Genomic DNA, 57,671 nt, shown 5'->3' on the forward strand with positions numbered 1-57,671 from the left:
GAAGTGTAACGGAAGGCTTTTGATTATCGACGGGGGATTTTCCAAAGCATACCAGGGAAAAACCGGGATTGCAGGATATACCTTGATTTTTAATTCCTACGGTCTTGTTCTGGCAGCCCACGAACCCTTTGAGTCTGTGGAAAAAGCGGTGCAGGAGGGCAGTGACATCCACTCGGAGATGCGCATTGTGCAGCAGGTGGATAAGAGGATGACTGTGGCGGATACGGATACCGGAAAGGAAATGAAGGAAGCGGTAAAGGATTTGGAGGAGCTTCTCACCGCATACCGTACTGGTTTGATTGTAGAAAACGCCCAGGATTTTGTGTATTAAAGGAGTAGCATATGTTTTATATCGGAAGTCATATTTCATCGTCAAAAGGTTATGAGGCCATGGGAAAGCAGGCGTTAAAACTGGGAGCCAACACTTTTGCCTTTTTTACCAGAAATCCCAGGGGCGGAAAGGCAAAAGAGATGATCCAGGAAGACGTGGACAAGTTTTTAAGACTGGCGGAGGAACATTCCTTTGGAAAGCTGGTGGCCCATGCTCCCTATACCATGAATATCTGTGCTGCGAAAGAAGATATTCGGAAGTTTGCCAAAGAAATGTTTATGGATGACCTGGTGAGAATGGAGTATACCCCGGGAAATTACTATAATTTCCATCCCGGCTCCCATGTGGGACAGGGGAGTGAGGCGGGGATTGCCATGATAGGCCAGGTGTTAAATGAGGTGCTGAGAGAGGATATGACCACCACGGTTCTCCTTGAGACAATGGCGGGAAAAGGATCGGAAGTGGGACGAAATTTTGAGGAACTTCGGGCAATTTTGGATTTGGTTTCCTTAAAAGAAAAAGTGGGCGTCTGCTTGGATACCTGCCATGTGTGGGACGGAGGCTATGATATCGTGGAAAATCTGGATGGTGTGTTGGAGGAATTTGACCAGGTGATTGGGCTTGAGAATTTAAAAGCCGTTCATTTAAATGACAGTATGAATCCTTTGGGAAGCCACAAAGACCGCCATGAGAAAGTGGGGGAGGGGCAGATTGGAAAAGAGGTCATGACGCGGATTATCAATCATCCAAGCCTGAATGGGCTTCCCTTTATCCTGGAAACCCCCAATGATGATGCGGGGTGGGCGGCAGAGATTGCCATGTTAAAAGAAATGCATAGAGACTGATGCAAAAGAAAACATCCAGCCAATGCTGTGGGGAAATGGCCTTCAGCGGGCTGGATGTTTTTTGACAGGGCAGAAATTAAGAAATGACGGTTTCTTACTCCTGAGCTGTTATTTCTTTGTAAAATTCCGTGTAATCTTTTCTCTTTTCCTTTGTGAAAGAAATGGCGGTTCTGGGATGCTGGTTTAATACCCCTGTGATTAAGTACTGTATGTCGTAACCCCAGACCACCCCATCTTCTTTCAGTTTCGTCATTTGCTTTTCCACAAACTGCAGTGCAGGGTAGATGTTGTATTTGGGATTTTTTAAGAATCCCAGAAGAAGTTCCATGGCGCAGTTGCCCGCACCCCTTCCCATGGAGGCGTAGGTGGCATCCAGCCAGTCCACACCGTCGCCCACGGCTTCGATTGTGTTGGCAAAGGCAAGCTGCTGGTTGTTGTGGGCATGGATTCCAATGGTCTTATTGTATTTTTCTGCATATTCCATGTACATAGTGGAAACTCTGGCAATCTGTTCCGGGTACAGTGAGCCGTAGCTGTCCACAATGTATAGTACATCGGCGGAACTTTTTCCCAGCATGTCAAGGGCAACCCGCAGGTCGCTTTCCTGGTTGTTGGAGATGGCCATAATATTGCAGCTCACCTCATACCCTTTGCTTTTGGCATTCTCAATAACATCAATGGCAGCAGGGATGGTGTGGAGGTAAGTTGCCACCCGGATTAAGTCAATCGGGCTGTCCTGGCGGTCTATAATGTCCGTCTTGTAATCGCAGCGTCCCACGTCCGCCATAACCGCTATTTTAAGGTCTGTGTCGTTGTCTTCCACGATGGCTCTGATATCCTCGTCATTGCAGAATTTCCATTTGCCGAAGGCGTTCACATCAAACATATCCTTGGAGGCCTTGTAGCCGAATTCCATGTAATCGACGCCTGCTTTCACATTGGTGCGGTATAAATCTCTTACAAAATCGTCTGTGAAATTGAAATTATTTACTAATCCTCCGTCTCTCAAAGTGGCGTCCACCACTTTTACTCCGGAACGGTATTCCATTAATTTTGATATTTCTTTCATAGGGTATACTCCTTTTTTCTTTACAGCAGGGGGATGTTTTTCGATTTACATTCTGCTATTATTTCTTCTTTCCACAGGGAGGACTGCACTTCTCCGATGTGGGCCTTTCTTAAGAAAAACATGCAGATTCGGGACTGTCCGATACCACCGCCGATGGTTAAGGGAAGTTTTTCCTCAATAACGGCTTTTTGGAAGGGAAGTTCTTTTCTCTCTTCACACCCTGCTTTTTTCAGCTGGGACAGGAGGGAATCTTTATCCACACGGATACCCATGGAGGATAATTCCAAGGCGATATCAAGTACAGGGTAATAAACCACAATGTCTGCATTTAAAGCCCAGTCGTCGTAGTCCGGGGCCCTGCCGTCGTGGGGCTCGCCGTGGGAGAGCACATCTCCAATCTGCATAATGCACACGGCTCCTTTTTCTCTTGAAATATGGTATTCCCGCTCTTTTGGCGTCTGGTCGGGGTACATCTTTTCCAGTTCCGAAGTGGTGATAAAGAAAATTTCCGGGGGAAGAATTTCTGTTATGTAGTCATACTGGATTGACATATATTTTTCCGTTTTTCTGAGACAGCTGTAAACAGTCCTCACGGTTTTTTTCAGAAATTCCAGATTTCTGTCCTCTGTTGATATGACTTTTTCCCAGTCCCACTGGTCCACAAAAATAGAGTGAATATTGTCTGTAACCTCGTCCCTGCGGATAGCATTCATATCGGTGTAGAGGCCTTCTCCCAGGGAAAAGCCGTATTTGTCCAGGGCATAGCGTTTCCACTTGGCAAGGGAATGCACAACCTCCGCCGTCTTATCGTTTTGTTCTTTGATTCCAAAAGAAACCGGGCGTTCCACGCCGTTTAAGTTGTCGTTTAAGCCCGAGAGAGGGTCTACGAATAAAGGCGCTGACACACGGGACAGGTTTAAATGCAGTGCCAGTAAATTCTGGAAAAAGTCTTTTACAGTTTTAATGGCAATCTGTGTGTCGTGGAGATTCAGCGCTGGCTGATAGTTTTTGGGAATGATTAAATTTTCCATAATATTTGACTCCTTATATTGTGGTTTGCCCCAATGTCTGTTGTGGAGCAGTATAAGCATTAGATTATTATTATAGCCTTTGTGGGAGGAATTTTCAAGAGTGGGAAAAGTATGACTACCATTCGCAGGTATGGGATTGCCTGTTATAAGAAACGGTGTAAGGTGATGGCGGGGTAAATTCCCAGATGCAGGTGTAAAGCCTTGGTATAAAACGGCTTTACACCTGATAATCTGTGATACGCTTTTTTAGACTTGTATATGTTTTTTCTGCACATTCTTCTTTTGCTATTAATTTATATCTTTGCACTTACTGCAAAAGCTGCAAAACCCCGTTTGGCATCTGGTTTGCCTGGGAGAGCATGGACTGTCCGGCCTGCTGTAAAATGCTGTGCTTGGAGTGGTTTACCATTTCAGCGGCCATGTCTGCATCACGGATGCGGGATTCAGCGGCCTGGGCGTTTTCTTCTTCAATGGCCTTGATTTTGTCTGTGTGTTCCAAACGGTTTTGATATGCCCCGTACAGACTTCTTTTGCTAAGAAGCATATCCATGGCGTAGTCGCAATATTCTATGGATGCCTGTGCTTCCTCAAAGGTTTTTGTGCCCGCACGGTACAGCCTTAGCACTACCGTGTTCATGGGAAATCGTGGAATGGTGGTTTTATCTCCAACCAGGCTGCTGTTTTGTATAATTAGTCCGTTGTCAATGGGGGTTTCGACTAATTTAGAATCAAAAATTGCCTGGATTGCCACATTCTTTTTTTCGTCTCCCGCCATGTCCATATAAGTATAATCATTTACATCCAGCTGGACGGAAGTGTTTGTCAGCATATCTTCCATAGCGAACTGTTTATAAGATTCTACAGTTTCGCTTATATTATTTAGCGTCTGTGTCTTATCTGCGCTTTTGTAAGAGACATTCATATCATATCGGTCTGCTCCGGCGTGTGCAGGATCTGTATTATCATATAGGATATAAGAACCATTGTTATCTTTAATGTAATTACCCTGGGCATTTTGCTGCATTTCCACTACAATACTCTCCGCAATATCTCCGTAATTGTAGGTGTAACTCACGTCGATGGAACGTCCGTCCCCTGTCTCTAAAGAGAAATCAAAGATATCCGTGTCAATGGAGTAAAGGGGGGCAGTGTCAAAGGTAGCGGAAGTTGTGCCGGTATTCTGGGTACGGTCGTCATATACCCATAATTTATTACCATCGGCAGCATACTGGGTATAATGGAAGTCAAAACAGTCTGTCGTAATATCCACGATTGCTTTTGCCAAATCTGAGCCTGAAGTAACACCATTGGCCTTTAAGGAGTTGATATCAATCTGTAGAAGGTAATCCTGGCTTCCCTGTTTTTGAAAACTGTATGCATAGCCGCCTCCGCTGACGGAAGATGCGGAACCCTCTGTAAAAAGCACACTGTAGTGATTATTGCAGGTTTTGCATGTGGAATTAAACCCCAGTCCCAAAAGGGAGTCGATGGTGTAAGCCGTTCCCAGTCCCGAAAAATCTATGGATGCTGCAGGGTAGGTTTTGCCGGCTTCACCAGGCTGGAAATAACCGTTTCCATCGGATAAATCCATCCCAGGGCGAATGGTTACAGTTTCACTGAAGTGTCCGCTGGTGGTGATGTTTCCTGCCCCTACCAGGTCAGTCAGGCTGCCGGAGCCAAGTTGTATGTCTGCGCCCTGGGGGTCTTTCCCAGAGAGGGCAAGCATCTGCTTTTGCTGCAGGACATAGGCGGCATAAGTTTTTAAATCACGGTCCAGCCGGTTTTCATTTCCGGCGGTGTCCGTACCGTAAGTAAGGACGGCATTTCCGGCGCTATCTTTAAAAGATACTTCTGCGGTGTGGTTTGCGTCGTTATATTTGATATTCTCTTTTTGAAAGGCATCAATTTTCTGCTGTTCAAAATCCCTCCCCAGAGCCTTTTCTTCATCAAATGTAATGGGATTTTTAGCGCTTGAGGTTACTTTTTGTACATTGCCGATTAAATCCGCACCTACGTTGGTGGAATAATTGGTACGGATGTTTTCCCCGCTGATTACCATACCGTCAAGTCCGTCAATGACAGAATCCGCACTGGTAATGTCTGACAGATAAAAGTCAAAAGAAAGGTATGTGTCGTTTACACCTTCATTGTCAGCGTAGGTATATTTAATCTGAGAGGAAATATCCGTTCCGGAATTCCAGGAAGTGATACCCAAATCCGCCCAGGATTTAAAAGAACCGTTTACCATGGCTCCATTGCTGTTTTCCAGCCAGATGCCTCTCTGTGCCCCGCTGTTAGAGGCCCGGACGGTGTAGGCAACTTTATCCCCGGAGGTTAAATTTGCAGCAAAAGAGTTGGAAATTTTAAGGTCTTTCATTACCTGGGCATCCACTGCCGTTACTTCTTCTGTTCCGGTAAATTCTGTTGTCCAGGTGTAGGAAACTTTTCCGTTATTACAGGAATTAATGCTGTCTATCATATCGTCTTTTGTCCGGATATCCCCTACAAAAAAAGCCATGGTTGCCCCCATATAGTCCAAAGACCAGGCTCCCCCGTGTATGTTGGAGGCGGAAAAGGGATAGCCGTCCTCGTCAATTACATTGCTCCAGTCCATGGTTTTTCCGTCAATGACAATGCCCTGGGAAGTTGCGGAAAAATCCAGTTTTCTGGAAATCGTAGGCACTTCGTCGCCGGGCTTGCAGGAAATGTTAAAGTAATTTCCGTTTGCGTCTGTATAGCTGTAATCTCCTCCGGCGAACACCTGTTTTCCCGTGGCTGCATCAACGCTTACCATTCCGGGAGCCACCGTATCCCAGGTATACCGTTCCCCATGGAAAACAAAACCGCCGTAGGTTACGTCTCCGGTGACATGATCATAGGCAGCGTCAAAAATCTGTAAATCACCGGGCATTCCAAAAATGTCCATGGAGACATAACTGTTGTCAAAGATATCCTGGGTGTTGAATTCCGTATTCCGGGAAATATTGTTGATTTCTTTTTTCAGCTCTTTGATTTCAGTATCAATAGAAGCCCTGTCTGACTGCGTATTTGTGTCATTGGAAGCCTGGACAGAAAGTTCCCGTATCCGGTGAATGATCTTGGAGATTTCTTCCATGCTTCCATCAGCAACCTGAAGCCAGGAAACACCATCCTGGATATTTTGCTGTCCCCGTTTAAGTCCCCGCACCTGCCATCTCATTTTCTCTGATATGGCAAGCCCTGCGGCATCATCCCCTGCCCGGTTAATGCGGTAGCCGGATGAGAGCTTTTCTGTGGATTTGGATTTGTTTTTGTCCGTAATATTAAGCTGCCGTTCCGTGAACTGTGACAGCATATTGTGTGCGATTACCTGCATAATTTGTCCTCCGTGACATTTTTATATAAATCTCATATTCATCCTGTTTCTTTATCAAGGTATCGGTGCTTTTTAATAAAAACTTTAGACATAAACAATAAAATTAGTAATAAATAATAATTTTTCAGCGGTGCACCTTTTTTCCAAACCCTCGGATACAATATTCGTCCCCCTTGGCAGCCCCTATGCTATACCATTTTTCCGCCTTTTTCAGTTCCCCGGTAGAGCGGTATAAATCCGCCAAATTGCGGATGGCCGCATCATGCCCCTGCAGGGCCGACCGTTCCAGCCACTTGGCAGCCTCTTTTAGATTTTCCCTTACACCGTCACCCAGACGGTATTTCATCCCCAGAACGCACTGGGCCGTGGGATAACCCCGCACAGCCAGTTTTCTATATATTTTCAAAGCTTTATCCTTCTCCCCCCCAATGCCGGATCCATTGATATCATATATTCTCCCAATCTCAAAAAGCGCGCGTTCTGTCCCCTTTTCCGCCGCTGCTTCATACCAGCGGATTGCCTCCCGGTAATCCAGATGGCCGCCGGACTGGTCTGAGTAATAAGCCCCCATTTCACATTGGCTTTCCGTATCCCCTGAAAGAGCTTTTTTTAATACCCGCCGCTGGAAAAGGCTCATGTTTTGATAAAATTTTACCTCCTCCGGCTTTTGTTTAAGCACATTCCCTGTATACTCAAAATCCTCTCTTTGCCTTTCTTTTGGTATTTCCTGAAACAGTTCTTCTGAATTTATTTCTTCCCCCAAAGCCTTCCCTTCCGTTTTCTCAGAACCTCCGGTGGATGCATAGGGATTTGCAGCGGAAAATGCCGATTCCCCGTCATTTTCCGGCAAACTGGCAGCATCAGGGCCTGATTCCAGGTTTGGGCTTTTTTTCTGTATGGGTAAAATCTCCGGCAGCTTTTGTGTCCGGTCTATTTCCGTCTGGGTATGGAACTGTGCCCATTCTTCTTCCTTCGTATTCCATCTGCGCTTTATTTTGACAAAAAAATTCCAGTGGAAGATAAACATCAGACTTTCCAACAATGCTGCCGCATTGCGTTCTGACATAATTCCCATGAGCATGAGAAAATTTTTTTGGATTGTTACTCTTTTCTGCCAATATGGCTCCCTGTCTGCCGAAAAGAAATCGTCTATCACCTTTTTGTCATAGGCAGTTTTTAACAGCTTCCATTCATCCGGGCAGTTAGGAAAAAGTTCATGAAATGATTTTAGATATTCTTCTTGATTTAGCAAAGGATTTTTATTGCCATCGCAGATTTCTTTCATGCATAAAAGCAGCTTATGGGGATAAGTTGCCTCTAAATGTATGTATGATTTTGATTCCTTTGATTCTTTCAACAGGGTAGCACCTCCCTTCAGATTTTGCTATGGCAGGCCCGGCCGCCCGGTTTGCCCGGCAGCTGGAAGATGATTTTTCCTGTGTATTTGATTGCTCCGTAATTTGGGCGGATACCATTCTTCTATATTATATCGGAGTTTTTGTTAAAATATTTAGTGCTTACTAATATAATTACTTACAGTTAATTTTACAGACAAAATTCCAGCTTAAAATCGGGATAATAAACATTACGGATTTCCATTCTGTTTTTTCTCCCTGATACAAGAAAATCCTTGCAAAATATAACGAAAAACACTACGTTAATTTAAAGAAACAAAGCATAACAGCAAACATATTTTGAAAGGGGATATATAACATATGAATAAATTTTTCGAAAAGATCTATGATGATATCATTTACTATGAAAAAGACTTTATAGAGGTGGATAAGAAAATCAACAGGGAAATCGACAATCTTGTAGAATGCTACGGGTTACAGCAAACAGAAACTAATTTAGAAGAATTGAAAAGCCTTCTGTATGAAATTACCAGAATTTCACAACGAGAAGGTTTTTTCTTGGGTATGCGATACGCATTGAGAGGATTTGTTCTGTTTTTGTTGTCTTAAAGCGTATTTCTAGTACAACGAAAATTAAGTTTTGGATAGTTTGAAGGGCTGAATTTCTGACATAGCTGTTATGTCTTTTGCTTCTCTGGCTGCTTTCTTGCAGATTTTATTTGCCTTTTTTATTCCATATTTCTGTTGCATCCATATTGTCCAGTACGGCTTCCACATCTGATATGGCGCAGTTGGTTTTTTCTGCAATTTCTTCCACAGATAAATCTGCATCATAATATAAAGAGATAATCCGGCCCTCTTTTCTTCCTTCCATCCGGCCTTCCATCTGCCCTTCCCTAAAGTTTAAAGCAGCAATACCTGACATACTGATCAACTCCTTCCTGATTCCTGGTTCTTTTTCTAAATCTTCCCGTGTCACATATTTATCAAAAACAGGTTATTTTTAGATATTTGTTTCTATTGTAGAAGAAAGGTTCTTTCCGGCTTTTAGTGTTTCGCTTTTTTCTTCCGCCATGCTGCGGCCTCCGGTTTTTACTGTCCTGTTTATGGTCTGTCTATATGATAACCTGTTTTCTGCCCTGATACAAGAAAATTTTTAAAAAAATTCCAAACTATAGGTGTAAAGCTTTGAGAGGAAACAGGCTTTACACCTGTAGTTATTGTAGAAGCTGCAGAACTCCCTTTGGAATCTGATTTGCCTGGGAGAGCATGGACTGCCCGACCTGCTGTAAAATATTGTGTCTGGAGTGGTTTACCATTTCGGCGGCCATGTCTGTGTCACGGATGCGGGATTCAGTGGCCTGGGAGTTTTCGGCAGTATTATCGTCAATCGCTTTGGCATGTTCCAGGCGGTTTTGCTGGACGCCGATCAGGCTTCTCTGCTGTGAAACCGCTTCCACTGCTTCCCTTACACGCTCCATTGACCTTTGGGCATGTTCATGGGACGTTACGTCTAATCCACGGATGCCAAGGATGCCGCTGTCCATTGCGCCTATGGAAACCCACATTCCGCTGCCTTCGACTGCACCTGCCTGAATCCACAAATCCAGAACGTCTACATGGACTTTTGAGGTCTGGTTGTAGGTGATGGGGATTCCGGCTAAGTTCTGGTCGGTGCTGGTTTGGGTGAAGCCGTAGGTAAATTCGGCAGCTGTGGACCATGCCGTATCTGGGCGAAGTTGTTCATAATTAAAAAGTAAAGAAAATGCCAAATCCTGTCCATTTGTATTGCCGCCTAATTTGTGGGAAAGGTTTTCGTAGTAGTTCCAGTCCCAGGTATGTGCATAATAATTTCCGATGGAAAGGGCATCAGGAGACGAAGCATAACCATATTCCCAACCTACCTTTACAGCAAAGGGCAGGGCGTTATCTACATCCACAATGGAAAAACTGGTGAAGTTACGGAAACTATCATAAATATAGGGAGAATTCTGATTAAACAAATTCATATAGAAATCGTTGCCATAACGTGTGGAATATAAACTAAAATTTTCTACACGCTGACCATCGATAAAATATCCTTCCACATTGTCGTCATCGTTGTAAGCACTATCGGCATTAAACATAAAATCGATGTCAAGCATTTTGTCGCTGTTATTCATATAAGAGTAGCTAATACGATAATCCTGGGAAGTTCCGGTGTGTGGTTCGATATAAATCTCCTGCATGATAGATAAATCAATATCGCCATCTTTCAGTTTGTAGACTCGACCATATCGCTGTAAGTTTTCCTGAAAAGATTCGCTTTCGATTGGCAAATCATCCAAATCTTTGATTACTGTTACAGTCTCTCCATTGTCATTTTTATATTTTACCTTTATGGAGGAATGAGAAGTGCTGCCTCGGCCAAAAATCAAATCAAAATTGGTGTTTGTATATGCATTTTCTGTCAGAGTGGCGGATAAATTCAGGTAGTGCTGGCTGCCCATATAAACCGGTCCATCGTTTAAATTTACATTGGAAATAGCCGGAAGGTGAAAATCTGTTATCGGTATATCACAAAGCCGCACCGGATTCCCATTCGCATCCAGTACATCCGTATATCCCCCCTGGAACAGTTTCATTGTATTATATTCCGTATCATCCCCGATTCTGTCAATTTCGTCAAGCAGTGCATCGATTTCCATCTGAATCGCTTTTCTGTCCTCCTGGGTATTGCTGTCATTAGAAGCCTGAATGGCAAGCTCATTCATCCTATGCAGCATGGCATGAACTTCATTCAGCGCCCCCTCCGCCACCTGGCAGAGGGAAATCCCATCCGAAATATTGGAAGATGCCCGCTTTAACCCCCGCACCTGCCACCGCAGCTTTTCTGATATGGCAAGCCCCGCCGCATCATCCGCTGCACGATTGACCCGGTAGCCGGATGAGAGTTTTTCCGAAGATTTTGATTTATTATTATCTGTAATATTAAGCTGCCGCTCCGCAAACTGTGACAGCATATTGTGTGCGATAACCTGCATAATTTGTCCTCCGTGACGCTTTATCCCATTTCTTTTTAAATATATCGGCAATTTTGAGAGAAATATTAGTTATAACAAATAAAATTATACATTATAAACATTTCGTAGAAACACAACATAACCTCGCTCCAATTGTTTTTACCTTAAAGCCATGTATTTTCCCATTGAGGAAACATATGCGGTATGTTAAAATATAATAAAAGGAGACAACAATGGAAAATATAAGGATTACAAACACGCCTTATGATGACGTATTCCGCACCCTGCTGAACGACTGCAGCTTCCTGATTATTCCTGTGATAAACGAAATATTCGGCGAACACTATTCTGGGCAGGAAAAAATCGTCTTCTCGCCAAATGAGCACTTTTTAAACCAGCAGGACGGGAATGAAGAGGAGCGGATTACGGACACCAACTTTAAAATAGAGGGCAGACAAACAAAAAAATACCATCTGGAATGCCAGAGCGGCATTGACAACAGCATGCTGGTATTTCATCTTCATCAGAAATTTTGGGAGTGGATTTTACTATTGCATTCCGCTTCATTTCCGTATCGGCATATGCATATACCCGCGTTGTTTCAAGGGATGAATGTCCGAGAAAGTCGCTAAGCAGTGCCAACGGCATGCCATTCCGGTATAAATGCATCGCCCGTGTATGGCGCATCAGGTGGGGATGGATCCTTTCCGGCATTTCAGGGCAGGTGGCCTTTGCGGATTCGCCGTATTTTTTCATAAACGCCGCAATCGTGTCTGGCGACATCTGATGTCGTTGATTATGGGTCACAGTGTAAAACAGATAATCTTCCAGATGCATCGGTTCGCTTTCATGGAATCTGTTGAGGTACTGCCGCAGATGCCTGACTGTTACATCCATCAGCGGAACTGCACGGGTTTTGTCCCCTTTTCCCTTTAAATACACATACGGTGAAACTACATTCAGGCAGAAATCCCCAATCCGGATATCCAGCACTTCCTGACAGCGTGCGGCTGTATCATACATCAGAATCATGAGGAACTGATTCCGCAAGCCTGTTGGTTTTCCCACATCAGGCTGTTTCAGAAATTCCTTTAATGCGGATTCGCTCAAAAAGCTTACCGTTTTAGCAGGCTCTTTCCTGACCGGGACAAGGCATGTTTCCGCATAAACCGATGTCATGGAAAAGTCGCGCAGTCCGAGATATCCGGCAAAGGACTTTAATGCCATAAGCCGCTGATTACAGGTGCCTGGAGAATTCTTTCGGCTGTCTGAGAGCCATTCCAAAAATCCACTGACCGTATCCCGGTTAATATCATCTGTTCCCATGCTTAAAAGCGTAACGGATTGTTTCTCCTGCATGTAATCAATAAACAGGTTGATGGCATATCTATAAGAATCTACCGTATTTTTGCTGTAGCATTTTTGTTTTGGCAGGTATATTTGGAAGAAATCCCGCATGGCCCTGATAAGAAATTCATCTTTAATCTTCATGCGCCACCTCCGGTATCAAACAGCCAAACCTGTTCCTGTCCATCCCTGACATTGCGAAGAAAAACTCTGGGATCAGATGTATATAATAAGCCGTGGCCGAAAAATCTGCATGCCCCATATAGGCGCTCAGATAAGGAATGCACACGGATAAGTCCTTTCCGTCTGCCATCCATTGGTAAAGTCTGTGGGTTGCAAAAGTATGGCGGAAATCATAAGGTCTCGGAGGACATCCATTTGCGGCATCTATGCCTGCATCTTCCCAGCACTGCCTGAAAACATCAATAAGCCATCCTGCACCATAATGCCTGCCACCGTATTTCTGGCATGGGAAAAAATATTCGCTGCCTGGAAATGTCCTTTCCAGATGTTCCCTGTACCTGCAGCAGATTCCTGCCAGCCCGGCAGGAAGACTTACCAGGCGGTCTTTATGTCCTTTTGATTCGGGAATGAACAGTGCGCCACAGTCCGGTGAAAGGTCTGCCGTCCGTATCAGGCGCGCTTCATTTATAAAAGAAAGAATGTTATGCCGAAATTTCTTTGTGCTCCACAGGAAAATATAGTATACTCCAATTAATGCTAGATAAAGTTCGGGATAACTCTTTTTTCGGCATAAGACACCCAGATTGCACTGGACGAGGGGGAAATCAAAGGAAACATCCTTACGGTAACGCTTCCGCATTCCGCCGTACTGTTTTAAGGCACCATGCAGCAGTTCCCGACACGCTGAAAATCAGGATGGAGACGCCGGGCGGAAACGTGAAATATGACATCCGGGTGATGAAATCCCAGCAGTATATGCTGGAAGAGATTTTTGAAAAAAATCTTCTGTTTCTGATTCCTTTTTATATCTTTTCCCACGAAACACGGTTTGAGGAATATGAGAAGGATAAAACGAAGCTGGTCTCACTGCAGGAAGAATATGAACTTATTAAGAACAGGCTGGAAGAACTCTTACACCAGGGAGCCATCAGCGAATATACAAGATGCACCATCATTGACATGTCAAATAAGGTACTGGAGCATATCGCTGCAAAATACAATTCAGTGAAGGAAGGAGTGAAGGCAGTCATGGGCGGAAAAGTGCTGGAATATGAGGCAAAAACCATAAAAAGGGAAGGTATCAGGGAAGGCCGCAGAGAAGGTATCGAACAGGGCGAGAACAGGCTTTCCCTGTTAATTGCAAAGCTGATGGAGAGCAACCGCTCCCAGGATGTCATCCGGGCTGCGCAGGATAAGCAGTACAGAAATAAACTCTACGAAGAATATCTGATTGACAATGAAAAATAGAAAATCCCAAAATGCAGGTGTAAAGCTGTGATATGAGACAGACTTTATACCTGCATTTTTACTGCAGAAGCCGCAGAACTCCCTCTGGAATCTGGTTTGCCTGGGAGAGCATGGACTGTCCGGCCTGCTGTAAAATACTGTGCCTGGAATGGTTTACCATTTCAGCGGCCATGTCTGTGTCACGGATGCGGGATTCGGCGGATTGGGAGTTTTCGGCGGTATTGTCATCAATTAGCTGTCCATATTCCAGTCGATTATATTGTACGCCAATGTGGGCGCGGATACTGGAAACTTTGTCGATAGCATTTTGTATATTTGTCATGGCAAACCCGGATTTTTCATGGGATAAAACTTCCAGATTATCTATCTTTAAATCTGCCGGAGAAATTTTGCCTGTAGAAATAAAAATGCCATTGCCGCTGGCTGCTCCCATTTGAATCCACCATGCTCCGCTTTCCGTATCTGTCTGGGGTGGCTGGGGAGCAGTGACAGCGCCTTTGTAAGAAAAAATGTAATTAACCCCATCTTTGGCACTGCAGCCTTCCATATGCATATCTCCTATGACTCCATCCATGGTCAAAGTTCCAAACCCATCCAACCAATCCTGATCCGTCATCCCGCCAATAGGATGAAAACTCCCCACGCCAATCGCAGCTCCCTGATGTGTCGCCGGAGTTATTCCTCCAGTGGCCGTAGAGCCAACAGCAGTAACATTTCCACCGGACAGAGTAATATCTCCGCTGATTAATGGAATTCCGTTATATACTTTTCCACTTCCAATCCCTGCGCCGCCAGCTCCTCCTTTTGCAGTAACGGTTCCGTCTGAAATTGTCACATTTACACCGTGGGAGCCAAAACCGCCGCCAATTCCCGCTCCTCCATCAATTTGTCCGCCGACGGCTTCTACAGTACCGCCGTTAATCATTACACTGCCGCCGTGCTGCGGCGTTCCCAAAATGATAGCGCCTGTGCCAATCCCTGCGCCGCTCTCCCAGCTGGATGCGTGTACAGAACCGCCATCTATGACAATATTTCCATTTACGCCTTCATAACATCCGCCGATTCCTGCGCCGTTTTGTGTACTGTATGCATTGATATAGCCGCTGTGAATGGTGATATTTCCAGACACTGTGTTGTTTGTCTGGCTGCTGATCCAGCCGGAGCCAATCCCTGCAGCAAGGTTTGAACCACTGGCCTCAAGGCTTCCGTTTCCATTTAAAATCAGGCTGTTTCCGGCATCGACCTGGATACCGGCGTAGTCTTTAAATGGACCGCCTTGGGCAGAACTATACCTTGTTCCGCGAAAATAGTTGGTTCCCAGGTAGTTAATTGTCGTACTGCCTTTGCAGGTAATAGGCGCTCCCTCAAATCCCTTGGGGTATGTTAATGAAATGTTTTCATTTACAATGGATACATTGGATAAATACAGTTTTGCGCTGTCGCAGACAATGGCCACATTATTTAAAATAGTGTTTTGAACGGATACAGTTGCCCCATTTCCAATATGAAAAGTAGCATTAGTAATATTACGATCAAAAGTATAAGTATGCCCATCTTGTAACTCATAGCTGCCATCTGCATTTCTATTAAGAAGAAGGTCAATATTTGATGAGTTTATCGCTACATTTGTTCCCAGAGGCAAACTTAGGGTTAAATCATTGACGGTATCTGCTGTCTGTACATTTTCGCCATTGAAAACAGGCATGGTGTTAAATGTTGTATCTGTGCTGATTTGTTCAATTTCTTGAACAAGAAGATTAATTTCCTGTTGGATTGCGTCACGGTCAGAATAAGAATTAGAATCATTTGCAGCCTGTATAACTAATTCATTCATTCTCCGCAGCATACTGTGCACTTCTACAAGCGCCCCGTCAGCGACATTGAGCAGTGACATTCCATCCCGAATATTTTGTGAAGCCCGATCAAGCCCCCGCACCTGCCACCGCAGCTTTTCTGATATGGCAAGTCCCGCCGCATCATCTGCCCCGCAGTTCACCCGGTAACCGGAAGAGAGTTTTTCTGAAGATTTTGATTTATTTTTATCTGTAATATTAAGCTGCCGTTCTGAAAACTGTGACAGCATATTGTGTGCGATGACTGGCATAGCTTTGTCCTCCATGACGATTCCTGTATATTTTGGGTGAGTTTCATATCCGATTTCGATTCTTTATACTTATATCGGCAATTATACCTAAAATATTAGCAATAACTAATAATATTAGCTAAAGTCATTGAAATTCATCAAAAGATATCATATGTTGTAGAGATGGGGAAGGGAATACAGCGTAGGATACACTTGAAAATATACTAATATAAGGATTGTATACAAGTGATAGGAACTGGTATTGGAGAGATTCATAAATTACTATGTATCGGAATAAGAACTGCACTTTTTTCCAGGATTTTGAAGTTGCAGCATCTTGAAGCGAGAGAAGAATCTGGCATGGAAATACATTTTTGATATAATTTTAAAGTTTTGTTTTGAAGAGTATTCTGAATCTTATCAATCAGAATTTTTTCTTTTTGTAGAAGATAAATATAGTCAGTTTTTTTTCAGCTCTTTGAGTTTGTACTCTAGTAAGATGAAATAAGGGCAGATAAAAAATATTTTTTTCAACTAAATTATGTTATACTGTTACAAGGACACGAACGATACAGGAGAGACTATTTTCAGGAAAAGAGGGATGGTATGGAAAAAGCGATGCTTCCGCTGGGGATTGAAAATTTTAAAGAATTGCGTGAAAAAGGATATTACTACGTGGACAAAACGGAACTTATCAAAACACTTCTGGAAAATCCCGGAAAAGTAAACCTGTTTACACGCCCGAGACGGTTTGGAAAAACCTTAAATATAAGTATGCTGAAACATTTTTTTGAGGTGGGCTCTGACGGCAGACTTTTTGAGGGACTGGATATTTCCAGAGAAAAAAAGCTTTGTGATGCATTTATGGGGAAATTTCCGGTAATATCCATCACATTAAAATCTGCAAGGGGAGAAAACTTTAACGAGGCAAAAGGGATGTTTAGGAATATTATTGGGAACGAGGCATTGCAATTCCAGTTTTTGGCGGACAGCGGTTCTCTCACCGGAATAGAACAAAAACGGTACGAGGCCCTTATCAATATAGATGAATCCGGCGCTTTTACCATGTCAGATGAGCTTTTAAAGGACAGCCTGCGGTTGATGTCCCAGCTTTTGCAGAAACATTATGGCCAGAGTGTTGTGATGCTCATTGACGAATACGATGTGCCGTTAGACAGGGCATACCAGTCAGGTTATTATGATGCCATGGTGGAGTTCATCAGAAATTTGTTTGAAAATGCATTTAAAACAAACGACAGCTTGAATTTTGCTGTTTTAACAGGATGCCTCAGAATATCCAAGGAGAGCATTTTTTCCGGATTCAACAATCTTAAAGTATTTACCGCAAAGGATGTACGTTATATGGAATATTTTGGCTTTACGGACGGGGAAGTCAGGCAGATGCTTCAGTATTACAGGTTAACCAGCCAGTATGATGCCATAAAGGAATGGTATGACGGCTACCTCTTTGGCAGTCAGGAAATATACTGTCCATGGGATGTGATTAATTATTGCGGAGATTTGCGTGATAGAAGTGTGGTAAAGCCGCAGAATTACTGGGTAAATACCAGCAGCAACAGCATCATCAGAAGTTTTTTAGAGAAAGCGGATGGGGTTACCAGAAATGAAATTGAACGGCTGATTGGCGGTGAAAGCATTAAAAAGAAAATCCGCCAGGAACTGACCTACCGGGATTTGGATTCTAAAATTGATAATTTATGGAGTATTCTTTTTACCACAGGTTACCTGACACAGCGGGGGGAGGATGACAACGGCATGACAGGGCTGGTCATTCCCAATAAGGAAATACAGTGGATATTTGAGGAGCAGATACAGGAATGGTTTAAGACAGAAACCAGACAAGACATAGAGACGCTTAAGAACTTCTGCAGGGCCTTTGAGGAAAATGATGTGGCTGTAATTGAGAAAGGATTTACGTCTTATTTGCGGAAAACCATAAGCATCCGTGACACGAATGCCAGAAAAGAGATGAAGGAAAATTTTTACCATGGCATTTTACTTGGCCTGTTTGCAGGCATGGAGGGCTGGTTAGTCAAATCAAATGCAGAATCGGGGGAAGGGTACAGCGACATCAGCGTGGAGGTGGAGGATAAGGATATTGGGATTATCATTGAATTGAAGTACGCAGAAAAGGCGGCATTTGAGGAAGGGTGCAGGGAGGCGTTAAAGCAGATTAGGGACAGGAATTATGAGGAGAGTCTGATTGACGACGGTATGACTACCATTCGCAGGTATGGGATTGCTTGTTATAAGAAACGGTGTAAGGTGATGGCGGCAGATGAAGAAAAATCCGGTATCAGGTAATGAATAAATTTTCTATTCCGGCTGATGATGAAAAAAAGAATAGGAGAATACAGCGGCGGGTAAGAAAAAAAACATTATCTATTATAAGGAGAGACTTACAATGGCCAAATTACTGGAAGAGATTGAAGAACTAAAAAACCTTCTCTATGAAATGACAAAGATTTCAGAACTGGAAGGTTTTTTCTTGGGGATTAAATACGCATTTGGAATATTTTCTGGAGAAAAATTTTCTTAAAGAATATCAATCATCTGTAAAATTTTAAGCTTCTTATCCGAATCGCTGTATTTCAGCTTCTCCATAATTTTTTCATCCAAAGAGGATGTCTTTTGTCTGGAAGCGTCAAAGGTGTATTCCTGGCTGATAAAAAAATCTACACTGCATTCTAAATAATTTGCAATCTTTACTAAAATTGTCAGGGATGGGTTTGCCCGGCCGCATTCAATGTTGGAGATGTGGCTTGGATTTATGTCCAAATAGTTGGCAATGGCTTCCTGGGTGATATGCAGATCTTTTCTGCGTTCTTTAATTTTCCGGCCGATAGTCTGAAAATTTAAATCTGTCATGTTTTTTCTCCTTTTTCGATGTACTTTAGTAATTTTAAAGTACATTGTTGCCAGCAATAAGGAGTTTATACAAAACACAATTAGTTATAACTAAATATATCCGCCGTGACAACTGAATAAGGGCTTTACACTGGGAAAAAATGCCAAAAGAAAGGCCGTTATATAACACAAGCCGCCAGCCAAAAAATAAAAAGGCTGGCGGCTTTTTCATTAATGCCAGAAATCCATAAGGAGAGGAAACAGCTTGGGGCTGTGGATGACATAGCTGGAATGGTCTTCCCCAGGCAGAATATGCAGTGTGGCACGGGGGATATATTTTGCAATCTTTTTCGTCTCTCTTTTTTTCACGATATCTTTTGACCCGGCCAATACCAGGGTGGGAACCGTAATCCGGGAGAGTTCGTATTTGGTGATGTGGGGTTCTTTTAACATAAGGGCGGTGAGTTTGTCCTTCTTTTTTATGTAAGCCCTGCGAAAGTGGAGGCGCACAGGAAATTTAAGCCCCCTGGGGGAGAGATTTGCGCCGCTTACCACAAGGGAGGAAAACAGGCTGGGATATCTGCTGGCGCAGATAAGACCCGTGATGCCGCCGTCGCTAAAGCCGTAAAAAGCAGGTTTTGTAAGGTCCAGGGCGTGGACAAATGCGGCGATATCCTCCGCCATGTCGCTGTAGTGGTATTGCTCCGGGGATGCGCTTTCTCCGTGGCCTCTGGTGTCTAAAGCATATACAGTGTGTTTTCTGGATAGCTCCGGGATTAAAATATCAAAAATTTTATGGGTTTCACCATTTCCGTGTGCTAAAATGATGGGGGAACCTTCCCCGGTTTTCTCATAGTAGATAACTTGTCCATTTAACTGAATATACATGTGAACTCCTTTCAAAATCCTTTCTTGTAACATAGTATATCACAGAATCAGATTTCAGGTATACATTTTTCCTGTAATTATGTTATACTCTTATAAAACTTTGTAGGAGGTGTCTATGCGGAAAAACGAAATGGGGATAGGAGATATTATTGTGGAATCTTTAACCATTTTTGGCATGATACTGTATCTGGGACTGCAGATGTTTTATATTTGCCGGTATCCTATCCATGGAATGACCATGGTGTTCCATTTCCTTGCCGTTCTCCTGCTTTACGGGGGAATGATGGTTTTGCAGTGTCATCCGGAGTTTTTAAATGGAAGAGGAAGTGAACCTTTGACGGGAAAAGTGCGGATTTATGCAGTGCGCATGGTACGCCTCTGTAAATTTCTGATTGTGTACGGAATACTTGTTCCCAGTATGGCGGATGTCATGGGGATGAGCATCGATGAAGCCTACAGCCTGATTGTTATGGCTGGCGTCTTGGCAGTAATTGCCTATTACATTTATAGGATTTATCAGTATAATAAAGAGGAAGAAAAAAATAAGAAAAAGAAAAAGTAGGAGAGTACAGTATGTTTAAGAACAAAAGCATAAGGTTGATTTTTGGATGTTTGATTTTTGTCATGGCAGCTTTTATCCTTTTCCATGCAGGGAAGGCTTCTGCGGGGGAGGCGCCGCCCTGTCTGAATTATACGATTTTAGGCAGCAGCAGCCTTGATACCCCAATGAGCCAGACAGTGGTGGTGAGTATCGGGGAGATGGATAAGAGCAAGCTGAAATCGGCAGTTTTAACATACAAAAACCGGAGCACAAAAAAGCAGTTTACTGCAGAGGCAAAACAGATTTACAGGGATGCGGCCCTTTTTACCATGGATTTTGACGACAGCAGCCTTCGGGGCAGTTATGAACTGACGAAAATTTCCTTTGTTTATAACGGGGTGTCCCAGGAGATATCCTATCAGGAGACGGGGAAAACAGTGAGGTTTGCCGTGGATGAAAAAATGGCAGCAGTACCGGATGCGGTGATTGAGGGCATGTCCTTTGAGGGGGAGGACCAGGTGGTGCAGGTGGAGGCCACGGACACAAAGCCGGATATTAAAGGGGCGCTTTTATCCGCACCTTCCTTGAATATGAAGGGAAAAAGCCGTTCCGGGGAAAAGGTTATCGTTTTAGACCCGGGTCATGGCGGATATGATTCCGGGGCAGCGGCAAATGGTTTGAAAGAGAAAGAGCTGACTTTAAAGATAGCAAATTACTGCAAAAAAGAACTGGAAAAATACAGCGGGGCAAAAGTCTATCTCACAAGGAGCAATGACACTTATATCAGCCTGGAAGGCAGGGTAAAATATGCCGCCTCTGTGGGAGCGGATGTATTTGTGAGCATACATATTAATTCTGCGGCAAATACCATGGCCTCCGGAGCAGAAGTTTATTACCCCAACAGCAATTACAGGCCGTCTCTGGGGACAGAGGGAAAAACGCTGGCTTTAGCCATTGAAAAGAAACTGGTGGCTTTAGGGCTTGCGGACAGGGGGGTTAAAATCCGAAATTCCGCCACGGGAAACACATATGCAGACGGCTCCCCGGCAGATTATTACGGGGTCATCCGCCAGGCAAAACAGGCTGGTTTCCCGGGAATTATTGTGGAACATGCCTTTATCTCCAATGCTTCCGACGCAAAAAAATATCTGGGCAGTGATGAGGCATTAAAAAAACTTGGCATTGCCGATGCCGCAGGAATCGCGGAGACTTACGGCCTGAAAAAGAAAACTTCCCTTGATAAGACAAAGATTACCCAGCTTACAGGAAAAGATTCCACATATGTTTATTTGAAATGGAAAAAAGTAAGCGGAGCCCAGGGGTATGAAATTTACCGGAGCACTTCAAAGGACAAAGATTTTAAAAAGATTAAGACGGTGAATAAGGGAAGTACGGTTTCCTTTAAAGATAAAAGCGTAAAAGCCGGGAAAACCTATTATTATAAAGTGCGGGCATATAAAAAAAGCGGCGGGGAGACAGTAAGGGCAGGTTTTTGCGGGGTACAAAAGACAAAGGTGCTGAAAAAACCATCTGTACCCTCAGCTTCCTCATCAAAAACCCAGGTGAAACTGAAATGGAAAAAAATAAACGGGGCGAAAAAATATCAGATTTACCGAAGTAATAAAAAGAATGGCTCTTACAAAAAGATTGCGACGGTGAAAAGTGTTTTGACTTATAAAGATAAGTCGGTTTCCAAAAATAAGACTTACTACTATAAAATCAGGGCAGTGGGGGACGGTACAGGGGGAAATACCTACAGTTCTTACAGCGGAGTGAGAAAAATAAAGACTAAGAAATAGGAGGAATATGGGTTTGTGAAAGTAGTGTGATTCTTGGGAATAGAAACAGCAGGGGAATGGTTCCTCTGCTGTTTTTTTATGCACACGGGGACTCAAAGGAAATATGTCAGCATTTTTCAGGTTCCGGGTATTCCCTGCCAAAGGTTTCCACGGTAACGCTTTTCATAATCTGGTCTTCTAAGGGCCTGTCAGAATAATCGGTTGCCGTCTCTGCAATTTTATCCACAGCTTCCATGCCTTCAGTCACTTTTCCAAAAGCGGCATAAGCCCCGTCTAAGTGGGGAGCATCCTTGTGCATAATAAAAAACTGGCTTCCTGCGGAATCCGGCATCATAGAGCGGGCCATGGATAATACTCCTGCAGAGTGTTTCAGATTGTTTTCAAAACCGTTTTCTGCAAATTCCCCTTTGATGCCGTATCCCGGGCCGCCCATGCCGGTGCCCTCCGGGTCGCCGCCCTGAATCATAAAGCCTTTAATCACCCGGTGAAAAATCAGTCCGTCATAAAAATTTTTCTGTACCAGGCTGATAAAATTATTTACCGTGTTTGGGGCAGTTTCTGGATAAAGTTCCGCTTTTATTATGTCTCCGTTTTCCATTTCAAATGTTACAACTGGATTTTGTGCCATAAGCATCCTCCTTACAGTGATTTTTAATTTATTTTATTTTTCCTTGCCAAGGACAGGCAATGAATATAATATATCATATGAAAGGGAAAATAACCACAAGAATACATAAGTTTTTTAAAGGATGTAAAAAATATGGCAGGAAATTTAAAGAATATTTTATACAGGAGAGAGGAACTTTTAGAGAATGGCAGGATTCCGCTTTTTACCGGCAGGCTGTTTCGGGATCTTATGAGAAGAGATATTTCCCTGATAAATCTCTCTGATTTATGGAAGGATAAAAACGGGAATCCATGGGAAGAATTGGGGGAAATATTAGAGGAATCCCTGCTAATCGCCGCCAGAGATGAAACTTTAAGGGGGGCAAAGCATCTGCCCTTGGCAGTTCTGGCATATGAAAATCCTGAAATTCCCGGCCAAAATTTGTTTGGCACAGATTTTTTAATTGAGAGTTTTCAGGAAGTGGATTTTTATTTTTTGGAGCGGGTGTACCAGAGAAAACACAAAATTCCCTGGCGGGTGATTGATACGGAAAGATGTTATCTCAGGGAGATGGCCTTAGAGGATTTGCCTGCACTGTACCGCCTGTATGAAGGTGAGGGGATTACGGATTTTGTGGAGCCTTTATCCGGCTTTAAGGAGGAAAGGGAATATACCGGGGCATATATTGAGAGAGTGTATCCTTTTTTCGGGTACGGCATGTGGCTGGTGATGGACAGAGATACCCATGAGCTCATAGGAAGGGCAGGGTTAAACCTCAATGAGGTAAATGGGGAATATCTGTTGGAAATGGGATATATCATTGATGCGGGGCGTCAGAGAAGAGGATATGGGACAGAGGTGTGCCAGGCCATTATCGCATATGCAAAAGAGGCGGATGTGGGATTTGACAAGCTGCACTGTTTTGTCCAAAAAGGGAATCTGGCATCCCTGGCCCTACTGGGTAAATTTCAGTTTTTCCCGGAGGGTGAGGTGCTTCGGGAGGGGAAAGAAATGATGCATTTTTCACTGAATTTGCAAAAATGAAATGATTGCAATTTTTTTCATAATTATTTATAATAAAAAGATACTATGTAGAAGATAAGAGTGGTGAGTTTTTATGGCTGAAATATCAACCGAGGAATTAGAAAAACTGGAAAAGGAATATCATTCGGAAGAAAATATTGTGGAGACGAAGGATTTTGAGGAACCGGTTAAGTTATACGATTCCCTCATTCAAAGCGTTTTGAAATACCACCCCTCCACAGATATATCCATGATTGAAAAGGCGTACCGCATTGCGGACGAGGCCCATAAAAATCAGGTGCGGAAGTCCGGGGAAGCGTATATTATCCATCCTCTCTGTGTAGCAATTATTTTGGCGGAATTAGAGCTTGACAAAGAAACCATTGTTGCGGGGCTGCTCCATGATGTGGTGGAGGACACTGTAATGACAGAGGAGGAAATCGCACAGGAGTTTGGGGACGAGGTGGCTCTTTTGGTGGACGGCGTCACAAAGCTGGGTCAGCTCTCCTATGATGCAGATAAAGTGGAGGTCCAGGCGGAGAATTTAAGGAAAATGTTTCTTGCCATGGCAAAGGATATCCGGGTGATTCTCATAAAGCTGGCGGACCGCCTTCACAATATGCGCACTCTTAAGTATATGAGGGCGGAAAAGCAGAAAGAAAAGGCCAGGGAGACTATGGATATCTATGCCCCCATTGCCCAGCGCCTGGGAATCTCAAAAATAAAAATTGAACTGGATGATTTGTCTTTAAAATATTTGGAATCCGATGCCTATTATGATCTGGTAGAAAAAATTGCCCTGCGGAAGAGTTTGAGGGATGAGTATGTGCAGGGGCTTGTGGAGGAAGTAAAAAGCCATATTGAGAAGGCGGGCATCAAGGCGGAAATCAGCGGAAGGGCAAAGCACTTTTTCAGCATTTATAAGAAAATGGTAAACCAGGATAAGACATTAGACCAGATTTATGATTTGTTTGCCATCCGTATTATTGTGGATTCCGTGAAAGACTGTTATGCGGCCCTGGGGGTTATCCATGAGATGTATAAACCTATTCCTGGGCGTTTCAAAGATTATATCGCAATGCCAAAACCCAATATGTACCAGTCTTTGCACACCACATTAATTGGTCCTACGGGACAGCCCTTTGAAATTCAAATCCGCACATCGGAAATGCACCGGACGGCGGAATATGGAATTGCAGCCCACTGGAAGTACAAGGAGGGCAATACGGGGATGAGTGTTGCCAACCAGGAGGAGGAAAAGTTAAGCTGGCTTCGGCAGATTTTAGAGTGGCAGCGGGACATGTCGGACAACAAAGAATTTATGAGCCTTTTAAAAAGCGATTTGGATCTTTTTTCCGATACGGTGTTTTGTTTTACGCCTTCCGGGGACGTGAAAAACCTGCCCAACGGCTCTACGCCCATTGATTTTGCCTACAGCATCCATTCTGCCGTGGGAAATAAAATGGTGGGGGCAAAAGTAAACGGCAAGCTTGTCACCATTGATTACAAAATCAAAAACGGAGACAGGGTGGAGGTGATTACCTCCCAGAATTCTAAGGGCCCAAGCCGTGACTGGCTGAATATTGTAAAGAGCACCCAGGCAAAAAATAAGATAAACCAGTGGTTCCGAAGCGAGTTAAAGGAAGAAAATATTATCCGGGGAAAGGATTTGGTCCATCAGTACTGTAAGTCAAAGGGAATCAACCTTTCCGATATCAATAAGCCGGAATACCAAAATAAAATCTTGAATAAATACGGGTTCCACGACTGGAATTCCGCATTGGCCACTGTTGGCCACGGGGGGTTAAAAGAGAGCCAGATTGTAAACCGCATGTACGAAGAGTACAAAAAAGACCATGTGACCGCCATGACAGACCAGGACATTTTAAGCGTGGTGGCGGAGAACGGTTTAAAGGAAAAAAGCGTTCCCGTGAAATCAAAAAGCGGTATTATCGTAAAAGGGCTTTACGATGTGGCGGTTCACTTTTCCAAGTGCTGCAGTCCGGTGCCCGGGGACGAGATTGTAGGATTTGTCACCAGGGGGAGAGGCGTGTCTATCCACCGCACGGACTGTGTCAATATCATACATCTCTCCGATATGGAGCGGGTGCGCTTAATTGACGCAGAGTGGCAGCAGGGAGTATTGGAGGGAAGCAACGGCCTTTATCTGGCAGGGATTAAAATATATGGAAATAACCGTACCGGGCTTTTGGTGGATATCTCCAGAATTTTTACCGAGCGATCTATTGACATTAACAGTATCCATTCCACCACCAGCAAACAGGGAATCGCCACCATAGAGATTTCCTTTAACACAAAAGGCAGGGAGGAACTCTCCAGCCTGATAGAAAAAGTGCGTCAGGTGGAAAGTGTGATAGATATCGAGAGAACCACGGGATGAGAAAGACAGGATAAAAAATTGTTTATCTTTGATAAGAAAGGGAAGCATATGGCAAGGCTTAGAGTAGAACAGTATGTGGTTGGTGAAGTTATGACCAACTGCTATTTTGCAGTAAATGAGGATACCATGGAGGTTTTGGTTATTGACCCCGGGGATGGGGCCGGGCGTCTGGCAGAGAAAATGAGGGAGAAAAACCTGATTCCCAGGGCGGTGCTTTTAACCCACGGGCATTTTGACCACGCCATGGCTGCAGGGAAAATTGCAGAGGAATTTCAGATTCCTGTCTATGCGGAGGAGCATGAAAAAGAAACCCTTAAAAATCCGGCGGTGAATCTTTCCGGAATGATTGGGAAAAGAGAATCCTACCATGCAGATGAGTTTGTGAAGGACGGAGATGTGCTTTCCCTGGCAGGTTTTACCATAAAAGTGCTGTTTACCCCAGGGCATACCCAGGGAGGCTGCTGTTTCTATTTTGAAGAAGAGCAGGCCGTTTTTTCCGGGGATACCCTGTTCCATGACTCCGTGGGGCGCACAGATTTTCCAGGGGGCAGTGCATCTGTCCTGTTAAAATCTATTGAGGACAAATTAATGCCTCTGCCTGGACAGGTGAATGTGTATCCGGGACATAACGATACCACCACCATTGGCTGGGAGAGACAGTACAATCCATTTTTATAGGAGAAATTATGATTACGGTAACGCTGAACAGGGCTGATTTTGAGTACGATATCCACTCCCTGGTAAAAGCTTTTTATCCCGGCCAGGATGTATCTGTATCTGCGGGAGAAAACTTACCGGAGGGGGAGGCAGCCTTTCTTCTGATTCACTACGGGGAGGGTTTTATAGAGATTCGCTTATCCCAAGGTGAAAGTGAGGCCGGAGGGCCTCTTTTTTCCAGAAAATTTCCGGTGGATTTTTCTGACAGGAAAGGCACAAAGAACCGTTTGAAACAGGAATTATATCAACTTCTGGAGGAATATACCGGGGAGAGCCTTCCATGGGGAACCCTGACTGGCATCCGCCCCACAAAGATTCCCATGGGGCTTTTGGAGGAGGGCAGAAATGAGACGTATATCCGCTCTTATATGAGGGAAACTTATTTTGCCTCGGAGGAAAAAATCTCCCTTTCCTTAGAAGTGGCCAGGCGGGAGTTAAAGCTTTTAAATAAGATTGATTATGACAGGGGCTACAGCCTTTACATAGGGATACCTTTCTGTCCCAGCACCTGCCTGTACTGTTCCTTTACTTCTTTTTCCATAAGTATGTGGGAAAAGCGGGCGGATGAATACTTATCCGCCCTGGAGAAGGAGATAGATTACACGGCCTGTACCTTTCGGAACAAAAAATTAAATGCAGTTTATATAGGTGGAGGAACCCCCACTACTCTAAGCCCTTATCAACTTTCCAGACTGATTAGAAAAATAAAATCTTCTTTTGATTTAAAACATTGCCTGGAATTTACTGTGGAGGCCGGCCGGCCGGACAGTGTTACAGAGGAAAAACTTGCCGTTTTGCGGGAGGAGGGAATCTCAAGGATTTCCATTAATCCCCAGACGATGAAGGAGGAGACCCTAAAGATTATCGGCAGAAAACATACGGTGAAACAGACCATAGACAGTTTTCACCTTGCCAGGGATATGGGCTTTGATAATATTAATATGGATTTAATTTTAGGGCTTCCAAATGAAAATATCCGGGATGTGGAGCATACCATGGAAGAAATCAAAAAGCTTGCCCCAGACAATCTCACCATTCATTCCCTGGCGTTAAAGCGTGGGGCAAGATTAAAGATGTTCCGGGAGGAATATGAAAATTTGACCTTTGAAAATACCTGGGAAACAATAGCCTTAACGGAGCGGCTTGCCCGTGACATGGGGCTTTCACCTTATTATCTGTACCGCCAGAAAAATATGGCGGGGAATTTTGAGAATGTGGGGTATGCACTGCCGGGGAAGGCCGGGGTTTACAATGTATTAATTATGGAGGAAGTCCAGAGTATCGTAGCTCTTGGCGCTGGATCCATAAGTAAGCGGGTGTATTCCGACGGGAGGATTGAGCGGTGCGATAACGTAAAGGATGTTGCGCTATATATGGAAAAAATAGATGAGATGATTGACAGGAAGCGGAAGTTGTTTGAAGATAAATCATAGGAAAGGAAGGAAACATAAATGGCATTAGCAAAAAAGCCTGTGACAGGCATGAAAGACATTTTACCGGAGGAAATGCAGATTCGGGATTATGTAATCAGCGTAATTAAAGATACGTACCGAAGTTTCGGTTTTACCCCCATTGAAACTCCTTGTATGGAAAATATAGGAAACCTTAGCAGCAAACAGGGGGGGGAAAATGAAAAACTCATATTTAAAGTGTTAAAGCGGGGGGAAAAGTTAAAACTGGAAAGCGCCCAGAGCGAAGCAGACCTTACGGATATGGGGCTCCGCTATGATTTGACCCTTCCTTTGGCCCGTTTTTATTCCAGCAATGCCAACAACCTGCCCGCCCCTTTTAAGGCCCTGCAGATTGGAAATGTGTGGCGGGCCGACCGCCCCCAGAGAGGGCGTTACCGCCAGTTTACCCAGTGCGATATTGACATTTTGGGGGAGGCATCCAATTTGGCCGAAATTGAGCTGATACTTGCCACCACCACCACCCTGGGAAAGCTTGGTTTTAAAAAATTTGAAATCCGCATTAACGAACGGCGGATTTTAAAGGCTATGGCTGCCTACAGCGGATTTGGGGAGGAGGACTTTGACAAGGTCTGCATCCTTTTGGACAAGATGGACAAAATCGGAATGGATGGGGTTGCTGAGGAACTTAAAAAGGCGGGATTTGATGAGGCTTTCGGGGAGAAATATTTAAATCTGTTTAAAGAAGTAGAAAATTTGGATAATACAAAGGCGATATCTGCTATTGCTGAAAAACTGGAAGGATTTTTGGAGCCGGAAGTAAAAGAGAATTTACTGACCATTATAGACAGCGTGGAACAAACGAAAACCGCAGATTTTGCCATGGTATTTGACCCTGCCTTAGTCCGGGGCATGGGGTATTACACCGGGACGATTTTTGAGATTGCCATCCCTGAGTTTGGGGGAAGCTGCGGCGGAGGGGGACGCTACGATAAAATGATTGGGAATTTTACCGGAAACAATGTTCCCGCCTGCGGTTTTTCCATTGGATTTGAGAGGATCATTCTGCTGCTTTTGGAGCAGGGATATGAGATTCCCGGGCAGATGAAAAAGACGGCGTATCTGATTGAAAAAAATTATCCTGCAGACAAGCTTGTGGACGTGATAAAAAAGGCCCAGGAGGCAAGGGAGCAGGGACAGCAGGTTTTAGTGGTACAGATGAATAAAAATAAGAAATTCCAGAAAGAAAAACTGGCCGGGGAAGGCTATCAGGATATCCAGGAGTTTTTTAACAGGTAAAATAAGTCCAGGGAAGTGAGGAGAGAAAAAATGGCAGAGTCAATGCAGGGGTTAAAAAGAACCCACAGGTGTACGGAAGTTTCAACTGAAAATATCGGTGAGAAAGTCACCGTTATGGGATGGGTGCAGAAGAGGAGAAATTTAGGGGCGCTGATTTTTGTGGATTTAAGGGACCGCTCTGGTATCCTGCAGATTGTATTTGACCAGGATACGGTGGGAGAGGAAGGATTTTTAAAAGCGGGAACCTTAAGAAATGAGTTTGTCATTGCCGTGGAGGGGTTGGTGCAGAAGCGTTCCGCTGCGGTAAATGAGAATTTAAAAACAGGAGATATTGAGGTGGCGGCAGAGAGTATCCGGATTCTCTCCGAATCTGAGACGCCCCCCTTCCCCATTGAGGAGGACAGCCAGACCAGGGATGAGGTGCGGTTAAAATACAGGTATCTGGATTTGAGAAGGCCGGATATCCAGAAAAATATGATGCTCAGAAGCAAAGTGATTTACCTTATGCGGGATTTTATGATGAAAGAGGGTTTTTTGGAGATTGAAACCCCCATACTCTGTAAATCCACACCGGAGGGGGCAAGGGATTACCTGGTGCCAAGCCGCGTGCATCCCGGCAATTTTTATGCCCTGCCCCAGTCCCCCCAGCTTTACAAACAGCTTTTGATGTGCTCCGGTTTTGACAGGTATTTTCAGATTGCAAAATGTTTCCGGGACGAGGATTTAAGGGCGGACCGCCAGCCGGAGTTTACCCAGGCGGATATGGAATTGTCCTTTGTGGATGTGGATGATGTGATTGAGGTAAATGAACGTCTCATACAATATGTATTTAGAGAGGCAATCGGGGTGGATGTAAAAATTCCTTTCCAGAGGATGCCCTGGCAGGAGGCTATGGACAGGTTTGGCTCCGACAAGCCGGATACCCGTTTTGGCATGGAATTAAAAGACGTCTCTCCGATCGTAAAAGACTGCGGTTTCGGTGTCTTTACCGGGGCTCTTACCTCCGGGGGGACCGTGCGGGGAATCAATGCAAAGGGACAGGGGGCAATGCCCAGAAAGAAAATTGACAAGCTGGTGGAGTTTGCCAAGGGCTGTGGTGCAAAGGGTTTGGCGTACCTCTCTGTTAATGAAGACGGCAGCTATAAGTCCTCTTTTGCCAAGTTTATGACGGAGGAGGAGTTAAGTAACCTGGTTTCGGCCATGGAGGGAGAACCGGGGGATTTACTGCTCTTTGCAGCGGATAAGCATAAAATTGTGTGGAATGTCCTGGGTGCCCTGCGCCTGAATCTGGCGGAGGAGCTGGGGCTTTTAGATAAAAATCAGTACAATTTCCTGTGGGTAACAGAATTCCCCCTTTTGGAGTGGTCTGAGGAGGAAGAGCGTTATGTGGCGATGCACCATCCTTTCACCATGCCCATGGAGGAGGACTGGGAAAATGTGGACAAAGAGCCTGGCTCTGTCCGGGCAAAGGCATACGATATTGTGTTAAACGGCACCGAGCTTGGCGGGGGTTCCGTGCGTATCCACCAGAACCATATCCAGGAAAAGATGTTTGAGGTGTTGGGCTTTACAAAAGAGCGGGCATATGAGCAGTTTGCATTTCTCTTAGACGCTTTTAAATACGGAGTGCCCCCCCATGCGGGCCTTGCCTACGGCGTGGACCGTCTGGTAATGCACATGGTACATGCAGATTCCATCCGTGATGTGATTGCATTCCCCAAGGTAAAAGATGCCTCCTGTCTGATGACCCAGGCGCCGGGGAAGGTGGAGGAAAAGCAGCTTTTGGAACTGGGGCTTGAGATATTGGAAGAGGAAAAAGAATGATTGCATTGTTGCTTCCCGCAGGGATATTTGCAGCAGACACATGTATTAAGCGTTATATAGACAAAGATTTTTCTTTTGATAGGGAAAAATATCTTTTTGGAAAACGGATTTTAATCCACAAATATTACAATAAAGGCGCAGTGCTTAACTTCCTGGCAGATTCCCCTAAGGTGATAAGGGGAATCCATGCCGGGATATTTGTCCTTGTGGCGGGAATGTATGTCTTTCAGTTAAAAAACAAAGGGAATACGGGGTTAAAAATTTCCCTTGGGCTGTTGGCAGGGGGCGGCGCCAGCAACCTTTTCGATCGAATGAAAAAGGGCCATGTGGTGGATTATTTTAGTTTTGTGACGCCTTTTAAAAAGTTTAATGAGATTGTTTTTAACCTTTCGGATATTGCCATTTTTATCGGGGCATTTGTAATTGTATTTTCCGCCAAATGAGCATTTTAAACCGCCAGGACGGGGAAGAGGAGGAACGGGTAACGGACAGCAGTTGAAATCCGGGGGAAAGAGACAAAAAATACCATAGTAGATACGGCAGGGAAGATACTTAGCTGAATAAATTTACTTATATATATGGGGCGAATTGTACCGGAAAAAGTACAATTGCAGTAAAAGTTCCATTATGAAAAAGATGTACGAAAAAATAGCATACATCTTTTTTTTGTTTGTACAAATTGTAAGAAAGATATGGGATGAAACGGTAAGTAAATTGTATAAAGTTACTATAAACAAGAATACTCTGGAAAAAATTAACCATTTATACAGCAGTTAAGTTTATTAAGAATTTATTAACAATTTTTAAGTTTAATATTGACACTTAAAAGTGGTAATGTTACACTGTTTACTGTCACAAATGGTTATTTTTTGACAAGATGTTAAAGATAGCCATATGGGGTTCGCTGAATGCGAATGATTATATTATCTTTAAGGAGGAAAGTATGAAGAAAAACGTGCTTATGAAAAGCAAACGTATGGCTGCTTTCGCACTATCTCTCTCAATGATTTTAAGCGAGGGTTCTTTGGCAGGCGCTGCAGAAGTGAATGCAGGTGATGCAGAGCCGGCTGTTGTAACAGAATCAGGCGCAGGGACAGACAATGCCGGGACAGAGACAACAGAAGTCACAGAGTTTGAGTCAGAGGCAGCAGAAGCTGCAGGAGCTACAGAAGCGGCAGAGCAGACAACACAGGAGGAAGAGACAGAGCAGACGACACCGGAGGAAGAGACGGAGCAGGCTGCACCGGAAGCAGATGTACCGGAGACAGAAGCAGCAACACCTGTAGAAGATGTGGTTCAGCCAGTGGCGGATGAAGCAGCCCAGGCACCAGAAGCTGCAGAGACAACGGAGGATGAGACAGAAAGTGCTGACCTGGAAGAAGAGACAGAAGAGGTAGGCGCATATAACGGAACACCTTCTAAGGTTATTGGGTTGGAAGGGACAAATGGTTATGATTTTTCTATGCCAGCAGGAAATGATAAAGTTTTATATTATAACTATGTTAAGGGTTCAGACGCTGTGGTTAAACCTGGAAATTTGACAGAGACAACAAAGGCGAAAGATACCGTGCAGGGACTGAGTGACGTATACAATGTAGACGGAAAAACATATCGCCAAGCTTCATATGATCGTGACGGAGATTTCACTACATTTTCTGAGGAAGTAGTGGCTGGATTGACGGCTGATCCGGCAACCGGACTGTATACCGCCAACGGTGCATATTATACTTCTTATCTTGCAGCCAAAGGTGAGGAAGTTGTGCCTGTAGGAGTGGCAGCAGACTCAACGGCAGCAGATCAGTTACTTGGCGCCACAGATATCAATGGCGATGCCATAACAGATTATTATGCTGTGAATGGTAAATTTTATAAGGGCAGAGGAAATCATATGGGAAACGGCCAGTTGTACTGGTATGTGTCTGATGAAATTTCCTTTGAAAAAGTTAAGCCTTCTATGGATTGGAATTCCCTTACCACAGATAATATTGTGGTAAACGGCGAAAATAAGGAGTTAAAAGTTGGCTACCAGGTAAAGGTAAATGATGCGGTGGAAACTTTTACAGATTATGGTAGTACTCTGGCAATCAGCAGTACGGAAGGCGCAATGTCTATTAGGACAAGGAACTCTGCAGATTTAAATACTTTGGTTGGGCCTGGTGAATCTGCCAAGATTCAGGTTCGCGGCGTATACTATGTTGAAAATGAGGCAAAGGATGCTCAGAATAAGACAGTTACTACCAATACCGTAGTATCTGCAGGGGAGTGGTCTGAGGTTTATACATTTACCCGTGCCGAGTTAAAAGAAGTACCGCAGATTGGCGGTTTGGCGGCAGCTTTAGACGGAACACAGGTAAAATTAACCTGGAATCCGGTAAAAGAGGCAGGTTATACAGAGTTATATTGTATTGAGTCTAAAATTCCTTTGACAAATCTTACATCAGAGAATTTTAAGAAGTTTTACGACAATGAGTGGAAAGACGAGGATGAGAAAAAGGCCCTTCTTGGCGATGTAAATTATTATGAAAATATTGATACATCTTCTTGGAGAGTATCAGGGTCAAGTAAAACAGTGTCATATTCCAGGGATTTCACATACCATTACTATGGGTTAGAGACTTTTGGAGCAGCCTCTAATGAGTATAAAAACAATACGATTGTTTCTAATATTGCAGTTGTAACAACTACCCAGACTGCAAATATTCCTCAGGTAACAGGATTTAAAGCAGAGAAACAGTCTGACGGCACATATGACCTGGTATGGAATCCTGTAGATGCTGATGTGGTTGTTTATGCATACGAGAAAAAGACTTTGCCGGAATTCTTTAACTTGTCAAAATTGAATGCAACAACAGCGCCTGTGACAGTAACAGATGAATACGGGGATACTACCACTACAATGGTTCCCCTGTCCGACAAATTGACATCCGGCCAGAAAGCGTTAATTAATAAAGTAGATAGTGTATCAGAAGATGGTTTGGAAGGCGACAGCGGCATTAGCACAGATAGATTCGATTTAAAACCAGGGGTGACTTATTATTTCACGGCTTATACATATGATGATATCAACAGTCGTGATGACCAGGCGCCCATTGCAACTATCGACGGATTGAATTTTACCCGTTACACCAATTTCAGCCCGGCTTCTAAAATTGTAAGCGTAAAGAATGACTTGGATAAGCCGGCTGTTGATACAAAAGCGTCCAAAAACAGCATTAAACTTACATTAAGCGGCGCTGGAAACCCAACGGGATACCAGATTTATAAGAAAAACAATAAGAATAAATGGAAAAAAATTGCAACTATAACAGACGATGTTTATACGGATGCAGATTTAAAAGAAAACACCAAATATTCTTACAAGGTTCGTTCCTACTATTATAATAAGGACAACAAGAAGACGATTTACAGTGATTATACATACAAAACAGTAAGTACCTCACAGGTCACAGATATCGCTGTAAAAGTTACAATGAAATCCACCAGCCAGGCAAAAGTTACCTGGACAAAGGTAAGCAAGGCAGAGAAGTATGAGATTTACCGCTCAAATTCCTCTAACGTTGATAAAAAAGTGATTTCTAAGAAGTATAAAAATGCCGGGGATTTTGCACAGGCATTGGATACTGCTAAATTTGAACTGGTAAAAACGGTAAAGAAGGCAAAAACAACATCCTTTACTGATAAGAAGCTGAAAGCCGGAGAGACATATACTTATGTAGTTATGGCTTATTATAAAGATGGTAAGAAAGCATCCGGATATATTGCAGACAGTGATTACATTACCTTTGCAGTACATAAGCCCTGGAATGTTCAGTCAGAAAATAAAGGAACGTCTGCAAAAATTACCTGGGATGCAGATAAATTTGCCTCCAAGTTTGAAGTAAAATATACGCTTTATGACAAATATGGAGCAGCGAAATCCCGTAAAGCAACCGTAAAATCTACCAAGAAAAATAATTATACAATTAAAGGGTTAGAATCCGGCGGATATGCAAGTGTTTCTGTGCGCGCTTATGGGAAAAATAAGACATATTCCGAATGGACAGATGTAACAAATACCACATCTTTGAAAGTGGCAGGCAGCATTACGGCAAAGAATACCACAGAAAAGCTTGCTGACGGAAAGACAAACAATGTAGTTAAGATTTCCTGGAAGAAAGTTTCCGGTGCAAAATATTACAGAGTGTACCGTTCAACCAGAGCTGGTGTTTACAACAAAGATGAGAAGAAATATACGGTGCCAGGTACTCCTATTGCAAAAGAGAGCAACACAGATGAGCGTTACGATGAAGTAGGTTATAAAGAGTATTTAGGCGAATCAGATTCTATTATCGGAACATCTGCCATTGACCGCACCCAGTTGTTAGAGGGTGTAACTTACTACTATTCCGTAGTTGCATTTGGCGAGAAGAATACGGAAATTGCTTCTTATGTTACTTCTACAGAAAGTAAGGTTGCATATGCAACCAGTAAACCTGCATCTGTTGTATTTAACAGAGACCTTAAGATTTCTTCCATTAAGAATTCTAAAAAAGGACAGGTAGCTGTCAAGTACAACAAAGTAAAAGATGCGAAACAGTATGTCATCTACCGTGCAGACAAGAAAAATGGCACATTTAAGAAGATTGGAACTTCCAAAAAGACTTCTTACACAGACAAGAATGTAAAGAAAGGCAAGACATACTACTACAAAGTTGTTGCTACAGGCACCAACAAAGCAAAAGCAAACATGGAAGTGACTTCCTATGTTAAGAAGATTAAAGTAAAGAAATAATCCTATATTCGTAACATTAAGTTCGCTTGCTACAGTTTTAAATATTTTCTCATGTTTACCGCCCGCAGGGATTCCTGCGGGTGGTTCTTTCCTTTTCGGGAAATTTTTTCTAAATATAATTTTATAGGTGAATCAGTGATGCAAAAAAGGAATGATTTTGTCCATATCATTCCTTTTTTGATGATTTTTCCAGCCAGCCGCCGTATTATTCTTTTTGTTCCTGTTCGGTAATGACCTGCTGAATCAATGACTGTACGATGGGGGAAAGTGAACGATAGAAAGTGAGAAGACGTTTTTCAGAGAACCGTAATTCGCCGTCCGGAATTTGATCGTAGCGATAAGGAATATCCGTTGCACCAATCAAATAGTCAATAGATGTGTCGAAAAATTCAGCCATGTCACACAGTCCTTCAATGGTGGGGCTGCATATTCCATTTTCATATTTGTGTATGGACTGCTGGGATACGTTTAAGATATCCGCCAACTGCTGCTGGGTCATGTGTTTTTCTTTTCGCAGTTTGTATAATCGTTTCATGTAATCACCTCTTTAACACTAGTTTAGCAAGAGGATATAGGGAAAGATAAAACTTAATAGGATATAAAAAAAACTCTGTTTAATTGTATAATTATTTTTTGTAATATTTTTGAAATAATTCATTCTTTTAAAAACTAAGCATATTCCAATATTTTCCCAATGTATCCTTATTATTTAGTCACAATTTTGTAATAAACTCGTAACATGTTCGAGACAGGAAAGCCTTCTGTGAGGGAGAGTTGTTCCTGGGATATGCAAAATTGCCATTAAAGGAGATTATAAGATGAAACAGAGAAATATGAAACTTGCCATGCTGTGTATTACAGCAGCATTACTTACAACTGCACATGGGATGCCGGCGGCAGCCAGCGAAGTAAAAGCTGAAAAAGAGGTTCAGGCACAGGACAGTGAAAAAGAGTTGTCACAGGAGCCGGAGAAAGCTAAGCTGCATGCAGGGATTTCATCTGTTACAACATGGGCAGCGGAGATATACCAGGAAGAGCTGGAAAATGAAAAGCCCCCACAGGAGGAGGTACAGGAGCTTGCGGTGGCGCAGGTGGATTCTTACATAAATGTGCGCAGTCAGCCCTCTGTGGAGGGAGAAATTGTGGGAAAACTATATGATGATTCCGTGGGAGAGATTATCGGGGAAGAGGCAGACGGAGAATGGCTTCTTATTAAATCCGGAAATGTGGAAGGCTACATTAAAGCTGAGTATGCGCTTCGAGGGGAAGAAGGGCTGGCAAAGGCGGATGAAGTGGGAGAGCGATTTGCAAAAGTAACAGCGGTTACGCTGCGGGTTCGGGAAGAGGCTACAACAGAATCCGATACCATGGCACTTCTGCCTGTGGAGGAAGTTCTGCCTGTCCAGGAAGAAGTGGAAGGCTGGGCGAAAGTTTCCACAGAGGAAGGAGAAGGATACATTTCCACAGAGTTTGCGGAGGTTTATACAGAGCACAAAGTGGCGGAATCCAAGGAGGAGGAAGAGGCCAGGCTCCGCCGGGAGGAGGAAGAACGCCAGGCGGCAATCCGGGCAGAACAACAGCGGGCAGCAGCTTTAGATTCCAAAGGAGCTTCCAATTCCAAAGGGACCTCTTCAGGGAAGGCACCGGCGTCCGGGAATACAAATGCAGGAAACAAGGGAAGCCAGAGCAGCAGCCTTGGGTCAAGTATAGCAAATTTTGCACTTCAGTTTGTGGGAAATCCCTATGTTTATGGGGGAACAAGCCTTACGAATGGTGCGGACTGCTCAGGGTTTGTCCAGAGCGTGTTTAAAAACTTTGGAATCAGCCTTCCCAGAACTTCCGGGGAGCAGGGACAGTGCGGTACAAACGTAGGGGGTATCGGCAATGCAAGACCTGGGGATTTGATATCCTACTCCGGCCATATTGGAATTTATATTGGAAACGGACAGATTGTACATGCAAGTTCAGCAAAGACAGGTATAAAAGTGTCAAATGCCAGCTACCGTCCCATTTTATCTGTACGCCGGATTGTATAGCACAGAGAAAATCAGCCATACTGTAAAGAAAACAGGCAGCTCTTTTGGATAGCTGCAGAAGAATGGCTGGTGTAAACATGAGGGTTCTGGTACAGGGACAGGATTTTAACTGGGTGAGAAAGCTGCGTCAAATATGCAGGGAAAAACAAATAGATATTGCAGAGGGAGAATCGCCGGGGATTTTGGCAGACCTTTTGGTAAGCGATTCCGCTCAAAACAGGGGAAAAGGGATTTTGAGAGAAATTCCTTTTCTTATTGTGTCTGGAAAAGAAGATGAAGAGACTATACTTCAGGCATTCAAGCAGGGGGCGGAGGATTATCTCATTTCCCCGGTAAGTCCCAGTATAGCAGCTGCCCGCATTGAGGGGATCCTTAAGCGGTACGGATGGGGGAAGAGCCATGTTTCTTATACACCCAATGAATACCGGCTGATGTCTTTTATGATGCGCCATCCTTACCATGTCCTGTCCAGGGAGCAGATTTTGGAGGGGGCTTTTCCGGAGGATTACGAGGGAATTGACAGAAATGTGGACAATTATATTAAGGATATTAGGAAAAAGGTGAAAGCAGCAGGGGAGCCGGAGCGGATTTTTACTGTGTACGGTGCTGGTTACCGCTATGTGCCGGAGGGAAAGGGATTAGGATTAAAATAGAAAAAAGACATACCAGTAAATATAATTTATGTTAGTTTTATTTTTATATAGACTTTGTCTTGTGCATGTGTTATACTATAGGAAGAATAAAATTATAGAAAAGAGGGGAGCGTATGACGGAAAATGATAAATTGGATTTAATTTTAACGGAAATCAATGGAATAAAAGCGGAAATCGGTGGAATGAAAACGGAAATCGGTGGAATGAAAGCGGAAATCGGTGGAATGAAAACGGAAATCGGTGGAATGAAAGCGGAAATCGGTGGAATGAAAACGGAAATCGGTGGAATGAAAGCGGAAATCGGTGGAATGAAAACGGAAATCGGTGGAATAAAAGCGGAAATCGGTGGAATAAAAGAGGATATTCAGCAGGTAAAACAGCGCACTGCTGAAATTGGAATGCATATTGAAAACCATACGGATAAAAATATTTTATTAATTGCAGAAAATTTTATTGAGCTGACAAATAAGTTAAACCAGGCGATTCCCGCAGCAGATAAAAACCTTGCCTACCAAGTAAAAGTAGATTATGTATTTGAAAAAGTGAAGGTTTTGGAAAAGGATATGGCGGAGTTAAAGAGCAGGACGGCATAACAGTTATGTTTTTCAGGAGAAAGGACGGAGGGTATTATGAAAATTGCAATTGGAAATGATCATGCAGCTTTGGATTTAAAATGGGAGATTGCAGATTACATAAAGGAACTTGGATATGAGGCAGTTAATTTTGGAACGGATACTCCGGAGAGTTGTGATTATCCGGTTTTTGGGGAAAAGGTGGCCCGGGCCGTGGCTGCAGGGGAAGCGGACTGCGGTATTTTAATCTGCGGGACAGGCGTGGGAATTTCCCTGGCGGCAAATAAGGTGAAGGGAATCCGCTGCGCCGTGTGCTCCGAGCCAGTGACGGCAAGGCTTGTGAAACAGCACAATAATGCCAATATTATAGCTTTTGGAGCAAGGATTGTGGGAAGCGAGACGGCAAAGGAAATTGTGAAGGCGTATCTGGATGCAGAATTTTTGGGAGGCAGACATGCAGACCGGGTGGCTATGATTATGGAACTGGAGAATAAAGGCTGATTTAATGTCTCAATATGACGATACCGGAAGCGAAAATCATTTATCAGAAATATAATTGCTCAACTTTCCGCATATGTACTCAGAATTATCCTGTGTATATGGAATACCACCGCCTGGAGATTGCAAAGTGGCAGGAGGAACAGTGGAAGAATGAAAAAATACAGGAAATGTACGGGGAGCTTATTCAAAGTGGAAAAGTGGAGACATTTCTGGAACTTTACGAGATAGCGGCAGAGTTTCATAATACGGAAAAATTGTCGGTTCTTTACAGAAGTTTGAAACAAATAGCAGTGCCCCAAAAACCTCAGAAAAAAGTAGATTTGGCGGAGACGATTTTAGGAAAGCGGAACCGAAGAGTCAGAAGCGGCATGATTTACTGGGCATATGATTTGCATTGCAGGAAGCTGACGGGGGCACTGTTTTTGTATGTCCAAAACTGTCTGGGGGAGATACGGACTTGGGATGTGTATATTGCCCGGAGAATTCAAAGGGCAAAACATCTCTATATAACCATGAAACAGGAGCTGGGCTATTAAGGAACTGATAATAAATAAATCTTTACATTTGGTTTGGCCTGATTCGCACACACTGCGTTGTCGTCAGTTGCCGTAGCCCGCTACGGCGCCATCCTCCGCCTTGCGTGTACGAACCAATCCTTCACCAAATTGCAAAGTTATTTATTAACAGTTCCTAATCGAAAGATATGCCATAAGGTATATCTTTTTTGAAATGGAAAAAGACAGGAGAAAGGGACAGCATGGAAGATAAAACAAATGTTATGCGTATACTGGATAAGAAAAAAATTTCTTACCAATGCCATACTTATGAGGCGAAGGAGGCAGTGGGGGGCATGGAGGTTGCTGAAATATTAGGGCAGAATCCCAGTGCCGTATTTAAGACATTGGTTATAGTGGGAAAATCCGGGGAACACTATGTTTTTATGGTTCCGGTGAATAGGGAGCTGGATTTAAAGAAGGCTGCAAAAATTGTGGGGGAGAAGAAGATAGAGATGATAAAGTCAAGAGAACTGCTTCCCCTCACAGGCTATATTCACGGGGGATGTTCCCCGGTGGGGATGAAAAAGGCATTTCCCACCACGATAGATGAGAGCGCCAAAGACCAGGAAAAAATATTTTTCAGCGGAGGGAAAATCGGCTGCCAGATTGAGACAACCTTAGAGGGGTTGTTAAAAGTTGTCCGGGTAAATACCGGGGATATCTGTACAGATGAATAAGGAGGGACTATGGGATATCATACAGTGGATGAATTGGAGCATTTTAACTTTGCCGGGGCTGAGATTTTGGAAATCAGGGAGTACAGAGACCAGCTTATTTTTGAACTGGGATTTGTGACTATCCTGCCGGAGAACACCTGTAACCGGGATGTGCGGGAAATGGGCACCAGCCAGCTTACCTTAAAACTTTTCCATGTAAAAGAAATTGAGATTATTTTGGAGGGGTATAAGGTTTTTGATGCAGATGGGAATCTTAAGGAAACCTGTGAGGATGAGGTGATTAAAAATAAAGATTTCCCTGCCCTGTACCAAGATTTAAAAGGCAGCGGGATTTACAGTTTGAAAAGGGACGGGGATGACTATGTTTTTTATCTGGATGCGGAAGAGAGAACCTACCGTTTTACCGTGAAGGCAAAGGGGAATTCCCAGGACTGGGAGCGGTTTATGAATAAGAACCCCGTCTACTGAAAAAGGTGGTTTTATGGAAAAAATTCTGAAAGAAAAATTAGAAAAATTGAAAAACAATATAAAAAAACTGGAAAGCGTCGCTATCGCCTTTTCCGGGGGAGTGGATTCCACATTTTTACTTCAGGCGGCCTATGAGGTTTTAGGGGAAAATGTTCTTGCTCTGACCATACGTTCAGCGGCTTTTCCTGAAAGGGAGACCAAGGAATCACAGGACTTTTGCAAAGCTAGGGGCATACGCCAGGTTGTACTGGATTTTGATCCCCTGGATCTGGAAGAATTTGTAAAAAACCCGAAAGACCGCTGCTACCACTGTAAAAGGCAGCTTTTTTTGAAAATTACCGCAGCAGCTAGGGAGCAGGGGATTTTATATGTGGCGGAGGGCTCTAATATGGATGATTTGGGAGATTACCGTCCGGGGCTTATGGCAGTTAAAGAGATGGGGATTTTAAGCCCTTTAAGGGAGGCAGGGTTATATAAGTCTGAGATTCGCTTCCTGTTAAAAGAAATGGGGATTCCTGCCTGGGAAAAGCCGTCCTACGCCTGCCTTGCCTCCCGTTTTGTGTACGGGGAGGAAATTACCCTGGAAAAGTTAAAAAGGGTGGAACTTGGGGAAGAATTTCTAAGGGAGCAGGGATTTTTGCAGATGCGGGTGCGGGTGCACGGGGATATGGCACGGATTGAGGTTTTGCCGGAGGATTTTGGGAGGTTTTTGGATGAGAAATTCCGGGAAGAAGTGTGGGATAAGTTCCATGGACTTGGATTTTCCCATGTGTCTTTGGACCTTAAGGGATACCGCACCGGGAGCATGAATGTGTGATACAGATACGAGAGGAGAACGATTATGAGAGATAATACGACGGAAATATTTGAAAAGGCGCCGGTTCCAAAGGCCGTTCTGCTGAATGTGATACCTTCTATCATCAGTATGATGATGGTTTTGGTATACAACCTGGCGGATACCTTTTTTATCGGACAGACAAAAAATGCCTACATGGTGGCAGCGGTTTCCGTGGCAACTCCGGCGTTTTTATTCTTTATGGCGGTGGGGATGCTTTTCGGCATCGGAGGAACATCTTTTATATCCAGAATGCTGGGTGAAGGAAATCAGAAAAAGGCGGATAACGCCTCTTCTTTTTGCTTTTGGACAGGGTTATCCATTGGAGTGATTTCCATGGTTTTCATCTGGATTTTTGTGAAACCTGTGTGCATTATGATTGGGGCAAGCCCGGATACCATGGAGTATGCGGTGCAGTACCTTGCTATTGTGGCGGCGGGGATTCCCTTTTTAATCTTAAGTAATATATTCAGCAATATTATCCGCGCCGAGGGAAATGCAAAGACGGCTATGATGGGGATGATCATCGGAAATATGGCAAATATCATTTTAGACCCGGTAATGATTTTGGGATTTCATTGGGATGTGGCAGGGGCAGCGGTTGCTACAGTTTTGGGAAATGTGTTTGCCAGTGTATTTTATCTTGTGCATCTCTTGTCCAAAAACGCAAAGCTTTCCATAAGCCCGAAAGATTACAAAATCAGGGAGCATATTGCATTGGATGTGTTTGCCATCGGGGTTCCGGCGTCCTTAAACAGCGTGTTAATGAGCGTGTCAAATATTGTAATCAATAATTTTATGATGCAGCACGGGGATATGGCGGTGGCAGGCCTTGGGGTTGCCATGAAGGTTAATTTGATTGTGGTCATGCTTTTAATCGGCCTTGGAACGGGAATACAGCCCCTACTGGGCTATTGCTTCGGGGCCAGAAACAGAAAACGGTATATGGATGTGCTGAAATTTTCCTGTGCCCTGGCGTTGGGGTTAAGCCTTGTGATGACAGTTACCTGTTACTGCGGGGCAGGGCCTTTGGTTCGGGCATTTCTGGAAAATAAAGAAGCCTTTTCCTACGGCATGTCCTTTGCCAGGATTTATATTTATTCCGGTCCGATTTTGGGAATTTTATTTGTGTTTATCAATGCCATTCAGTCCACCGGGGCGGCGCTGCCCTCCCTGATACTTTCCATCAGCAGGCAGGGTCTTTTGTTTTTGCCTATTCTTTTGGCTATGAATGGAATATTCCATACCCCAACAACCCTCGCAATGGCCCAGCCAGTTACAGACTATTTGTCAACAGCGTTAGCCCTTTTGCTGTTTCTTGTCACTTATAAAAAATATTTAAAAGAAAATGTTTAGCGTGGTTAAAAATGCCCGGATAGCCTTTTTACCTATCCGGGTATTTTTTTAATCACAATACTGTTGACAAAACTTATACTGTGTAGTACGATATACATAAAGAAAAGGAGGTATGAGATGAATTTGGACAAATGGAAATCCCAAATTGCCCGGGGAACTTTAGAATACTGTATTTTGCTTATGCTGCGGCAAAAGACCTGCTATGGATACGAAATATTGCAGGAATTAAGCAAGTATCCCATGCTTGCCTCCACAGAGAGCACGGTATATCCCCTGCTGCGCAGGCTGTTAAAGGAAAATTACCTGGAAGCTTTCTGGAAAGATTCTGCGGAAGGACTGCCCCCCAGGAAATACTATTCCCTCACGCCTTTGGGGGAGGAGTATGTTATGCGTATGTCAGAGGAGTGGGAAAATCTTTTAAATGCGATTGTATGTCTGAAAGGAGAAAAAAATGAACGTTAAATTTGAAAAATTTCTAGCCACGGTGGAGAGGTACTTAAAACCCTTACCTACATCAGAAAGGGTTGACATTGTAAAGGAAATCAAAGGCTCTATTTTGGAGATGGAGCAGGGGGATCTCTCTGAGGAGGAAATTTTAAAACGGCTGGGAGAGCCCAAGGATTTGGCGAAAGCCTATCTGGGGGATTTGATGGCAGAGGAATCGGGGTTTAGCTTTACCAGGGTTCTTACTGTATGTGCATTTTACAGTGTGGCAGGCCTCTCCGGCATGTTTGTGATTCCTGTTTTGGGGATTGTGGCACCGGTGTTTATTGTTACGGGAGTTTTGTCTGTTCTTTGTATGGCGGTGAAGCTCACGGACTACATTTTTCACCTGGGGCTTCCCTATATGGAAAATATAGGGATGTTTTCCATAAACGGCGTGTCTGTTATGAATCCTTTTGGGGAGTTTTTTGCAGCCCTGGTGATTGGGGCGGTTCTCTGTTTTTTAGGGCAGGGGGCCTGGAAACTGCTGAAGTTTTATTGTATTAAAGTTGGAAAGACAAAAAAGGATTTGTCTATTTGATTTTTCGGTTGACACAGGGCAAATTAGCGGGTACAATAGGAAAAGATTAAAAAATTTTTAGGAGGAATTTTTATGTTAAGTGTGATTGTAATGGAGAAAGCTGCAAAATAAATATTGCAGGGCTGCTTTTACTGCGGGAAAAGTCTGCCCATTTGCTGGCGATAAGCGCCGGCGTTTTCGCCTTACAATTTGCTTACGATTATGGAATAAATTTTCAGAGAGTACAGGCATGGCTTTTGGCCGTGCCTTTCTTTTCCGGAATGCGGTTTTCACTGCGTTTCATTAGGAGAGAAACGACCATGGTACGTTATGCATTTGCGGCTATGGTTGTTTTTTTGTGCAAAAATAAGAAAAGCGGAAGTTTTCCTGTAAGGCGGAGAATACTACAATAAATAATCAGGAGAAGAAAATGGATATTGAAAAAATAATTGAATTTGACAAAATAAAAGAGATGTGGATGAATCTGGCTGTCACGGAGGGGGCAAAGGAAAAAATCAGGAAGATGTCCTACTGCCTGGAGGAGACAAAATTGCGGAAAATGATGCGGGATACAACCCAGGGAAAAAATCTTATGGAAAAGCTGGGGACTCCGCCTTTACAGAACACAGGGGAAATCCATGAGATTTTAAATGCTGCGGAACTTGGCAGCTGCCTTACACCCAGCCAGTTAGGGCAGGTGGAGAGAGTGCTGGCGTCGATTCGGCGTTTAAAACTTTATTTGGAAAGAGGGAAGGATTTTGGAAATTCCCTGGCATATTATGAAGAGAACCTGGATTCCCTGGAATCCTTGCGGGAAGAAATTTCAAGACAGATTAGAAATGAGGAGGTGGACGATTATGCCTCAAAGGATTTGGCCCGCATCAGAAAAGAAATTGTTAAATGCCGGGAGGAGATGAAGGGGAAGGCGGAACAGGTGATGCGCACCCACAAAGCCTGTATGGCGGATAATTTCTGTACATTCCGGGGAGGAAGGGTCTGCGTCCCTGTAAAAAAGGAATTCAAATTAAAAATACCAGGAAGCGTGCTGGACAAATCCTCCACGGGAAATACTTTATTTATAGAGCCCGCCGGGGCGGCAAAATATTACGAGGAATTGCAGAGCCTTAAAATCGGGGAGGAGAATGAAGTCTACCGCATTTTGTACACCCTTACGGATATGGTTTCATCTGCGGCGGAACGATTAAGGGAAGATATTTTCTATATGGAAAAACTGGACTTTATTTTTTCCAAAGGGAAGCTCAGCATGGATTTGGAGGGGGTTGAGCCTTCTTTCAATACGGAGCGGAAAATTGCGTTAATATCTGCGAGACACCCATTGATGGATAAAAATATCAATATACCCCTGCAGTTTGAAATAGGGGTAGATACCCGGGGCATTGTAATAACAGGGCCGAATACAGGGGGAAAGACAGTTGCCATAAAAACGGTCATGCTGAACTGCATGATGGCCCAGTGCGGGCTGCATGTTACCTGCCGGGAGGCGGATATCTGCATGAATAGCTCATATCTCTGCGATATCGGGGACGGCCAGAATATCTCTGAAAATTTGTCCACCTTTTCCGCCCATATTAAAAATGTCCTGGAAGTGCTGAGGGAAGCGGACAAAGAGAGTTTTGTCATTATGGATGAGCTGGGATCCGGCACAGACCCGGCGGAGGGCATGGGAATTGCCATTGTCATTTTGGAAGAATTGAAAAAAAGAGGCGGGCTTTTTCTTGTGACCACCCATTATCCCGAGGTAAAAGAATATGCAAAAAAGCAAGGGGAGATTGTAAATGCCAGAATGACCTTTGACAAGGAGACATTAAGGCCCACATATCAAATGGTAATCGGGGAGGCCGGGGAGAGCTGTGCTTTGTACATTGCAGACAGGCTGGGTATGCCAAATGAGATGCTTCGGACAGCGGTACGGGCCGCCTACGGGGAAGATGCTTTAAGGGCCTGGAATTTCCAAAAAGAAGAGAAGAAACCGGAGAATAAAACTGCCGGAAAAATAATCAGAAGGAAGGAGAAAAAGAGGGGAAAGGAGTTGGAGGAGAAATACCACATTGGGGACAGCGTGATGGTTTACCCGGAGAAAAAGATTGGGATTGTGTGCCAAGGTATAAATGAGAAAGGCGTTTTAAGGGTGCAGCTTCCCGGCAAAAAAATCTGGATTAACCATAAGCGGGTGAAACTTCATGTAAAAGCCTCTGAATTATATCCCGAAGATTATGATTTTTCTATTATTTTTGACACAGTGGAAAACAGGAAAATCAGGCATAACATGGATAGAAAATACACGGAAGAATTAATTGTTATGGAGGAAGAAAACAGAGAAGCTTAAATTTGTTTTTCTATTGACAAATACCCAACAAGGGTATAGTATATAATGTGTAGCTGAAAATTTATATTTATTACATTATAAAAGATTGGGGAAAGGAATGAAAGTTATGGACACAATAAGAAATGAAATCACAGAAAATATGCAGACCACAGAGCCTGCAGAGGAAATGGAGAGCTGCTGCAGCGGAAAAAACAAAAAACGCACAGACAAGGAATTTAAAGATTTAATGAACCGCCTGAAAAGGATTGAAGGCCAGGTGCGGGGAATACAGGGAATGTTGGAGAGGGATGCCTACTGTCCCGATATCTTAGTCCAGGTGGCGGCGGTAAATGCGGCCCTTAACAGTTTTAACAAAGTGCTTCTCACAGACCATCTGAAAACCTGCGTGGTGGAAAATATCCGTCAGGGGAATGACGAGGTGGTGGATGAGCTGGTGCAGACCTTAAAAAAAATGATGAAATAAAGAAAGGAAATCAGCAAAATGGAACAATACAGCGTTACAGGCATGAGCTGCGCCGCCTGCAGTGCCAGGGTGGAAAAGGCGGTGCAGAATGTGCAGGGAGTGACAAGCTGCTCTGTCAGCCTTTTGACCAACTCCATGGGGGTGGAGGGAAATTATAACCCCAGTGATATTGTAAAGGCGGTGGAGGATGCAGGTTACGGTGCAAAGCCCAGGGTAGGGGAGAAAGAGGGGGCAAAAGCCCCGGATTACGAAGAGATGCTTTTGGACAAAGAAACGCCTCTGATGAAAAAGCGGCTGATAATGTCCATGATTCTTTTAATTCCCTTGATGTATGTGTCCATGGGGCATATGATGTGGAACTGGCCCCTGCCGGAGATTTTGGCAGGAAACCATGTAGCCATGGGGCTTTTCCAGCTTTTATTTACCACGGGCATTATGGTGATTAACCAGAAGTTTTTTGTAAATGGATTTAAGGGCCTTTTACACAAATCCCCCAACATGGATACCCTTGTGGCCCTTGGGGCGGGGGCATCCTACGGATACAGCGTGTTCGCACTGTTTGCCATGACAGATGCCCAGATGCGTATGGACATGGAGGGGGTTATGGCCTATATGCACGAGTTTTACTTTGAGTCTGCAGCCATGATTCTCACTTTAATTACCGTGGGAAAAATGTTAGAAGCCCGTTCCAAAGGGAGAACTACAGATGCATTAAAAGGGCTTATGAAGCTGGCGCCCAAAACCGCCGTGGTGGTAAGAGACGGGCAGGAGACAGAAGTGGACATTTCGGATGTGGCAAAGGGGGATATTTTTGTGGTGCGCCCCGGGGAAAATATTCCTGTGGACGGGGTTGTGACAGAGGGGAGCAGTGCGGTAAACGAATCCGCCCTGACAGGGGAGAGTATTCCTGTGGACAAAGGGCCGGGGGATACGGTATCCGCAGCCACACTGAATCAGTCGGGATTTTTAAAATGCCAGGCCACCAGGGTGGGGGAGGATACCACCTTATCCCAGATTATCCAGATGGTCAGCGATGCTGTGGCTACAAAGGCTCCCATTGCAAAGGTGGCTGACCGGGTCTCCGGCGTGTTTGTGCCAAGTGTTATCACCATCGCAGTGATTACCATCCTTATCTGGCTCTTTGCAGGCCAGACAATAGGATTTGCCCTGGCCAGGGGAATTTCCGTACTGGTCATAAGCTGTCCCTGCGCCCTGGGCCTTGCCACCCCTGTGGCCATTATGGTGGGCAGCGGCATGGGGGCAAAGTTCGGCATTATGTTTAAAACGGCGGTGTCTTTGGAGGAGACGGGAAAAACTGCCATTGTGGCACTTGATAAAACGGGAACCATTACAAAGGGGGAGCCGGTGGTGACGGACATTTTCCCCGCCGGGAAAACCGGTAAGGAGGAGCTTTTGTCCATGGCATATTCCCTAGAGCAAAAAAGCGAGCACCCTCTTGCCCGGGCTATTGTTTCACTGGGTAAGGAAAAAGGCTTAATATCCCTGGAGACAGAGGAGTTTCAGGCTGTGGCGGGAAACGGTTTAAGGGCTGTATTAAATGGGAAAAAAGCGGCGGGGGGAAACAGGGAATTTATAGAAAAATTTGCCCCGGTGCCAGAGGAATTAAGGCAGCAGGGAGATAGGCTGTCCGGTGAGGGAAAAACGCCCCTTTATTTTGCCAGTGAGGGAGACTTCCTGGGGATTATCGCTGTGGCGGACGTGATGAAAGAGGACAGCAGAGAAGCTGTGGCAGAGCTTAAAAACATGGGCATCCATGTAGTGATGCTCACCGGGGATAACGAGAGGACGGCAAATGCCATCGGGGCCATGGCCGGGGTGGATGAAGTGATTGCAGGGGTTTTGCCCCAGGGAAAAGAATCCGTTATCCGCTCCTTAAAGGAAAAAGGCAAAGTGGTAATGGTGGGGGACGGGATTAACGATGCTCCGGCCTTAAAGCGGGCGGATATGGGAATCGCCATCGGCGCAGGCACGGATATTGCCATTGACGCAGCGGATGTTGTTTTAATGAAAAGCAGGTTAAGGGATGTGGCGGCGGCCATCCGGTTAAGCCGGGCCACCTTAAGGAATATCCACCAGAACCTGTTTTGGGCTTTTTTCTATAATGTAATAGGGATTCCTTTGGCGGCTGGATTGTGGTATCCCTTTTTTGGGCTGACCCTTAATCCCATGTTTGGGGCGGCTGCTATGAGTTTATCCAGTTTCTGTGTGGTGAGCAATGCACTGAGACTTAATTTTTTCTCCATGTATGACACCCGCAGGGATAAAAAAATAAATGTAAAAAAGAAAAGTGAAAAGGAGATTGTAGAAATGGAAAAGACAATGGAAATCAAAGGAATGATGTGCGGACACTGTGAGGCAAGGGTAAAGAAGTGCCTGGAAGCTTTAGAGCAGGTAAATGAGGCAGTGGTGAGCCACGAAAAGGGGACTGCCCTTGTAAAATTAAATGCAGAACTTTCCGATGAGGTGTTAAAGAAAACCGTGGAAGAGCAGGATTATGAGGTGACTGGAATTTCATAAATCAGGACAGTTCTTAAAGAAAAGTTTTGATAAAAGGTGGAGTGAAAAAGTGATGAAAGTAATGGAAAAGCAGCAGTTTGACATGGAGAGGGCTCTGTACGGGGAACGGGGCATTTCTGTTTTGGAATGTTCTTTTGACGGCCCGGCGGACGGGGAGAGCGCTTTGAAGGAAGCCGCAGATGTAGAGGTGAAAAAATGCTATTTTAATCTGCGGTATCCCTTCTGGCATAACCATAATCTTAAAATTGAGGATTCGGAAATGACAGAGCTCTGCCGCGCCGCCCTGTGGTATTCGGAAAACGTAGAAATAAGAAACACAAAGCTGCACGGCATCAAGGCCCTCCGGGAATGCGCCAATGTCTCTTTAAAAGACTGTGACATTATATCACCAGAGTTTGGCTGGTCTGTAAATGGGATTTCCATGGAGGGGTGCAGGGCAGAAAGCGAGTACTTTTTTATGCGCTCCTCCCAGATAAAGTTTTCCCATGTGTCCATGAAAGGAAAGTATTCCTTTCAGTACATAGAGGATGCCCGGTTTGAAAACTGTGAATTTGACACAAAGGACGCCTTCTGGCACGGAAAAAATGTGGTGGTGAAGGATAGCACCATTCAGGGGGAATACCTGGGATGGTATGCCGACGGGCTTACTTTTATTAACTGCCATATTATTGGAACCCAGCCCCTTTGCTACTGTAAGAATTTAAAACTCATCAACTGTAAGATGACGGATACGGATCTGGCATTTGAAAAATCCCAGGTGGAGGCGGAACTTACTGCCCCTGTGGCAAGCATTAAAAATCCGGCAGAGGGAACCATAAAAGTTCCTGCGGTGGGAGAGATTATTATGGATGATGAAAAAGCAGAAGGAAAGGTCATAATCGGGTAATATATGAAACAAAATTTGTTGGAAAAGATGCGGAAAGGGGAAAGGCTGGCCTTTGGCCAGCAGCTCCTTTTAATCTTTCAGTTAAGCATTCCTGCCATTATGGCCCAGATTTCTTCCATTGTCATGCAGTATATTGACGCTTCCATGGTAGGGCAGCTTGGAGCCAAGGATTCCGCCTCTATCGGCCTTGTCTCCTCCAGCACCTGGCTTATGGGGGGGCTTTGTTCTGCGGCCAGCATTGGTTTTACGGTGCAGATTGCCCAGCGAATCGGGGCAGGGGAAGAAAAAAGAGCCAGGAATATTGTGCGACAGGGACTTCTTGCAGTTTTAGTTTTTAGTCTGATGCTTTGTCTTTTGGGGGCAGGGCTAAGCGGCGTTCTCCCCCGGTGGCTGGGAGGCGGGGCGGATATCTGCAAAAATGCCTCCCGTTATTTTTTTGTGTACGCCCTTTCCCTTCCGGCGATTCAAATGAACAATGCGGCGGGAGGAATGCTCCAGTGCAGCGGCAATATGCGCCTTCCCAGCGTCCTTCATATTTTCATGTGCATATTGGACGTGATATTTAACAGCGTGCTTATTTTTCCCTCCAGAAAACTGTCTCTTTTTGGGGCAGAATTTTTCTGCCCCGGGGCGGGGCTTGGAGTGACGGGAGCGGCCCTTGGGACTGCCCTTGCGGAAGTTTTCGTGGCATCACTTATGCTTTATTTTCTCCTGGTGAAATCCCCCATGCTGCACTTAAGAAAGGGGGAAAAGACCGGATTTAAAAGGGAAGATTTAAGAAAAGCGGTTAAAATTGCAGTGCCTGTGGGATTTGAACAGGTTGTCATGTGCGGCGCCCAGATTATGAGCACAAAAATTGTGGCCCCCCTTGGAACCGTGGCCATTGCGGCAAACTCCTTTTCTGTTACGGCGGAGAGCCTTTGCTATATGCCGGGGTATGGAATAGGCACAGCGGCAACGACCCTTATCGGCCAGAGCATCGGTGCGGGGAGAAAAGATATGACAAGGCGGCTGGGGTGGCTTGCCACTTGCCTTGGAATGGCAGTGATGGCGGGAACCGGCGTACTTTTGTATGCCTTTGCCCCTTTTATGATTGGAATATTATCCCCGGATGAGGCGATCCGGGCTCTTGGCACAAAAGTCCTGCGCATTGAGGCTTTTGCAGAGCCTATGTACGCAGCATCTATTGTGGCTTCGGGAGTTTTCAGAGGAGCGGGAGATACCCTGATTCCAAGCTGCATGAATTTTTTCAGCATGTGGGCGGTACGAATCCCCCTGGGGGCATTTTTGGCTCCCAGATTTGGCTTAGAGGGGGTGTGGGTTGCCATGTGCCTGGAACTTTGCGTGCGGGGGATTCTGTTTTTGTTTCGGCTGGCAGGAAAACGTTGGTACCAGGGCGCAGAAGGTAAGAGGAAGGGCGCATAAGCTTGCGTGGGTTCCAAAGGAACGGCAGGCAAAAAAAGAAAATATAACGCCTATGTGATAGCACAGCAGGGAAGTGCCAAAAAATTTCGCTTTCCGAAGCTGTGCTTTTTCTCTTTCTATTACGTAATTGGTAAGGGCAAAGGTAAACTGCTTTAAATTGTTGGTGGAAAATATGGTAGAACTGTTAAATTCCCCGTTGCCGGAAAACACGCTCCACTGGGTGGCCATCATAAAAAAGATAGGCAGTATTCCAAGGATTGGGTTAATATCCCCGGGGATAAAGGTGAGAAGGATAAGCCCTGCCATATCGATAAAAATGGCATAGCGTTTCACATTGAGGGCAGTTTTCTTTGTCAGCAAAAGACAGATTACCATAGCCAGGACATACAGGAAAAGCCCCGAAAGCCGCAGGAGGAAATCTGTAACATCCCCCTCAAAGAGGGTGCAGAGAATGTCAATCATATTTGCAGTCTGGGAGGAACCGAAATTCATCAGGCGGCACAAAATGGCGTATGCCCCTAAAAATCCTCCCAGGATGCACATAATACAGTGGAGATATAAGGTTTGTTTTTCTGATTCCATTTTATAGGATGCTCCTTTTTGTATGGTTGTTTTTTGCAACGACTAAATCATAGCACATTTTTTTACATTTTTCAAATTCTGTAAAAACAATCTGGATATACCAGATACCAAAATGAAAATTTCCAACAAAACATATCGGAAAATCAAGGAAAAAGATTGACTATGTCCATGCCCCACAGTATAATAGTAACAAATGATTACAAACTGGAACAACCAGAAAAAGCCAGGAGGGATTATGGGAGATTTTCGGATTTTAGAGGTAAAGCAGAGTGTCTTTGCAGACAATGACAAGCGGGCGGCAGAGGTGCGCAGGGAATTAAAGGAGAAAAAGGTGTTCCTTTTAAACCTAATGTCCTCCCCGGGCTCCGGCAAGACCACCACCCTTACCCGCACCATTGAGGCGTTGAAAGGGGAAATGAAAATCGCCGTGATGGAGGCGGATATTGATTCCGATGTGGACGCAAAAACCATATCGGATTTGGGGGTAAAAGCCATCCAGCTCCACACGGGAGGCATGTGCCATCTGGATGCGGACATGACATATCAGGGGCTTTCCGGTTTAAATGCCGGGGATGTGGATTTGGTGGTGCTTGAGAATGTGGGCAACCTTGTATGTCCGGCGGAGTTTGACACCGGAGCTGTGAAAAACGCTATGATTTTAAGCGTGCCGGAGGGGGACGACAAGCCTTTGAAATATCCCCTGATGTTTTCTGTCTGTGATGTGGTTTTAATCAATAAAACAGACGTACTTCCCTATTTTGATTTTGATATGGAGGCATGTAAAGAGAATATTTTAAAAAGAAATCCGAAGGCCAAAATCATTCCAATCTGCGCTAAGACAGGAGAAGGTGTGAAAGACTGGGCGGACTGGTTAAGAGAACAGGTTTCGGATTGGAAAAATTAGGAGGGGGAAGCATATGGAAAACCAAAACAAAAAACCAAGAAAACTGATTTTGGAATTGGGGCAGATGATTACCGACCGCCTGGGGCGGAAAATCACCACGGAAGACCCGGAATACTGGGGCTTAGAGTGTATTGTGACAGACGAGATGGCGGAAGTGGCCCTGAAGATGAAGGTGAGAAAGCCAAAGACGTTAGAAGAGATTGCAAAGCTCACAGGGAAAGACAAAAAACACCTGGAAGAGCTTTTGGCGGAAATGGCTTATGTGGGCCTGATTGAGTACAACTGGGAGAATCCCAGAAGGGAAAAGCAGTATATTTTACCCATGTTTGTGCCTGGGAGCGCAGAGTTTACCAATATGAGGCAGTCACAGCTTGAGGAACATCCCCAGCTTGGACGTTTCTTTGAGCGCATGACCTTTGAGCCTTTGGAGAAAGTGACGCCTATGGTGCCTCCGGGAGGGGCGGGCATCGGAATGCACGTGATTCCCGTAGAAAAAGCCATCCGCTCCGAAAATAAGACCGCAAGTGTGGAGCATATTTCCCACTGGCTGAAAAAGTACAAGGGCAAATATGCCGCAAGCCCCTGTTCCTGCCGTATGTCAAGAAAGACCTACGACGAGGGCTGCGGGGACGACGTGGAAGATTGGTGCATCGGCGTGGGAGATATGGCGGATTATCTGGTGGAGACCCAGAGAGGACACTATATTACATATAACGAAGTGATGCAGATTTTAAAGAAGGCGGAGGATAATGGTTTTGTCCATCAGATAACCAATATCGACGGACATGACAAAATTTTTGCCATCTGTAACTGTAATGTAAACGTGTGCTATGCACTGCGGACTTCCCAGCTTTTTAACACCCCAAACATGTCCCGTTCCGCCTATGTGGCGAGAGTGGAAAAAGAGGACTGTGTGGCCTGCGGCCGCTGCGTGGAGTACTGTCCTGCCGGGGCGGTAAAACTGGGGCAGAAGCTTTGCACAAAAGAGGGGGAGATAACCTACCCCAAACAGGAACTGCCGGATGCAGTGAAATGGGGGCCGGAAAAATGGGATGAAAATTACCGGGACAACAACAGGATTAACTGTTATGACACAGGGACTGCACCCTGTAAGACAGCCTGTCCCGCCCATATCGCCGTACAGGGGTATCTTAAGATGGCTGCCCAGGGCAGATACAAAGACGCCCTTGCCCTTATCAAAAAGGAAAACCCATTCCCGGCTGTGTGCGGCCATGTGTGCAACCGCCGCTGTGAGGATGCATGTACCAGGGGAAGCATTGATGAGGCCATCGCCATTGACGAGGTAAAGAAATTTATTGCAAGGCAGGATTTGGACAGCGAAAACCGCTATATCCCACCGATAGTTCAGCCTTCTATGCGGGGAACTTTTCCCCAGAAAATCGCCATTATTGGAGGAGGGCCCGCAGGGCTTAGCTGTGCCTTTTACCTGGCGGAAAAAGGCTACAAACCGGTGGTATTTGAAAAGAACCGAAAAGCCGGGGGTATGCTGGTATACGGAATCCCTTCCTACAAACTGGAAAAAGATGTGGTGGAAGCAGAGATTGACGTGCTCAGGGAAATGGGCGTAGAGATAAAATGCGGCGTGGAAGTGGGCAAAGACGTGACCCTTGACGAACTTCGGAAAGAGGGATACCAGGCATTTTATATTGCCATTGGATGCCAGGGGGGAAGACGTGCAGGGATTCCCGGTGAGGATGCCCCGGGGGTTATGACGGCAGTTGACTTCCTTCGTGCTGTTGCAGACAACGAAGATTACAAGGTATACGGAAAAACTGTGGTCATCGGCGGAGGAAATGTGGCAATCGACGTGGCCAGGACAAATGTACGCTGCGGCGCCGAGAGCATTGCCATGTACTGCCTGGAGGACGAGGACCATATGCCGGCGTCACAGGAGGAAGTCTCCGAGGCAAAAGAGGAAGGAATAGACTTAAACTGTGGCTGGGGCCCGAAAGAAATTCTCTCAGAAAACGGAAGAGTTACCGGGGTGGTATTTAAGAAATGTGTCTCCGTCTTTGATGAAGAGGGTAAATTTAACCCGGTATATGACGAAAATAACACCATAACCGTTCCCTGTGAAAACGTTTTTGTCAGCATCGGGCAGAGCATTGAGTGGGGAAATCTCTTAGAAGGTTCCAAAGTAAAATTAGGGCCGGGGAACAGGGCCATTGCAGATTCCCTTACTTACCAGAGCGGCCAGGGAGATATTTTCGTGGGGGGAGACGTGTACACCGGGCCTAAATTTGCCATTGACGCCATTGCGGCAGGAAAAGAGGGGGCCGTTTCCATTCACCGTTTCGTACAGCCCCACACTTCCATGACCATAGGAAGAAACCGGAGACAGTTTATCGAGCTGGACAAAGAAAATATTGTGGTGGAAGAATACGACAATTCCTCCCGGCAGATTCCAGGGTACAGTGCCTCCGTGGATGAGCGGAAACATTCCTTTAGGGATGTAAAGCAGACTTTTACAGAGGAGCAGGTAAAAGCGGAGACTGCCAGATGCTTAGGCTGCGGCGCTTCCGTGGTAGACGAAAACAAGTGTATCGGCTGCGGCATCTGCACCACCAAATGTGAATTTGATGCGATTCATTTGTTCAGAGAACATCCGGAGTGCAGCCGTATGTATAAGTCTGAGGACAAGATGAAAGTGATTCTGCCCTACATGATTAAGCGGGAAGTAAAAATAAAGATGAATAAAAACAAAAAAGATAAAAAGTAAAAATGTCAGTCTGAAGATTTCAGGCTGGGGAAAAGAGGATTGCCATGCATGAATTGGGCGTTGTCTTTCATGTCATTGAAAGTGTGGAAAATATTGGAAAAGAGAACCAGTTGACAAAGGTGGCATCCGTAACCCTTGAGGTGGGGGAGGTATCCGGTGTGGTGCCTTCCTACCTGACGGATTGCTGGAAATGGGCGGTGGAGCGCAGCGATTTCATGAAAGGCGCCGCCCTTCATTTTGAAAAGATTCCGGCGGTGACATTCTGTGAGGACTGCAAAGAAGAATATCCCACGGTAAAACATGGGAAAACCTGCCCCCGCTGCGGCAGCGGCAACACATACCTTTTAAGGGGGAATGAATTTGTGATTAAAGAGATAGAGGCCTGTTAGACTGGGCCTCTTTTTTATGTGCAGGCCCGCATAGGGAAAAGTACAAACTTTATATGGAAATATGACGGTTTAATTGTTATAATACATTTTAAAGCAGCTCCCTGAAGGAAGGGGCTGGCGGAAAACACTAAAAGTATAGGATTCTGGAGATGAAAGGAATGGCGATATGAAGGGCGTGTGGAAGGCAATTGCTTATTTTATCATGTATTTTGGATTAACAATGATTTTTCAAGTCTTGTTATCTGTAGGATTTATGGCTATAGGTGCAGCGAATGGCCTTAGAGAAGAAGCTTTACTAGCAGAATTTGTAAATAACAATATTTTGGGCATAACCGTTATTTCGGGGATATTGACTGTATTCGTCCTATATATTGTTTTTAAAGTTCGGAAAAAACAAGTCAGGCAGGAATGGAAACTTAATAAATTTACCATTAAAGATGTTGTCTTAGCATCTGTTACGGCATTTTCATTTTCTTTCCTATTTGCCTTATGTACATATAATGTTTCTATGGAAAACTCATTGATGATATCCAAGTCAGTTGATTTTTATTCCCGGATATTCCCGATGCTTGGGATTGTATTAATGGCAGCCAATTTATTAATAATAGCTCCTGCTGCGGAGGAGATTGCACTTAGAGGAATTATTTATACAAGAGTTGAAAAAACCACAAACCCTGTTATAGCTATAATAGTGAGTTCTGCTTTATTTGGGGCAATGCATTTCGTTGCCGGCGGAGTTGTAC

51 protein-coding genes (2 of these 51 cut by a window edge) are annotated in these 57,671 nt (G+C 44.5%); 36 read left to right on the plus strand and 15 right to left on the minus strand.

What is annotated here, in order from left to right; genetic code table 11:
• Together D7Y06_RS04525 and D7Y06_RS04530 are read left to right on the plus strand one after the other, a co-directional pair.
• Positions 1–331: the final stretch of a fructose-1,6-bisphosphatase gene (locus D7Y06_RS04525; RefSeq protein ID WP_120406647.1), read on the plus strand. 1,640 nt of this gene lie to the left of the window's left edge; 331 of the gene's 1,971 nt are visible here — the last part of the coding sequence; its start codon lies off the left edge, out of view; it ends in the stop codon at positions 329–331.
• Between the two features lie 11 nt (positions 332–342).
• On the plus strand, positions 343–1,176 hold the full coding sequence (locus D7Y06_RS04530; RefSeq protein ID WP_120406648.1) for a deoxyribonuclease IV: 834 nt from the start codon (positions 343–345) through the stop codon (positions 1,174–1,176).
• 94 nt (positions 1,177–1,270) lie between these two features.
• Here the strand turns inward: D7Y06_RS04530 and D7Y06_RS04535 are convergent, their stop codons facing one another.
• The 4 genes from D7Y06_RS04535 to D7Y06_RS04555 all read right to left on the minus strand — a co-directional run bounded on the left by D7Y06_RS04535 (position 1,271) and on the right by D7Y06_RS04555 (position 7,988).
• Positions 1,271–2,245 (minus strand): aldolase catalytic domain-containing protein, encoded by a 975-nt coding sequence (locus D7Y06_RS04535; RefSeq protein WP_120406649.1) that lies wholly within the window; start codon positions 2,243–2,245, stop codon positions 1,271–1,273.
• Between the two features lie 20 nt (positions 2,246–2,265).
• Positions 2,266–3,276: an aspartate--ammonia ligase gene (gene asnA / locus D7Y06_RS04540; protein WP_120406650.1), complete on the minus strand. Its 1,011-nt coding sequence runs from the start codon at positions 3,274–3,276 to the stop codon at positions 2,266–2,268.
• 307 nt (positions 3,277–3,583) lie between these two features.
• Positions 3,584–6,631, minus strand: coding sequence for a flagellin N-terminal helical domain-containing protein (locus D7Y06_RS27795; protein WP_243119071.1), 3,048 nt, complete (start codon positions 6,629–6,631; stop codon positions 3,584–3,586).
• A 124-nt stretch (positions 6,632–6,755) separates the two neighbouring features.
• Positions 6,756–7,988, minus strand: coding sequence for a tetratricopeptide repeat protein (locus D7Y06_RS04555; RefSeq protein ID WP_120406651.1), 1,233 nt, complete (start codon positions 7,986–7,988; stop codon positions 6,756–6,758).
• A 358-nt stretch (positions 7,989–8,346) separates the two neighbouring features.
• Between D7Y06_RS04555 and D7Y06_RS04560 the strand changes: the two genes are divergently transcribed.
• Complete coding sequence (locus D7Y06_RS04560; RefSeq protein WP_120406652.1) at positions 8,347–8,595, plus strand: hypothetical protein; 249 nt, start codon at positions 8,347–8,349, stop codon at positions 8,593–8,595.
• 106 nt (positions 8,596–8,701) lie between these two features.
• Here D7Y06_RS04560 and D7Y06_RS04565 read toward each other — a convergent pair whose 3' ends face one another.
• The 4 genes from D7Y06_RS04565 to D7Y06_RS04590 all read right to left on the minus strand — a co-directional run bounded on the left by D7Y06_RS04565 (position 8,702) and on the right by D7Y06_RS04590 (position 13,158).
• Positions 8,702–8,911, minus strand: coding sequence for a hypothetical protein (locus D7Y06_RS04565; RefSeq protein WP_120406653.1), 210 nt, complete (start codon positions 8,909–8,911; stop codon positions 8,702–8,704).
• A 292-nt stretch (positions 8,912–9,203) separates the two neighbouring features.
• Positions 9,204–11,009: a flagellin N-terminal helical domain-containing protein gene (locus tag D7Y06_RS27615; protein ID WP_256387208.1), complete on the minus strand. Its 1,806-nt coding sequence runs from the start codon at positions 11,007–11,009 to the stop codon at positions 9,204–9,206.
• A gap of 417 nt (positions 11,010–11,426) precedes the next feature.
• Positions 11,427–12,479, minus strand: coding sequence for a tyrosine-type recombinase/integrase (locus D7Y06_RS04585; RefSeq protein WP_120406654.1), 1,053 nt, complete (start codon positions 12,477–12,479; stop codon positions 11,427–11,429).
• On the minus strand, positions 12,469–13,158 hold the full coding sequence (locus D7Y06_RS04590) for a tyrosine-type recombinase/integrase (RefSeq protein ID WP_120406655.1): 690 nt from the start codon (positions 13,156–13,158) through the stop codon (positions 12,469–12,471). The genes D7Y06_RS04585 and D7Y06_RS04590 overlap by 11 nt, the downstream gene beginning before the upstream one ends.
• A gap of 77 nt (positions 13,159–13,235) precedes the next feature.
• Here D7Y06_RS04590 and D7Y06_RS04595 point away from each other — a divergent pair, with 77 nt between their 5' ends.
• Positions 13,236–13,766 carry a hypothetical protein gene (locus D7Y06_RS04595; protein ID WP_158591242.1) on the plus strand — a complete coding sequence of 177 codons (531 nt, stop codon included), beginning with the start codon at positions 13,236–13,238 and terminating at the stop codon, positions 13,764–13,766.
• 58 nt (positions 13,767–13,824) lie between these two features.
• On the opposite strand, the gene D7Y06_RS04600 is transcribed toward D7Y06_RS04595, so the two are convergent.
• Positions 13,825–15,870 (minus strand): flagellin N-terminal helical domain-containing protein, encoded by a 2,046-nt coding sequence (locus D7Y06_RS04600; protein ID WP_158591244.1) that lies wholly within the window; start codon positions 15,868–15,870, stop codon positions 13,825–13,827.
• A gap of 251 nt (positions 15,871–16,121) precedes the next feature.
• Positions 16,122–16,304: a type III toxin-antitoxin system ToxN/AbiQ family toxin gene (locus D7Y06_RS28190; RefSeq protein WP_334294997.1), complete on the minus strand. Its 183-nt coding sequence runs from the start codon at positions 16,302–16,304 to the stop codon at positions 16,122–16,124.
• Between the two features lie 151 nt (positions 16,305–16,455).
• Here D7Y06_RS28190 and D7Y06_RS04610 point away from each other — a divergent pair, with 151 nt between their 5' ends.
• Together D7Y06_RS04610 and D7Y06_RS27620 are read left to right on the plus strand one after the other, a co-directional pair.
• Positions 16,456–18,174, plus strand: coding sequence for an AAA family ATPase (locus tag D7Y06_RS04610; protein ID WP_120406658.1), 1,719 nt, complete (start codon positions 16,456–16,458; stop codon positions 18,172–18,174).
• A gap of 100 nt (positions 18,175–18,274) precedes the next feature.
• Positions 18,275–18,409 (plus strand): hypothetical protein, encoded by a 135-nt coding sequence (locus D7Y06_RS27620; protein ID WP_256387209.1) that lies wholly within the window; start codon positions 18,275–18,277, stop codon positions 18,407–18,409.
• Here D7Y06_RS27620 and D7Y06_RS04615 read toward each other — a convergent pair.
• Together D7Y06_RS04615 and D7Y06_RS04620 are read right to left on the minus strand one after the other, a co-directional pair.
• On the minus strand, positions 18,406–18,738 hold the full coding sequence (locus D7Y06_RS04615; protein WP_158591246.1) for a helix-turn-helix domain-containing protein: 333 nt from the start codon (positions 18,736–18,738) through the stop codon (positions 18,406–18,408). The genes D7Y06_RS27620 and D7Y06_RS04615 overlap by 4 nt on opposite strands.
• A gap of 210 nt (positions 18,739–18,948) precedes the next feature.
• The gene (locus D7Y06_RS04620; RefSeq protein WP_120406660.1) at positions 18,949–19,605 is read right to left on the minus strand and encodes an alpha/beta fold hydrolase; all 657 of its coding nucleotides are present in this window, start codon (positions 19,603–19,605) and stop codon (positions 18,949–18,951) included.
• Between the two features lie 115 nt (positions 19,606–19,720).
• Between D7Y06_RS04620 and D7Y06_RS04625 the strand changes: the two genes are divergently transcribed.
• Together D7Y06_RS04625 and D7Y06_RS04630 are read left to right on the plus strand one after the other, a co-directional pair.
• Complete coding sequence (locus D7Y06_RS04625) at positions 19,721–20,167, plus strand: hypothetical protein (RefSeq protein ID WP_120406661.1); 447 nt, start codon at positions 19,721–19,723, stop codon at positions 20,165–20,167.
• Positions 20,168–20,178: 11 nt separating this feature from the next.
• The gene (locus tag D7Y06_RS04630; protein ID WP_120406662.1) at positions 20,179–21,945 is read left to right on the plus strand and encodes an N-acetylmuramoyl-L-alanine amidase; all 1,767 of its coding nucleotides are present in this window, start codon (positions 20,179–20,181) and stop codon (positions 21,943–21,945) included.
• 106 nt (positions 21,946–22,051) lie between these two features.
• On the opposite strand, the gene D7Y06_RS04635 is transcribed toward D7Y06_RS04630, so the two are convergent.
• Positions 22,052–22,573 carry a peptidylprolyl isomerase gene (locus tag D7Y06_RS04635; RefSeq protein WP_120406663.1) on the minus strand — a complete coding sequence of 174 codons (522 nt, stop codon included), beginning with the start codon at positions 22,571–22,573 and terminating at the stop codon, positions 22,052–22,054.
• Between the two features lie 132 nt (positions 22,574–22,705).
• On the opposite strand from D7Y06_RS04635, the gene D7Y06_RS04640 reads away from it, so the two are divergent.
• From D7Y06_RS04640 to D7Y06_RS04680, 8 genes are all read left to right on the plus strand, one after another.
• A complete protein-coding gene (locus D7Y06_RS04640; RefSeq protein ID WP_120406664.1) occupies positions 22,706–23,596 on the plus strand; it encodes a GNAT family N-acetyltransferase in 891 nt (296 codons plus the stop codon).
• 73 nt (positions 23,597–23,669) lie between these two features.
• Positions 23,670–25,976, plus strand: coding sequence for a RelA/SpoT family protein (locus D7Y06_RS04645; protein ID WP_120406665.1), 2,307 nt, complete (start codon positions 23,670–23,672; stop codon positions 25,974–25,976).
• Between the two features lie 48 nt (positions 25,977–26,024).
• On the plus strand, positions 26,025–26,654 hold the full coding sequence (locus tag D7Y06_RS04650; protein ID WP_120406714.1) for an MBL fold metallo-hydrolase: 630 nt from the start codon (positions 26,025–26,027) through the stop codon (positions 26,652–26,654).
• Between the two features lie 8 nt (positions 26,655–26,662).
• A complete protein-coding gene (gene hemZ, locus D7Y06_RS04655; RefSeq protein WP_120406666.1) occupies positions 26,663–28,126 on the plus strand; it encodes a coproporphyrinogen dehydrogenase HemZ in 1,464 nt (487 codons plus the stop codon).
• An 18-nt stretch (positions 28,127–28,144) separates the two neighbouring features.
• Positions 28,145–29,401, plus strand: coding sequence for a histidine--tRNA ligase (gene hisS, locus D7Y06_RS04660; protein WP_120406667.1), 1,257 nt, complete (start codon positions 28,145–28,147; stop codon positions 29,399–29,401).
• A gap of 30 nt (positions 29,402–29,431) precedes the next feature.
• Positions 29,432–31,225 (plus strand): aspartate--tRNA ligase, encoded by a 1,794-nt coding sequence (aspS, locus tag D7Y06_RS04665; protein ID WP_120406668.1) that lies wholly within the window; start codon positions 29,432–29,434, stop codon positions 31,223–31,225.
• Positions 31,222–31,668: a signal peptidase II gene (locus D7Y06_RS04670; protein WP_120406669.1), complete on the plus strand. Its 447-nt coding sequence runs from the start codon at positions 31,222–31,224 to the stop codon at positions 31,666–31,668. The genes aspS and D7Y06_RS04670 overlap by 4 nt, the downstream gene beginning before the upstream one ends.
• 500 nt (positions 31,669–32,168) lie before the next feature.
• Positions 32,169–35,996, plus strand: coding sequence for a hypothetical protein (locus D7Y06_RS04680; protein ID WP_120406671.1), 3,828 nt, complete (start codon positions 32,169–32,171; stop codon positions 35,994–35,996).
• A 205-nt stretch (positions 35,997–36,201) separates the two neighbouring features.
• On the opposite strand, the gene D7Y06_RS04685 is transcribed toward D7Y06_RS04680, so the two are convergent.
• The gene (locus D7Y06_RS04685) at positions 36,202–36,531 is read right to left on the minus strand and encodes a helix-turn-helix domain-containing protein (RefSeq protein WP_120406672.1); all 330 of its coding nucleotides are present in this window, start codon (positions 36,529–36,531) and stop codon (positions 36,202–36,204) included.
• 283 nt (positions 36,532–36,814) lie between these two features.
• Here D7Y06_RS04685 and D7Y06_RS04690 point away from each other — a divergent pair, with 283 nt between their 5' ends.
• The 16 genes from D7Y06_RS04690 to D7Y06_RS04765 all read left to right on the plus strand — a co-directional run bounded on the left by D7Y06_RS04690 (position 36,815) and on the right by D7Y06_RS04765 (position 52,313).
• A complete protein-coding gene (locus D7Y06_RS04690; protein WP_120406673.1) occupies positions 36,815–38,032 on the plus strand; it encodes a C40 family peptidase in 1,218 nt (405 codons plus the stop codon).
• 44 nt (positions 38,033–38,076) lie between these two features.
• Entirely contained in the window at positions 38,077–38,685 is a 609-nt protein-coding gene (locus tag D7Y06_RS04695) for a response regulator transcription factor (RefSeq protein WP_158591248.1), read from the plus strand.
• A 113-nt stretch (positions 38,686–38,798) separates the two neighbouring features.
• On the plus strand, positions 38,799–39,278 hold the full coding sequence (locus D7Y06_RS04700; RefSeq protein WP_120406675.1) for a hypothetical protein: 480 nt from the start codon (positions 38,799–38,801) through the stop codon (positions 39,276–39,278).
• A 36-nt stretch (positions 39,279–39,314) separates the two neighbouring features.
• Positions 39,315–39,758: a ribose 5-phosphate isomerase B gene (rpiB, locus tag D7Y06_RS04705; protein ID WP_120406676.1), complete on the plus strand. Its 444-nt coding sequence runs from the start codon at positions 39,315–39,317 to the stop codon at positions 39,756–39,758.
• A gap of 92 nt (positions 39,759–39,850) precedes the next feature.
• On the plus strand, positions 39,851–40,294 hold the full coding sequence (locus tag D7Y06_RS04710; RefSeq protein WP_158591250.1) for a hypothetical protein: 444 nt from the start codon (positions 39,851–39,853) through the stop codon (positions 40,292–40,294).
• Between the two features lie 221 nt (positions 40,295–40,515).
• The gene (ybaK, locus tag D7Y06_RS04715) at positions 40,516–40,992 is read left to right on the plus strand and encodes a Cys-tRNA(Pro) deacylase (protein ID WP_120406678.1); all 477 of its coding nucleotides are present in this window, start codon (positions 40,516–40,518) and stop codon (positions 40,990–40,992) included.
• A gap of 9 nt (positions 40,993–41,001) precedes the next feature.
• Positions 41,002–41,460, plus strand: coding sequence for a subtilin biosynthesis sensor protein SpaK (locus D7Y06_RS04720; RefSeq protein ID WP_120406679.1), 459 nt, complete (start codon positions 41,002–41,004; stop codon positions 41,458–41,460).
• Positions 41,461–41,473: 13 nt separating this feature from the next.
• A complete protein-coding gene (gene larE / locus D7Y06_RS04725; RefSeq protein ID WP_120406680.1) occupies positions 41,474–42,277 on the plus strand; it encodes an ATP-dependent sacrificial sulfur transferase LarE in 804 nt (267 codons plus the stop codon).
• Between the two features lie 24 nt (positions 42,278–42,301).
• Entirely contained in the window at positions 42,302–43,651 is a 1,350-nt protein-coding gene (locus D7Y06_RS04730) for an MATE family efflux transporter (protein ID WP_120406681.1), read from the plus strand.
• A 117-nt stretch (positions 43,652–43,768) separates the two neighbouring features.
• A complete protein-coding gene (locus D7Y06_RS04735; RefSeq protein WP_120406682.1) occupies positions 43,769–44,113 on the plus strand; it encodes a PadR family transcriptional regulator in 345 nt (114 codons plus the stop codon).
• Positions 44,103–44,675, plus strand: coding sequence for a DUF1700 domain-containing protein (locus tag D7Y06_RS04740; protein WP_120406683.1), 573 nt, complete (start codon positions 44,103–44,105; stop codon positions 44,673–44,675). The genes D7Y06_RS04735 and D7Y06_RS04740 overlap by 11 nt, the downstream gene beginning before the upstream one ends.
• Positions 44,676–45,084: 409 nt before the next feature.
• Positions 45,085–47,001, plus strand: coding sequence for an endonuclease MutS2 (locus D7Y06_RS04745; RefSeq protein WP_120406684.1), 1,917 nt, complete (start codon positions 45,085–45,087; stop codon positions 46,999–47,001).
• A gap of 106 nt (positions 47,002–47,107) precedes the next feature.
• Positions 47,108–47,464 (plus strand): metal-sensing transcriptional repressor, encoded by a 357-nt coding sequence (locus tag D7Y06_RS04750; RefSeq protein ID WP_330566378.1) that lies wholly within the window; start codon positions 47,108–47,110, stop codon positions 47,462–47,464.
• Between the two features lie 18 nt (positions 47,465–47,482).
• Positions 47,483–50,002, plus strand: a complete 2,520-nt coding sequence (locus D7Y06_RS04755) for a heavy metal translocating P-type ATPase (protein WP_120406686.1) — start codon at positions 47,483–47,485, stop codon at positions 50,000–50,002.
• Between the two features lie 52 nt (positions 50,003–50,054).
• Entirely contained in the window at positions 50,055–50,888 is an 834-nt protein-coding gene (locus D7Y06_RS04760; protein WP_120406687.1) for a DUF3737 family protein, read from the plus strand.
• Between the two features lie 3 nt (positions 50,889–50,891).
• Positions 50,892–52,313 carry an MATE family efflux transporter gene (locus tag D7Y06_RS04765; protein ID WP_120406688.1) on the plus strand — a complete coding sequence of 474 codons (1,422 nt, stop codon included), beginning with the start codon at positions 50,892–50,894 and terminating at the stop codon, positions 52,311–52,313.
• Here the strand turns inward: D7Y06_RS04765 and D7Y06_RS04770 are convergent.
• On the minus strand, positions 52,194–52,895 hold the full coding sequence (locus tag D7Y06_RS04770) for a YoaK family protein (protein ID WP_120406689.1): 702 nt from the start codon (positions 52,893–52,895) through the stop codon (positions 52,194–52,196). The two genes, D7Y06_RS04765 and D7Y06_RS04770, sit on opposite strands and share 120 nt — an antisense overlap.
• 235 nt (positions 52,896–53,130) lie before the next feature.
• Between D7Y06_RS04770 and hypB the strand changes: the two genes are divergently transcribed.
• From hypB to D7Y06_RS04790, 4 genes are all read left to right on the plus strand, one after another.
• Entirely contained in the window at positions 53,131–53,799 is a 669-nt protein-coding gene (gene hypB, locus D7Y06_RS04775) for a hydrogenase nickel incorporation protein HypB (RefSeq protein WP_120406690.1), read from the plus strand.
• 13 nt (positions 53,800–53,812) lie between these two features.
• Entirely contained in the window at positions 53,813–56,539 is a 2,727-nt protein-coding gene (locus D7Y06_RS04780; protein WP_120406691.1) for an FAD-dependent oxidoreductase, read from the plus strand.
• A gap of 44 nt (positions 56,540–56,583) precedes the next feature.
• A complete protein-coding gene (locus D7Y06_RS04785; RefSeq protein ID WP_120406692.1) occupies positions 56,584–56,928 on the plus strand; it encodes a hydrogenase maturation nickel metallochaperone HypA in 345 nt (114 codons plus the stop codon).
• 166 nt (positions 56,929–57,094) lie between these two features.
• A protein-coding gene (locus D7Y06_RS04790) for a CPBP family intramembrane glutamic endopeptidase (RefSeq protein WP_120406693.1) crosses the window boundary here: on the plus strand, positions 57,095–57,671 show its 5' portion. Its footprint extends 251 nt past the window's final position; the window shows 577 of its 828 coding nt (coding positions 1–577); its start codon is at positions 57,095–57,097; its stop codon lies off the right edge, out of view.

The sequence above is a fragment of the Roseburia sp. 1XD42-69 genome (genome assembly GCF_003612565.1).
Taxonomy (GTDB): domain Bacteria; phylum Bacillota; class Clostridia; order Lachnospirales; family Lachnospiraceae; genus Roseburia_B.

What these genes read in the sequence shown, in the direction of transcription:
- D7Y06_RS04635 (WP_120406663.1), bottom strand. Translation starts at nt 22,573, where the DNA reads ATGGCACAAAATCCAGTTGTAACATTTGAAATGGAAAACGGAGACATA.
- D7Y06_RS04610 (WP_120406658.1), top strand. Translation starts at nt 16,456, where the DNA reads ATGGAAAAAGCGATGCTTCCGCTGGGGATTGAAAATTTTAAAGAATTG.
- D7Y06_RS04645 (WP_120406665.1), top strand. Translation starts at nt 23,670, where the DNA reads ATGGCTGAAATATCAACCGAGGAATTAGAAAAACTGGAAAAGGAATAT.
- D7Y06_RS04765 (WP_120406688.1), top strand. Translation starts at nt 50,892, where the DNA reads ATGAAACAAAATTTGTTGGAAAAGATGCGGAAAGGGGAAAGGCTGGCC.
- D7Y06_RS04780 (WP_120406691.1), top strand. Translation starts at nt 53,813, where the DNA reads ATGGAAAACCAAAACAAAAAACCAAGAAAACTGATTTTGGAATTGGGG.
- D7Y06_RS04560 (WP_120406652.1), top strand. Translation starts at nt 8,347, where the DNA reads ATGAATAAATTTTTCGAAAAGATCTATGATGATATCATTTACTATGAA.
- D7Y06_RS04750 (WP_330566378.1), top strand. Translation starts at nt 47,108, where the DNA reads ATGGACACAATAAGAAATGAAATCACAGAAAATATGCAGACCACAGAG.
- D7Y06_RS04745 (WP_120406684.1), top strand. Translation starts at nt 45,085, where the DNA reads ATGGATATTGAAAAAATAATTGAATTTGACAAAATAAAAGAGATGTGG.
- D7Y06_RS04650 (WP_120406714.1), top strand. Translation starts at nt 26,025, where the DNA reads ATGGCAAGGCTTAGAGTAGAACAGTATGTGGTTGGTGAAGTTATGACC.
- D7Y06_RS27620 (WP_256387209.1), top strand. Translation starts at nt 18,275, where the DNA reads ATGGCCAAATTACTGGAAGAGATTGAAGAACTAAAAAACCTTCTCTAT.
- D7Y06_RS04770 (WP_120406689.1), bottom strand. Translation starts at nt 52,895, where the DNA reads ATGGAATCAGAAAAACAAACCTTATATCTCCACTGTATTATGTGCATC.
- D7Y06_RS04640 (WP_120406664.1), top strand. Translation starts at nt 22,706, where the DNA reads ATGGCAGGAAATTTAAAGAATATTTTATACAGGAGAGAGGAACTTTTA.
- D7Y06_RS04620 (WP_120406660.1), bottom strand. Translation starts at nt 19,605, where the DNA reads ATGTATATTCAGTTAAATGGACAAGTTATCTACTATGAGAAAACCGGG.
- D7Y06_RS04740 (WP_120406683.1), top strand. Translation starts at nt 44,103, where the DNA reads ATGAACGTTAAATTTGAAAAATTTCTAGCCACGGTGGAGAGGTACTTA.
- D7Y06_RS04735 (WP_120406682.1), top strand. Translation starts at nt 43,769, where the DNA reads ATGAATTTGGACAAATGGAAATCCCAAATTGCCCGGGGAACTTTAGAA.
- D7Y06_RS04760 (WP_120406687.1), top strand. Translation starts at nt 50,055, where the DNA reads ATGAAAGTAATGGAAAAGCAGCAGTTTGACATGGAGAGGGCTCTGTAC.
- D7Y06_RS04690 (WP_120406673.1), top strand. Translation starts at nt 36,815, where the DNA reads ATGAAACAGAGAAATATGAAACTTGCCATGCTGTGTATTACAGCAGCA.
- D7Y06_RS04755 (WP_120406686.1), top strand. Translation starts at nt 47,483, where the DNA reads ATGGAACAATACAGCGTTACAGGCATGAGCTGCGCCGCCTGCAGTGCC.
- D7Y06_RS27795 (WP_243119071.1), bottom strand. Translation starts at nt 6,631, where the DNA reads ATGCAGGTAATCGCACACAATATGCTGTCACAGTTCACGGAACGGCAG.
- D7Y06_RS04730 (WP_120406681.1), top strand. Translation starts at nt 42,302, where the DNA reads ATGAGAGATAATACGACGGAAATATTTGAAAAGGCGCCGGTTCCAAAG.
- D7Y06_RS04685 (WP_120406672.1), bottom strand. Translation starts at nt 36,531, where the DNA reads ATGAAACGATTATACAAACTGCGAAAAGAAAAACACATGACCCAGCAG.
- D7Y06_RS04630 (WP_120406662.1), top strand. Translation starts at nt 20,179, where the DNA reads ATGTTTAAGAACAAAAGCATAAGGTTGATTTTTGGATGTTTGATTTTT.
- D7Y06_RS04615 (WP_158591246.1), bottom strand. Translation starts at nt 18,738, where the DNA reads ATGACAGATTTAAATTTTCAGACTATCGGCCGGAAAATTAAAGAACGC.
- ybaK (WP_120406678.1), top strand. Translation starts at nt 40,516, where the DNA reads ATGGAAGATAAAACAAATGTTATGCGTATACTGGATAAGAAAAAAATT.
- D7Y06_RS04565 (WP_120406653.1), bottom strand. Translation starts at nt 8,911, where the DNA reads ATGTCAGGTATTGCTGCTTTAAACTTTAGGGAAGGGCAGATGGAAGGC.
- hypB (WP_120406690.1), top strand. Translation starts at nt 53,131, where the DNA reads ATGGGAGATTTTCGGATTTTAGAGGTAAAGCAGAGTGTCTTTGCAGAC.
- D7Y06_RS04680 (WP_120406671.1), top strand. Translation starts at nt 32,169, where the DNA reads ATGAAGAAAAACGTGCTTATGAAAAGCAAACGTATGGCTGCTTTCGCA.
- rpiB (WP_120406676.1), top strand. Translation starts at nt 39,315, where the DNA reads ATGAAAATTGCAATTGGAAATGATCATGCAGCTTTGGATTTAAAATGG.
- larE (WP_120406680.1), top strand. Translation starts at nt 41,474, where the DNA reads ATGGAAAAAATTCTGAAAGAAAAATTAGAAAAATTGAAAAACAATATA.
- D7Y06_RS04535 (WP_120406649.1), bottom strand. Translation starts at nt 2,245, where the DNA reads ATGAAAGAAATATCAAAATTAATGGAATACCGTTCCGGAGTAAAAGTG.
- D7Y06_RS04585 (WP_120406654.1), bottom strand. Translation starts at nt 12,479, where the DNA reads ATGAAGATTAAAGATGAATTTCTTATCAGGGCCATGCGGGATTTCTTC.
- hemZ (WP_120406666.1), top strand. Translation starts at nt 26,663, where the DNA reads ATGATTACGGTAACGCTGAACAGGGCTGATTTTGAGTACGATATCCAC.
- asnA (WP_120406650.1), bottom strand. Translation starts at nt 3,276, where the DNA reads ATGGAAAATTTAATCATTCCCAAAAACTATCAGCCAGCGCTGAATCTC.
- D7Y06_RS04600 (WP_158591244.1), bottom strand. Translation starts at nt 15,870, where the DNA reads ATGCCAGTCATCGCACACAATATGCTGTCACAGTTTTCAGAACGGCAG.
- D7Y06_RS04670 (WP_120406669.1), top strand. Translation starts at nt 31,222, where the DNA reads ATGATTGCATTGTTGCTTCCCGCAGGGATATTTGCAGCAGACACATGT.
- aspS (WP_120406668.1), top strand. Translation starts at nt 29,432, where the DNA reads ATGGCAGAGTCAATGCAGGGGTTAAAAAGAACCCACAGGTGTACGGAA.
- D7Y06_RS04720 (WP_120406679.1), top strand. Translation starts at nt 41,002, where the DNA reads ATGGGATATCATACAGTGGATGAATTGGAGCATTTTAACTTTGCCGGG.
- D7Y06_RS04590 (WP_120406655.1), bottom strand. Translation starts at nt 13,158, where the DNA reads ATGCGGAAGCGTTACCGTAAGGATGTTTCCTTTGATTTCCCCCTCGTC.
- D7Y06_RS04700 (WP_120406675.1), top strand. Translation starts at nt 38,799, where the DNA reads ATGACGGAAAATGATAAATTGGATTTAATTTTAACGGAAATCAATGGA.
- hisS (WP_120406667.1), top strand. Translation starts at nt 28,145, where the DNA reads ATGGCATTAGCAAAAAAGCCTGTGACAGGCATGAAAGACATTTTACCG.
- D7Y06_RS04625 (WP_120406661.1), top strand. Translation starts at nt 19,721, where the DNA reads ATGCGGAAAAACGAAATGGGGATAGGAGATATTATTGTGGAATCTTTA.
- D7Y06_RS04530 (WP_120406648.1), top strand. Translation starts at nt 343, where the DNA reads ATGTTTTATATCGGAAGTCATATTTCATCGTCAAAAGGTTATGAGGCC.
- D7Y06_RS27615 (WP_256387208.1), bottom strand. Translation starts at nt 11,009, where the DNA reads ATGCAGGTTATCGCACACAATATGCTGTCACAGTTTGCGGAGCGGCAG.
- D7Y06_RS04785 (WP_120406692.1), top strand. Translation starts at nt 56,584, where the DNA reads ATGCATGAATTGGGCGTTGTCTTTCATGTCATTGAAAGTGTGGAAAAT.